This window comes from Halopseudomonas pelagia CL-AP6, assembly GCF_000410875.1.
GTDB classification, from domain to species: domain Bacteria; phylum Pseudomonadota; class Gammaproteobacteria; order Pseudomonadales; family Pseudomonadaceae; genus Halopseudomonas; species Halopseudomonas pelagia.
The window spans coordinates 1-56,936 of the sequence record NZ_AROI01000002.1; the positions used below are offsets into that span (position 1 = coordinate 1).

Annotated in this window: 53 protein-coding genes and 2 pseudogenes (1 of these 55 running past the window's edge); 27 read left to right on the forward strand and 28 right to left on the reverse strand. The window is 59.2% G+C overall.

All coding sequences use genetic code 11. From position 1 onward, the window contains the following. On the forward strand, positions 1–525 hold a 525-nt coding region (locus tag K787_RS25175), incomplete at its 5' end, for a hypothetical protein (RefSeq protein WP_022960750.1). Between the two features lie 104 nt (positions 526–629). Here K787_RS25175 and K787_RS21760 read toward each other — a convergent pair. The 3 genes and pseudogenes from K787_RS21760 to K787_RS0100180 all read right to left on the reverse strand — a co-directional run bounded on the left by K787_RS21760 (position 630) and on the right by K787_RS0100180 (position 4,265). Beyond that, a pseudogene (locus K787_RS21760) lies at positions 630–2,015 on the reverse strand (IS4 family transposase). A 125-nt stretch (positions 2,016–2,140) separates the two neighbouring features. Then, entirely contained in the window at positions 2,141–3,004 is an 864-nt protein-coding gene (locus K787_RS0100175; RefSeq protein ID WP_152486761.1) for a hypothetical protein, read from the reverse strand. Between the two features lie 199 nt (positions 3,005–3,203). Further along, positions 3,204–4,265, reverse strand: coding sequence for a hypothetical protein (locus K787_RS0100180; RefSeq protein WP_022960752.1), 1,062 nt, complete (start codon positions 4,263–4,265; stop codon positions 3,204–3,206). 140 nt (positions 4,266–4,405) lie between these two features. On the opposite strand from K787_RS0100180, the gene K787_RS0100185 reads away from it, so the two are divergent. The 3 genes from K787_RS0100185 (at position 4,406) to K787_RS0100195 (ending at position 7,075) form a co-directional block, all read left to right on the forward strand. Next, positions 4,406–5,161, forward strand: coding sequence for an HNH endonuclease (locus K787_RS0100185; protein ID WP_235801885.1), 756 nt, complete (start codon positions 4,406–4,408; stop codon positions 5,159–5,161). 99 nt (positions 5,162–5,260) lie between these two features. Continuing rightward, a complete protein-coding gene (locus tag K787_RS0100190; RefSeq protein WP_022960754.1) occupies positions 5,261–6,400 on the forward strand; it encodes a hypothetical protein in 1,140 nt (379 codons plus the stop codon). Between the two features lie 282 nt (positions 6,401–6,682). Continuing rightward, complete coding sequence (locus K787_RS0100195) at positions 6,683–7,075, forward strand: VOC family protein (RefSeq protein WP_022960755.1); 393 nt, start codon at positions 6,683–6,685, stop codon at positions 7,073–7,075. Positions 7,076–7,434: 359 nt separating this feature from the next. Here the strand turns inward: K787_RS0100195 and K787_RS21765 are convergent. Next, positions 7,435–8,487 (reverse strand): annotated as a pseudogene (locus tag K787_RS21765) (class I SAM-dependent methyltransferase). Positions 8,488–8,649: 162 nt separating this feature from the next. Here K787_RS21765 and K787_RS0100205 point away from each other — a divergent pair. Then, positions 8,650–9,699, forward strand: coding sequence for a GlxA family transcriptional regulator (locus K787_RS0100205; protein WP_022960756.1), 1,050 nt, complete (start codon positions 8,650–8,652; stop codon positions 9,697–9,699). A 75-nt stretch (positions 9,700–9,774) separates the two neighbouring features. On the opposite strand, the gene K787_RS0100210 is transcribed toward K787_RS0100205, so the two are convergent. Beyond that, a complete protein-coding gene (locus K787_RS0100210; RefSeq protein ID WP_022960757.1) occupies positions 9,775–10,878 on the reverse strand; it encodes an alkene reductase in 1,104 nt (367 codons plus the stop codon). 1,159 nt (positions 10,879–12,037) lie between these two features. On the opposite strand from K787_RS0100210, the gene K787_RS0100220 reads away from it, so the two are divergent. Continuing rightward, the gene (locus tag K787_RS0100220; protein WP_022960759.1) at positions 12,038–12,814 is read left to right on the forward strand and encodes an SDR family oxidoreductase; all 777 of its coding nucleotides are present in this window, start codon (positions 12,038–12,040) and stop codon (positions 12,812–12,814) included. Positions 12,815–12,875: 61 nt separating this feature from the next. On the opposite strand, the gene modC is transcribed toward K787_RS0100220, so the two are convergent. The 4 genes from modC to K787_RS0100240 all read right to left on the reverse strand — a co-directional run bounded on the left by modC (position 12,876) and on the right by K787_RS0100240 (position 15,942). Next, a complete protein-coding gene (modC, locus tag K787_RS0100225) occupies positions 12,876–13,949 on the reverse strand; it encodes a molybdenum ABC transporter ATP-binding protein (RefSeq protein WP_022960760.1) in 1,074 nt (357 codons plus the stop codon). Beyond that, a complete protein-coding gene (gene modB, locus K787_RS0100230) occupies positions 13,946–14,632 on the reverse strand; it encodes a molybdate ABC transporter permease subunit (RefSeq protein ID WP_022960761.1) in 687 nt (228 codons plus the stop codon). The genes modC and modB overlap by 4 nt, the downstream gene beginning before the upstream one ends. A gap of 26 nt (positions 14,633–14,658) precedes the next feature. After that, the gene (modA, locus tag K787_RS0100235; protein WP_022960762.1) at positions 14,659–15,438 is read right to left on the reverse strand and encodes a molybdate ABC transporter substrate-binding protein; all 780 of its coding nucleotides are present in this window, start codon (positions 15,436–15,438) and stop codon (positions 14,659–14,661) included. 126 nt (positions 15,439–15,564) lie between these two features. Next, positions 15,565–15,942 (reverse strand): winged helix-turn-helix domain-containing protein, encoded by a 378-nt coding sequence (locus K787_RS0100240; RefSeq protein WP_022960763.1) that lies wholly within the window; start codon positions 15,940–15,942, stop codon positions 15,565–15,567. A 173-nt stretch (positions 15,943–16,115) separates the two neighbouring features. Here K787_RS0100240 and K787_RS0100245 point away from each other — a divergent pair, with 173 nt between their 5' ends. Continuing rightward, on the forward strand, positions 16,116–16,760 hold the full coding sequence (locus K787_RS0100245) for a cytochrome b/b6 domain-containing protein (RefSeq protein WP_022960764.1): 645 nt from the start codon (positions 16,116–16,118) through the stop codon (positions 16,758–16,760). Between the two features lie 6 nt (positions 16,761–16,766). On the opposite strand, the gene K787_RS0100250 is transcribed toward K787_RS0100245, so the two are convergent. Genes K787_RS0100250 through K787_RS0100265 form a run of 4 tightly spaced genes read right to left on the reverse strand, consistent with a single transcriptional unit; the run spans position 16,767 to position 19,695 of the window. Then, positions 16,767–18,512: a SulP family inorganic anion transporter gene (locus tag K787_RS0100250; RefSeq protein WP_022960765.1), complete on the reverse strand. Its 1,746-nt coding sequence runs from the start codon at positions 18,510–18,512 to the stop codon at positions 16,767–16,769. 14 nt (positions 18,513–18,526) lie between these two features. Beyond that, positions 18,527–18,931, reverse strand: coding sequence for a DUF6691 family protein (locus K787_RS0100255; RefSeq protein ID WP_022960766.1), 405 nt, complete (start codon positions 18,929–18,931; stop codon positions 18,527–18,529). A 3-nt stretch (positions 18,932–18,934) separates the two neighbouring features. Beyond that, entirely contained in the window at positions 18,935–19,369 is a 435-nt protein-coding gene (locus tag K787_RS0100260) for a YeeE/YedE family protein (protein ID WP_022960767.1), read from the reverse strand. Next, positions 19,366–19,695 carry an ArsR/SmtB family transcription factor gene (locus K787_RS0100265; protein ID WP_022960768.1) on the reverse strand — a complete coding sequence of 110 codons (330 nt, stop codon included), beginning with the start codon at positions 19,693–19,695 and terminating at the stop codon, positions 19,366–19,368. Before K787_RS0100265 ends, K787_RS0100260 begins: the two co-directional genes overlap by 4 nt. A gap of 127 nt (positions 19,696–19,822) precedes the next feature. Between K787_RS0100265 and K787_RS0100270 the strand changes: the two genes are divergently transcribed. The 10 genes from K787_RS0100270 to K787_RS0100315 all read left to right on the forward strand — a co-directional run bounded on the left by K787_RS0100270 (position 19,823) and on the right by K787_RS0100315 (position 28,524). Beyond that, positions 19,823–20,287, forward strand: coding sequence for an OsmC family protein (locus K787_RS0100270; protein ID WP_022960769.1), 465 nt, complete (start codon positions 19,823–19,825; stop codon positions 20,285–20,287). 142 nt (positions 20,288–20,429) lie between these two features. Next, positions 20,430–21,128, forward strand: a complete 699-nt coding sequence (locus tag K787_RS0100275; protein ID WP_022960770.1) for a class I SAM-dependent methyltransferase — start codon at positions 20,430–20,432, stop codon at positions 21,126–21,128. Between the two features lie 217 nt (positions 21,129–21,345). Further along, entirely contained in the window at positions 21,346–22,032 is a 687-nt protein-coding gene (locus K787_RS0100280) for a thermostable hemolysin (RefSeq protein ID WP_022960771.1), read from the forward strand. Beyond that, positions 22,019–23,506: an AMP-binding protein gene (locus tag K787_RS0100285; protein WP_022960772.1), complete on the forward strand. Its 1,488-nt coding sequence runs from the start codon at positions 22,019–22,021 to the stop codon at positions 23,504–23,506. The genes K787_RS0100280 and K787_RS0100285 overlap by 14 nt, the downstream gene beginning before the upstream one ends. Next, positions 23,493–24,170, forward strand: a complete 678-nt coding sequence (locus K787_RS0100290) for an iron-containing redox enzyme family protein (RefSeq protein WP_022960773.1) — start codon at positions 23,493–23,495, stop codon at positions 24,168–24,170. Before K787_RS0100285 ends, K787_RS0100290 begins: the two co-directional genes overlap by 14 nt. After that, positions 24,154–24,999 (forward strand): SDR family oxidoreductase, encoded by an 846-nt coding sequence (locus K787_RS0100295; protein ID WP_022960774.1) that lies wholly within the window; start codon positions 24,154–24,156, stop codon positions 24,997–24,999. Before K787_RS0100290 ends, K787_RS0100295 begins: the two co-directional genes overlap by 17 nt. Then, entirely contained in the window at positions 24,996–25,619 is a 624-nt protein-coding gene (locus tag K787_RS0100300; protein WP_022960775.1) for a tetratricopeptide repeat protein, read from the forward strand. The genes K787_RS0100295 and K787_RS0100300 overlap by 4 nt, the downstream gene beginning before the upstream one ends. Positions 25,620–25,624: 5 nt before the next feature. Beyond that, complete coding sequence (locus K787_RS0100305) at positions 25,625–26,287, forward strand: response regulator (RefSeq protein WP_028614441.1); 663 nt, start codon at positions 25,625–25,627, stop codon at positions 26,285–26,287. Continuing rightward, a complete protein-coding gene (locus tag K787_RS0100310) occupies positions 26,284–27,648 on the forward strand; it encodes an ATP-binding protein (RefSeq protein WP_022960777.1) in 1,365 nt (454 codons plus the stop codon). The genes K787_RS0100305 and K787_RS0100310 overlap by 4 nt, the downstream gene beginning before the upstream one ends. A 102-nt stretch (positions 27,649–27,750) precedes the next feature. Then, positions 27,751–28,524: an SDR family NAD(P)-dependent oxidoreductase gene (locus K787_RS0100315; protein WP_022960778.1), complete on the forward strand. Its 774-nt coding sequence runs from the start codon at positions 27,751–27,753 to the stop codon at positions 28,522–28,524. A 101-nt stretch (positions 28,525–28,625) separates the two neighbouring features. On the opposite strand, the gene K787_RS0100320 is transcribed toward K787_RS0100315, so the two are convergent. Then, positions 28,626–29,663, reverse strand: coding sequence for an NAD(P)H-dependent flavin oxidoreductase (locus tag K787_RS0100320; RefSeq protein ID WP_022960779.1), 1,038 nt, complete (start codon positions 29,661–29,663; stop codon positions 28,626–28,628). A gap of 238 nt (positions 29,664–29,901) precedes the next feature. Here K787_RS0100320 and dkgB point away from each other — a divergent pair, with 238 nt between their 5' ends. Next, the gene (gene dkgB, locus K787_RS0100325; RefSeq protein WP_022960780.1) at positions 29,902–30,702 is read left to right on the forward strand and encodes a 2,5-didehydrogluconate reductase DkgB; all 801 of its coding nucleotides are present in this window, start codon (positions 29,902–29,904) and stop codon (positions 30,700–30,702) included. 6 nt (positions 30,703–30,708) lie between these two features. Here dkgB and K787_RS0100330 read toward each other — a convergent pair whose 3' ends face one another. The 4 genes from K787_RS0100330 to K787_RS0100345 all read right to left on the reverse strand — a co-directional run bounded on the left by K787_RS0100330 (position 30,709) and on the right by K787_RS0100345 (position 36,671). Then, entirely contained in the window at positions 30,709–32,664 is a 1,956-nt protein-coding gene (locus K787_RS0100330) for an acetoacetate--CoA ligase (RefSeq protein ID WP_022960781.1), read from the reverse strand. 70 nt (positions 32,665–32,734) lie between these two features. Beyond that, the gene (locus tag K787_RS0100335) at positions 32,735–33,505 is read right to left on the reverse strand and encodes a 3-hydroxybutyrate dehydrogenase (protein WP_022960782.1); all 771 of its coding nucleotides are present in this window, start codon (positions 33,503–33,505) and stop codon (positions 32,735–32,737) included. A gap of 49 nt (positions 33,506–33,554) precedes the next feature. After that, positions 33,555–34,946, reverse strand: a complete 1,392-nt coding sequence (locus tag K787_RS0100340) for a GntP family permease (protein ID WP_022960783.1) — start codon at positions 34,944–34,946, stop codon at positions 33,555–33,557. Positions 34,947–35,240: 294 nt separating this feature from the next. Then, a complete protein-coding gene (locus K787_RS0100345) occupies positions 35,241–36,671 on the reverse strand; it encodes a sigma-54 interaction domain-containing protein (RefSeq protein ID WP_028614442.1) in 1,431 nt (476 codons plus the stop codon). Positions 36,672–36,858: 187 nt separating this feature from the next. On the opposite strand from K787_RS0100345, the gene K787_RS25345 reads away from it, so the two are divergent. The 3 genes from K787_RS25345 (at position 36,859) to K787_RS0100360 (ending at position 38,548) form a co-directional block, all read left to right on the forward strand. Then, positions 36,859–37,056, forward strand: coding sequence for a hypothetical protein (locus tag K787_RS25345; protein ID WP_022960784.1), 198 nt, complete (start codon positions 36,859–36,861; stop codon positions 37,054–37,056). A 2-nt stretch (positions 37,057–37,058) separates the two neighbouring features. Then, the gene (locus tag K787_RS0100355) at positions 37,059–37,847 is read left to right on the forward strand and encodes a helix-turn-helix transcriptional regulator (RefSeq protein ID WP_201765085.1); all 789 of its coding nucleotides are present in this window, start codon (positions 37,059–37,061) and stop codon (positions 37,845–37,847) included. Positions 37,848–37,924: 77 nt separating this feature from the next. After that, the gene (locus K787_RS0100360) at positions 37,925–38,548 is read left to right on the forward strand and encodes a LysE family translocator (RefSeq protein ID WP_028614444.1); all 624 of its coding nucleotides are present in this window, start codon (positions 37,925–37,927) and stop codon (positions 38,546–38,548) included. A 56-nt stretch (positions 38,549–38,604) separates the two neighbouring features. On the opposite strand, the gene K787_RS0100365 is transcribed toward K787_RS0100360, so the two are convergent. The 5 genes from K787_RS0100365 to K787_RS0100385 all read right to left on the reverse strand — a co-directional run bounded on the left by K787_RS0100365 (position 38,605) and on the right by K787_RS0100385 (position 46,397). After that, on the reverse strand, positions 38,605–39,486 hold the full coding sequence (locus K787_RS0100365; protein ID WP_022960787.1) for a DMT family transporter: 882 nt from the start codon (positions 39,484–39,486) through the stop codon (positions 38,605–38,607). Positions 39,487–39,887: 401 nt separating this feature from the next. Beyond that, the gene (locus tag K787_RS0100370) at positions 39,888–40,898 is read right to left on the reverse strand and encodes a zinc-binding alcohol dehydrogenase family protein (RefSeq protein ID WP_022960788.1); all 1,011 of its coding nucleotides are present in this window, start codon (positions 40,896–40,898) and stop codon (positions 39,888–39,890) included. A gap of 79 nt (positions 40,899–40,977) precedes the next feature. After that, positions 40,978–44,376, reverse strand: a complete 3,399-nt coding sequence (locus tag K787_RS24180; protein ID WP_161785928.1) for a bifunctional diguanylate cyclase/phosphodiesterase — start codon at positions 44,374–44,376, stop codon at positions 40,978–40,980. Positions 44,377–44,403: 27 nt separating this feature from the next. Beyond that, a complete protein-coding gene (locus K787_RS21775) occupies positions 44,404–45,519 on the reverse strand; it encodes an aminopeptidase (RefSeq protein WP_022960790.1) in 1,116 nt (371 codons plus the stop codon). Beyond that, positions 45,516–46,397 (reverse strand): LysR family transcriptional regulator, encoded by an 882-nt coding sequence (locus K787_RS0100385; RefSeq protein ID WP_022960791.1) that lies wholly within the window; start codon positions 46,395–46,397, stop codon positions 45,516–45,518. The genes K787_RS21775 and K787_RS0100385 overlap by 4 nt, the downstream gene beginning before the upstream one ends. Positions 46,398–46,498: 101 nt before the next feature. Here K787_RS0100385 and trpB point away from each other — a divergent pair, with 101 nt between their 5' ends. Together trpB and trpA are read left to right on the forward strand one after the other, a co-directional pair. Further along, positions 46,499–47,710 (forward strand): tryptophan synthase subunit beta, encoded by a 1,212-nt coding sequence (gene trpB / locus K787_RS0100390; RefSeq protein ID WP_022960792.1) that lies wholly within the window; start codon positions 46,499–46,501, stop codon positions 47,708–47,710. After that, positions 47,707–48,519 carry a tryptophan synthase subunit alpha gene (trpA, locus tag K787_RS0100395; RefSeq protein ID WP_022960793.1) on the forward strand — a complete coding sequence of 271 codons (813 nt, stop codon included), beginning with the start codon at positions 47,707–47,709 and terminating at the stop codon, positions 48,517–48,519. Before trpB ends, trpA begins: the two co-directional genes overlap by 4 nt. Before the next feature lie 122 nt (positions 48,520–48,641). Here trpA and aroE read toward each other — a convergent pair whose 3' ends face one another. The 5 genes from aroE to K787_RS0100420 form a co-directional block, all read right to left on the reverse strand. Then, the gene (gene aroE, locus K787_RS0100400) at positions 48,642–49,454 is read right to left on the reverse strand and encodes a shikimate dehydrogenase (RefSeq protein WP_022960794.1); all 813 of its coding nucleotides are present in this window, start codon (positions 49,452–49,454) and stop codon (positions 48,642–48,644) included. Then, positions 49,451–50,374 carry an oxygen-dependent coproporphyrinogen oxidase gene (gene hemF / locus K787_RS0100405; RefSeq protein WP_022960795.1) on the reverse strand — a complete coding sequence of 308 codons (924 nt, stop codon included), beginning with the start codon at positions 50,372–50,374 and terminating at the stop codon, positions 49,451–49,453. The genes aroE and hemF overlap by 4 nt, the downstream gene beginning before the upstream one ends. An 18-nt stretch (positions 50,375–50,392) precedes the next feature. Next, a complete protein-coding gene (gene tsaC / locus K787_RS0100410; RefSeq protein ID WP_022960796.1) occupies positions 50,393–50,950 on the reverse strand; it encodes an L-threonylcarbamoyladenylate synthase type 1 TsaC in 558 nt (185 codons plus the stop codon). Between the two features lie 79 nt (positions 50,951–51,029). After that, positions 51,030–52,133 (reverse strand): DNA-processing protein DprA, encoded by a 1,104-nt coding sequence (gene dprA, locus K787_RS0100415; RefSeq protein ID WP_022960797.1) that lies wholly within the window; start codon positions 52,131–52,133, stop codon positions 51,030–51,032. A gap of 69 nt (positions 52,134–52,202) precedes the next feature. Beyond that, a complete protein-coding gene (locus K787_RS0100420) occupies positions 52,203–53,228 on the reverse strand; it encodes a LysM peptidoglycan-binding domain-containing protein (protein WP_022960798.1) in 1,026 nt (341 codons plus the stop codon). Positions 53,229–53,367: 139 nt separating this feature from the next. Here K787_RS0100420 and def point away from each other — a divergent pair, with 139 nt between their 5' ends. From def to trkA, 4 genes are all read left to right on the forward strand, one after another. Continuing rightward, positions 53,368–53,880, forward strand: a complete 513-nt coding sequence (gene def, locus K787_RS0100425; protein WP_022960799.1) for a peptide deformylase — start codon at positions 53,368–53,370, stop codon at positions 53,878–53,880. 65 nt (positions 53,881–53,945) lie between these two features. Then, positions 53,946–54,899 (forward strand): methionyl-tRNA formyltransferase, encoded by a 954-nt coding sequence (gene fmt / locus K787_RS0100430; RefSeq protein ID WP_022960800.1) that lies wholly within the window; start codon positions 53,946–53,948, stop codon positions 54,897–54,899. Beyond that, complete coding sequence (rsmB, locus tag K787_RS0100435) at positions 54,896–56,248, forward strand: 16S rRNA (cytosine(967)-C(5))-methyltransferase RsmB (RefSeq protein ID WP_022960801.1); 1,353 nt, start codon at positions 54,896–54,898, stop codon at positions 56,246–56,248. Before fmt ends, rsmB begins: the two co-directional genes overlap by 4 nt. Continuing rightward, a protein-coding gene (gene trkA / locus K787_RS0100440) for a Trk system potassium transporter TrkA (RefSeq protein ID WP_022960802.1) crosses the window boundary here: on the forward strand, positions 56,245–56,936 show its 5' portion. Its footprint extends 682 nt past the window's final position; the window shows 692 of its 1,374 coding nt (coding positions 1–692); the start codon lies at positions 56,245–56,247; its stop codon lies beyond the right edge, outside the window. The genes rsmB and trkA overlap by 4 nt, the downstream gene beginning before the upstream one ends.

A 56,936-nucleotide genomic window follows, 5' to 3' on the forward strand; every position in this document is an offset into this window, starting at 1 on the left:
GTACTTACCGGATGCTTACACTTTACAGACTACCAAGCGAAAATTAATGCGCTTCTACAAGAAGACCGGATCGGGTGGCGACTGAACGATAAGTCCGAACTACACCGTCAGAACCCTAAGGCAATCGCGGACAGAATTGCGTCAACTGAAGGCCTTCTCTCGGACGGATTCGCATCAGCTAGAACCCACTACCAAAAATCGTATCAATACCTTTATCAACACCCAATTGATGAAGCGAACAGCATCAAGGAAATTGTAAGCGCCGTCGAGAGCATCGCTAAAACTATAGATACGAAAGCATCCACGCTCGGAGAAGCGATCAAGCGTGCGAGAAAAGCCAACCGCGTCCCGCCACAGATTCTTGATTTACTTGAAAAGTTTTATGCATACGCCAATGGAGCACCACTAGTTCGTCACGGCCACGTAGCAACCAACGGACCGGAGCTCGCGGAAGCTGAACTTGCCTTTTTCACAGGCATTGCTTTCGCACGCTACCTAATCGATACATCCAAAAGAAATGCCTAACAATTCATTCATGCTGAACCGGGTCTTCTCCCACTTAAGTGGGAGGTAACCCGGGTTACATGAATATTAATTCCTAGAATAAATGGGTCAGATGAGAATGGCACTTACTTAACCCTCTTTGGATGCCCATTGGCTGCAACTTTTTTGCGAGCCTGTGGCCTGGGCAGGGTCATTAGTGAGTAGGGTTTCGGTCGTCGTTTAATGGCTCTGGGCTCGATTCGTCTTGGGCGAGAGCCGACCCGCTGTTCGGCGATCAACAGCAACAGAGAGATGACTTGAACATCATCAGTTTCATCATGGCATTGACGCCAAGCTCCCCATATTTGCAGGGTGTGCTTGAAGCTCAGTTCACGTGGTAAGCAGTCACTCATTAGTGCTGACTGGGACATCAACAGACGGATCAGATTGTGTGCCAACAGGTAAACCCAGAGCTCCTTGATAGCCATATCGGGTGTCTTGCAGCTCAAGATGTCTACTCCCAGCGTACACTTCAGATTGCGTAGATCCAGCTCCACGTGCCAGCGGCTGCGGTAGAGTTTGTTGAGCTCGACCTTCGGGGTGTGGCTTGCGTTCAACAGAGTCGTTACCAAGACCTTGCCGCCGCAATATAACTCCCGCACCGTCAGGCTTTGCGGCGCCTGATCGTACTGCTCCTGGCTCATCCATCTCGGTTTTTTCTTCGGTTTGGATATCTCAATAAGGTGATCTCTTTGCCCCAAACGTTGCCCCTGGCTGAAGTCAGTCGAGCGCTTGCGTGCTCCATGCTGCTCGAATACACCATCAATCTGACGGCGCTGCAGCTCACATAACAGGAAATAGGTGGCATAAAACGCATCACCCAGCAGAACATCGCCCGTATTCAGCGTGGAAAGCATACTTCTAAGTAGCGTTTGCTCGTCTCCTCCCTTCCCGCATTAGCAGCCGATGGCAGCGTCCAGAATAGCGCCACTAGCCAAACAAACGATGCCAACCAATCGGCACAGAGGAAACCCCAATCCGGGTTTCTGGCTACGCGGTTGAGGATAGCGTTGCTGATTGGCCGGCGTATCCGGCATAGAAATCATGGTGCCATCGACCAGGCGTACCGGCCTGCCTTTCCACTGCCAGGCCAAGGGTGCCGCATTGGTCATCATACGGCCTGTCTGACGGCACAAGGTGGACACCATTTCCACGGGCAAGCGCTGCCGGGCTCGACAATAAGCCCCTGTATGCGTGCTGCAGCTTTTCAAGCCACACACCAGGCGTTTAACGGCGGTATCGTTCACGACCTTTTGACACGAGGCATCGGGGCTCATGGCTTGAGCCAGAAACATGGACAATGTCTGCGTCGGAGGGAACAGTCTTTCGCGATGCTCGGGAAGAAGGGATTCCACCGTATCAAGTAGCTAAGGCCCGGTGAGCAGATTGAAAAAGCCGTATGAATCGGTGCTTTTGGCGTAGTGACGGATGCGGCGGTGTTGATGAGTGGCAGCTCGGCGTTTAGGATGCATGGAAGGCTGGCTCCGGGGTTGTCGGGTGATCGCTTGGTCGCTTTCACCATATGACCCTGAGCCAGCCTTTCCATTTCAATTCAAGTGCTTAGCGCTTAAGTAAGTGCCATTCTCTTCTGACCCCATTACCCGAATGCTGAGATCGTATATGCAGAAAAATCGAAGCAGTTTTTCTTACCACCCATCACCCATGAAACGTAATCATCCATGAGGTGAGTCGGGTTACTTACCATCTCAACCTTTCGAAAATCTCCCACTTTCACATGAAAGACCTTCCCACAATCGCTCTCCTCATTCACCAATAAAACATCCCCGTCAATACTATAATCACCTTGCTCTCTGGCATCTAAAAAAATCTTAAACCCGCAGATTCCAGCTAATTGCGGATAGAACTTTTTTGATACCTCAAAAAGAATTTCCTTCATCACTTTAAGACTTTGCTTGTCTCGCCCACAAATTTCATCGGCATCTTTCCATGTACTAATCTTAGCCGGGAGAATTCTACTATCCATCGGATCAAGAGGAAGCTGACAAGCGACTTCAAGGCCCTCTATTCGACTATAGTAGCCTTCAGCGATCCCCTTAGGCAGTGCCTGAAAGCGTGAGTAGCAAGGATTTCGCGATCCAACTGCTAAAATAGAGAAATTGCGATAATAAGGATGGATCACTAAATATTTCTCTTCTATCTCTAAAAAAGCATTAGCATTCCACTGAAGCTTTGAAGGGTCTACTCTATGCTCTCGAAATCTCTCTCCCACCAATAACCGAGGGTTTCCACTCTCTATAATCTCATACACTTTTGGTTGATGTACTCGCATAGATTCAAACAATTTCTTCCATCCAAGCTCTAACAGTCCAGTATAATCAACCACTGGCGCCTCAGGCCTAGTTGGATGTCTACCCTCACGCACTAAAGGAGATAGCTCATCGACTGAAAATGAAATTTTTTCATACTCAGACTCAATGTCAGAGCGGGAAAGATAGCGCACTAACCACCTCCTAACGAGCGAGCAATAATGGCCTCAGATACTCTTTGACGCATATCGTCTTGGACCCTTAGAAGCTCGGCACGGTATAAAGCCGGGGTCAGATGAATATAAAGCCGGGGTCAGATGAAAATTCTTACTGAGCGGGCAATCAGCAGAGCAGGAAAACCAGCTAGGCAGCGACGAATCAGAAACACCTCAATCACTTCTGGTTACCCTCAAGGGTCGATTGAACAATAGACCGGACGAACTTGTTAGGAATCTGGACTTGGCGTGGTTCGTCGAGGGTGGGGCGAAGCACGACTGAATCGCCAAACGACCAAACCACATGCACGTTGCGCAACGCACAGTCATTGGTGATGCCAAGCTCGGTGAGATCACGGTCGCAAAACGCAGGATCAAGAGTGATCAGCTCTGCTTCATACGCCCCGAGGCCTAAATGTTTGATGGCTTTTTCGGGAACGGTTGTGAGCACGCCGCTGTAGGCAGCGACAAACAGCCCAAAGAATAGGCCAAAGTGTCCCGCCGCGCTCCATCCCACAAAATGAGCCATTGAGCAGATCGACACCATAACGGCGATGATTACAGGGATTGCCCAGAGGATCGGCAGGTGCCAGGAGGAGGGTAGCTGCTGGATGCTTGGTGAGCTGCTCTTAAACACAAGAAGTAATAGGAAAACGACAATCAGTAGCGCTACATAAGCAGTCCAGCCGTAGCTCAAGAAGCTCCACCGAGGCAGGTCAAATCGGATCTGCAGTGCAATGCCAAAGCCTAGCGCGATAAATACAGGCCATAGCAGAGAGGCGACTAGGAAAAGATCTGGAGCGAACACCAGTATGGCCACCAATCCAAGCCCAACAGCGCAGGAAGGCCCAAAATACGCCAACCCCACGAGTTGCCACACCGCTTTTCCTCGCGCCACTTCCGAATAGGGCATTGCGTACGTAAGGTCCTCCTTGACCTTATGGGTGTTCAAAAACAAGTGAAAGATGAAAGCTCCTGGGGCGACCATAGTGACGACCACCAGGCCAACAATCGCAAAGCCGATGCAAGCAGCCGCCAGCAATAGCGACGAAAACTGAAACAGGTCGAAGCTTGGATAAAAATGGTTTCGGGAGAAATACAGCAGGAAGATGACGAATCCGGTAAAGGGCGGAAAGACCTTCGCGAGCAAAGCGCCATGCTTTTTCAGGACCGCGGGGGATACGTTGAGGACAACGTCAATCGCGTCGTCGCTTGGCGGGCGATCACTCCATTTTTGCATGTGGCTTCCTTGCTGGTGTAGGTAACAGTGATCATATCCTTGTCGGTGGTCGCTGAGCTATCCTGGTATTGCTTTGCATAGTCGCCAGTGGTCAATAGGCGTTACCCGATGAAACGAGAAAGGAGTCCGTTTTGCCCAACGTGCGCTGGACTGCCAATGAGTTAAAGTTGGCCTTCTACCTCTATTGCCAACTCCCATTTGGTCGCCTCCATCAGCGCAATCCGGATATCGTTCAACTGGCCAGCAAGCTGGGTAGAACACCCTCATCGGTAGCGATGAAACTCGTCAACTTTGCCAGCCTGGATCCAGCAATCACCGGAACGGGAAGAAAGGGTTTGTCAGGTGCTTCAAAGCTGGACAGAGCCATCTGGGACCAATTTCAGGGTGACTGGGAGGGTCTGGTAGACGAGTGCAGTGCGTTACTTGTACTTCCTGGTGATGCTGGGCCGGTTGACGTCCTCAGCGTTACCGAACCCGCCGCCAACTATGTTGGCGAAACGCGCGAGGCGCAGGTTCGTGTGCGAGTGCGGCAGAGCTTCTTTCGAAAGGCGGTACTGGCCAGTTACGGTGGCAAATGCTGCATGTCTGGCCTAAGTGAACCGCGACTGCTCTTGGCAAGCCATATAGTGCCCTGGAGCATTGATACGGCGAATCGGCTGAACCCTGCAAACGGCCTATGCCTGTCAGCCCTACATGACAGGGCATTTGATCAAGGACTTATCGCGTTGTCTGATGAATTCACGGTATTGGTCAGCGATCAATTGAAAGCTCATTCTGATGCATTTACTCGATCATCTCTGGCGGCGCTTGAGCGAAGTGAGATAGCACTGCCTGGGCGTTTCGTTCCTGCTGGTGAGTTGATTCGATGGCACCGTGAAAACGTTTTCCTTGGATGATCGGACGGCCCCATGACCAGGCGTATGAGAGCGAGAGTATCGAGCTGAGGACCAACGCTGAATCGTTATATGCTTTGAGGTTTTAAAAGGAGTACAGGCATGTCAACGTCCACAGCTAGCGCAGAGCAGGACCGCGGATATGGTCGGCCGCTCACGCTGCTCAAGGAGCATTTCGTCTGGGTTTCGCCGGTTGCAGTCGGTCTCGCCTTCCTGGCGGGTCTTCTCAATTTGCTGGCCTTCACTTGGTTCATCGGCCGGCCAGAGTTGTTTAGCCTCTCGCTGGAGTTCGGGCCAAGCCTAGCGCTGTTGATGCTGTCCTACCTGGCGATTTTCGCTGCCATCGTTGCCAGTATGCTGGTGACATCCCTCGTCTTCATTGCCACCCTGCAACAGCTGCGTCCCAAGCCGAACTTCTCAAGGTCGATGACTTGCTGGTTGTTCGGTATGGTCGTATGCGGGATGTCCACCCTTCTCGCGCTGGTCATTGTCCTGGCGTACTCGCAAAAGGAGACGCCCAGCAATTGGTGGGTATTTACTGTGCTGATAGGCCCCGCCTTGATCTCTTGGTTTTTCCTCCGTAAGCATAAGAACCCAGCAGCTGTTTTGGCCTCTCCCCTAAGTCGGGCGAAGATATTCTGCCTTTGCACCATCGCTTCAGGGTTTGTGGCGTTGCTGGGTATCTTGCCGGCGCGCTACACGCTGGCCTTATATGGGGAGAGCGTAGGTTTAGACGTATTGAACGAGATAGCTCTACTGTTTGTTACCTGCCTGATCGTAATGGCGGGCTCGCTGGTTCCTGCTCTTGGCTATTACGTCAATGCGAAGAAGGGTAGAGCGGCTCAAATAAAAGGGGCGTTGATCGGGCTGATGGGTTTCTTGGCATTGCTGACCTTCGCCATGCCAGCGATATTCAACGTGGCCTCGGTGAGCTCCATTCGACTTCTCGGTTTCAGCGAGCGTGAAGTGAGGCGCTATCTCGTCGATAGCGAGCAGTATCCGGTAAGTAGTTTCAATGCGACACGTTGGTCAGTGACTGAGCATGGCGACAAGCGCCATTCCCTGATTGCCTTCTCGTTGTATGCCTATGGCCCGGTCAATCTGCTGTGCCCGGAAGAGCTTTCGACCTTGAAGAATTGGGAGCTCAGGCAGCACACTAAAGTTTGCATCCCCTTCGAGAGGGCCGAGATTCGCACGTTGGATGCCGCAGAGCCTGATGCCGAGCTGGCAAGCATTGAGTAGCGAGGATTGCGAGCGTCTATAATCCAGACATTCCCAAAACCGAGGTCAGATCAACATTTCTACCATGCAGGCAATCAGTCAGAGCTGGAATATCAATCAATAGGGTCAGCAATCAATAGGGTCAATCAATAGGGTCAGGGTCATTGATTTTTGGCATCAGACGAGAAAAGGGGGCATATTTATTCAATTGGTATATCAGCGATCTCAAGCCTTTTTCCGCTCGATGGGGCAGCCTAGAACGCTGCTCTTAACCACACACTAGCCTCACCCCGGAGAAGCCAAATGCTCTCTCATATCGTTGTCAGCGTCACCGATTTTGATCGGGCTATGGGCTTCTATACCCCTTTGATGAAGGCACTTGGCATTGATCCGAGATTTGTAGATGCTGAACGTCCTTGGGCGGGATGGCAGTCTTCTCCAGATCCCAGGCCATTATTTGTAATCCAACGCACTTACAACCAGCAGCCTCATCATCCGGGGAATGGTCAGATGACGGCCTTCCTGGCCAGCACTCGCGAAGTCGTGGATCAGGGGTATGCCGTCGCACTGGCGAATGGTGGTGTGTGCGAGGGCAAGCCAGGACTTAGGCCCGAGTATCACGCCAACTACTATGGCGCTTACTTCCGAGATCCAGATGGCAACAAGTTGTGCATCGCTTGCCATCAAGCAGAGTGATGCAGAAGAAAAGGGGACAGCTTTATTTTCCTGCAGATATCGGCAGCCAAGTGCAGGCACAACCCGCTTGGCGACTATACGGAATGGCTAGTGGCGCGAGCGTTGGACCTTGAGCTCCAGGCCAGCTCCAAAGCGGGTAAAGAGGGTGTGCGGCTAACTAGGCCAGGCACAGACTGATCTCTGAGGGCAAAAGCGCTGATTGAAACCCGCCCGTCAGAGGCATACCAGCCATCGCGAACCTGACCGATTACCTTGAGTCGCAAAAACCCAGAGCAACTTCAACCCAGCTATAGGTCTGTGCAGGGCCTGCTTGCGCAGGCCCAAGGTAACCGCCCGTTCTCACACTAACCAGAGAAGCCTCACCGCCGCGCCTCAAGAATCAGGTTAAAGGGTGTTTGCGCCGCACGCCGGAAGTGCGTAAACCCGGCTTTGCGGAACACCTCGGCGAGGCGCGCTTCTCCGGCCTGGGCGCCGAGTACCTGCTTGCCGCCCTCGGAGATGGCATGCGCACAGCAGATGGTGGTCGAGGCGGCGTAGTAAAGCTGACCTACGGAGGTGAGGTTCTGTTCCACCCGATCCTCGGCAAAGGGCTCCACCAGCATAACGGTGCCACCGGGTGCCAGCACTTTAGCCGCATGCTGCGCTGCTGCCAGCGGGTCGCCGAGGTCATGCAGGCAATCGAAAAAGCAGATAAGGCCATATTGCTTATCGGGATAGTCCACAGCTTTGGCTACATCAAATGCCACATGATCGCCCACGCCAGCCGTGGTCGCGTTCTTGATGGACTCGCGGATGGAAGGTGCGTGCACGTCAAAACCGTAAAAGCGCGAATGCGGAAAGGCCTTGGCCATCAGCACTGTAGAATGGCCGTGGCCACAACCGATATCGGCAACGGCGATGCCCGCTTCAAGCTGGTCTACAACACCCTCCAGCGCGGGCAGCCATTCGGGCACCAGACTGCTGCGATAACCATTGCGATAGAACGCCGCCACTCCGCATTGCAGGCGCTGGTCATGCTCGCCCCAGCCGACCCCCTTGCCGGTGCGAAAGGCTTCCAGCGTGAGCTCCTCATCGACCCACATGGATGCCGGTACTTGCCAGGCAGGCGGCATGAACACCGGGCTCTCTTCGTCGGCCAGTACCATGGCCTGTTCGGGCGCCAGCTCGTAGGTGTCGCTGGTGGCGTGATACTCAACATAGCCCCCGGCGGCCTAGGCATTCAGCCATTCACGTACATAGCGTTCGGCGCAAGTGCTGCGCTGAGCCAACTCACGCGCGCTAAGCGGTCCGGCACCTGCCATAGCTTTATACAGGCCCAATTTGTTACCCAGGCTGACCATAATGCCGCCATAGGACGCCGCAAGGTCACCTACGGTGCGCATCACGAAGGCTTCCAGTTTAGTCTCATCAATTACAGCCATATTCATGGTATTGCTCCTCAACAGGGGTAGTTGCATGTAGCTTGGCTACAGGCTCATGATCACTGCTGCCAGTGTGCAACTGAAGAGCTGGAACGACCTGAAACCGGTCGGTTTATGCCACTATGCCTGGGTGCAACGGCGAGGATCAGCGCCATGAACAACACCGCCCCTATCGCCGATCAGACCGGCCCGACTGCCGTCAGCCCCCTGCATGTGAGTCTGGTAGCCCTGCCCGATGCGGTGATCTCCACCCTTGCTGGTATTTTTGACGTGATGAACGCGATCACACTGATGGGGATGGGCCAGCCGAATAGGCCGGCACCCTTCCACATCGAGATAGTCGGTGAAGCACCGGGCCCACTGACCCTGGCCAGCGACGTACCTATCACCGTGCAGCGCGGCATCGACACCATTGAGAGCACCGACATTGTCATCGTGCCCTCGGTATTATTGGGTGCCCAGGGCTGGCATAAGAATCGCTATCCGCAGTTGGTCGCCTGGCTGGAGTTGATGCATACCCGCGGCGCCCTGATGTGCTCGGCCTGTTCGGGCATTTTTCTGCTGGCCGAAACCGGTATGTTCGATGGCCGGGACGCCACGGTGCATTTCGGCTACGCGCGGGCATTTGCTGCCAGCTATCCTGCCGTGCCGATTCATCCGGAACGGGTGCTGGTCATATCCGGATCACATGAGGAACTGGTCAGCTCTGGCGCCTCCATGAGCTGGCATGATCTGGTGCTGTATCTGATTGCGCGCTATGCCGGGGCGACCATTGCCCAGGAAGTGGCGCGGCTGTTTGCCTTGCAGTGGCATCAGGACGGCCTTACCCCCTACATCATGTTCGAGGGCAGCACCGAGCACGGCGATGGCGAGATTCTCGCGGCGCAACACTGGTTGGCCGAACACTTCTCATTGGCCAACCCGGTAGAAGAGATGATCCGCCGCTCAGCGCTGGCCGAGCGCACGTTCAAACGCCATTTCGCCAGCGCCACCGGCCTGACGCCCATCGCCTATGTGCAGCGTTTGCGGATTGAGGATGCCAAGCGCCGGCTCGAGCGCACCACGGTTTCGGTTGACGAGATCAGCTGGCGCATCGGTTATGAGGATGCGGCCTTCTTCCGCCGTTTGTTCAAGCGCATCACCGGCCTCACACCCAGCGCCTACCGCAAACGCTTTCGCATTCCCAGTTTTGCACAGCGGTGATCAACAGAAAAAGAGTAAGAAAAAAGGGCGTTCAGCAGTAGCTGGACGCCCTTGGTATTGCTCGGCTAACCGCGATTAATCCAGCGTCGGGTAATCGGTATAGCCCTTGGCGCCACCACCGTACAGCGTGCTGGCATCCAGCTTGTTCCACTCAGCGCCGGCGGCAATACGCGCCACCAGATCCGGATTGGCAATGTAACCACGGCCGAAGGCGATCAGATCGGCGTCGCCATTGGCCAGGGTGCTGGCTGCGGACTCGGGGGTGTGGCCGCCGCAATGAATCATTGTGCCGGGGTAGACCTTGCGCAGTTGCTGGTACAACTCATCAAAGCCTTCGTAGGTGCCGCCCGCCCAGTCCGGCTTGTTGACGTGCACGTAGGCCAGGTTTTTGCTTTTGAGCTGTTCCAGCAAATAGCTGAAGGTGTCCAGCGGGTTGGCGTCGTCCACGTCATTGAAGGTGCCCATGGGCGACAAACGCAGACCCACGCGGCCGCTATCGCCGGTCTGGGCAATCACCGCATCCAGTACTTCCAGCACCAGGCGTACGCGGTTTTCCAGGCTGCCGCCGTAGTTGTCAGTGCGCTGGTTGCTGTTTGAGCAGAGGAACTGGTCGAGCAGATAGCCATTGGCGGCGTGAACTTCCACACCATCGAATCCGGCTTCCAGCGCATTGGCGGTGCCGCTGCGGTAAGATTCGATCACGCCAGCAATCTCGGCACTTTCCAGCGCACGCGGCATGGCGGTGCGCTCCTTATGCGGCGTACCATCGGGGTCAACCACAAAGCAATCAGCCTGGGCCTGAATCGCCGAGGGCGCTACCGGGTCTGCGCCGTTGGGCTGCAACAGCGGATGCGAGATACGGCCCACGTGCCACAGTTGCATGAAAATACGCCCGCCGGCTGCGTGTACCTTAGCCGTGACCTGCTTCCAGCCTTCCACCTGCTCCTGGCTATGAATGCCCGGCGTCCAGGCGTAGCCCTGACCCTCGGGGCAGACCTGCGTTGCCTCGCTGATGATCAGCCCGGCATTGGCACGCTGCGCGTAGTACTCGGCGCTCAATGGGCCCGGTACATTGCCCGGTTGCAGGGCGCGCTGACGTGTCAGCGGGGCCATGACAATGCGATTGGGTAACTCTAGGCTGCCAAGCGTAATGGGCTTGAGCATAAGATTCTGGGGCATGCAGTAACTCCGGTATGGATAGTGCGGCTTATCATATCAACAATGTTGGCGAGAACTCGCGGAGGGTTTGCTGCATGGTATTTCGCCAGAACCCGGCCAACGCGGACGCGCCCTAGCAATGGAAAGTTACCGTCGGAGAATAACCTGGAGTGCAAGGCGCATAGCCGCTCCAGAAACCGTGCTTGAGCAGCAGCTATTCGGCTCACTGTCCAGCAGGAACCACTGGCGGTGAAGAAGATAGGAACTCATTAAGGCAATATAGTGTGCAGATACTGGCTTCGATCAAAATCATCCAATAGGTAATGCCGAACTTCAGCCTCCACTTCTGACGCTGGCAGATCCAGGAACTGCTCCTTGCGCTCCAAGGCATAGTCAGGCGCTAGCGATAAAGCTGCTTCAGTGTCATTAAGCGCTTGTTGATACTGCTAGCTCTGGATGTGGGTGTTGGCTTGAGACGCTAACGCTGACACTTGCTCAGCCTTATCGGAAAAATTTTCATTCGGCTTGGAGGTCTGCTCATTGCCGGTTTCGAATGTGCATGCCACACCTATCAAGCAGAACGACAAAAGAACAATGAAGTTTTTCATTTGGCTTTCACTACCGGCAGTGCGATCGTCACAGCGCCCCGCCAACATTGATCGTGCCCTGCGCCACAAGCGTGTTGGTGCCCGGCGGACAGCCACAGGCAATATAATCTCCTGCTCTTGCCGCAGGCCCTGCGGGTAAGTACGTCGCTCTCGCACCCACAGCCACTATTTCAAGCCGGACAAGTCGCTTTGTGCCCAACAGAACTGGCAACGAGACCGTCGAACATTATGCCGACATTACCCTCAATGACGACCCCGCCGGTCGAGATCTTAGAACCGATTCCTATGCTAAGCATTTATGCAAACCTCCCTGTACTTAACGCCTGTTTGCCGTAAGCAAATTGGTAAGAAACGCTATCATACGTACCCCCGTTGCCCGGGCAATTGCGCTGGCCGAAAACTGAGACTCATTGCACAGTTCGCCTGCCATTGAATTGACCCACCCACGCGCAGTGCAGTCATCACCAAACCTACTACCGCTCAATCAATCCAACTACATTTTGGCTCCCAGAGCCTGCCTCGGATGATAGGTTACTCACCCATCAGCCTTCATCCCTCACCAGGAGCCATTCATGTCTCAAGCCGCCGCTCGTCAGTCGATTTTCATTACCGGAGCCGCCTCCGGCATGGGCCGTGAAACCGCGCGGCTGTTTCAACAGCAAGGCTGGTTCGTCGGCGCCTTTGATCTGAACCAGGCCGGGCTTGAAGCGTTACAGGCCGAGCTGGGCGCGGAGAATTGCCTGATCGGGCAGTTGGATGTAAGCGACAAAGCGGCCTATGAGCGGGCGGTCCATGCCTTTGGCCAGGCCACAGACGGTCGCATGGATATTCTGTTTAACAATGCCGGGATCGCCATGCGCGGGCTCTTCGATGAGATGCCCTTCGACGAGCAGATGCGGATGGTGCAGGTGAATTTTGTTGGCGTGCTGAACGGCATCTCCACCGCGCTGCCGTTGCTCAAGGCCACGCCGAACGCGCTGTGCTTCACTACGTCGTCGTCTTCAGCAACCATGGGCATGCCGCTGATCGCGGTGTATTCCGCGACCAAGCATGCGGTGAAAGGGCTGACCGAGGCGCTGTCCAACGAATTTCGCCGCCATGACATCCGCGTGGCGGACGTGCTGCCGGGGCTGATCCGCACTGGCATGCCGGATGATGCGCTGCTGGCGGCAGCGTCGGACAAGGGTCCGTTTCGCGTCATCGAGGCCATCGAAGTGGCCAAGGTGGTATGGCAGGCCTACCAGTCCGAGACCCTGCACTGGTATGTACCGGAGGATCTGGCGGAGCTGGACAAGGCGGCGGGCAACAATCCGGAGCTGCTGCGCGACAAGTTGGCGCGCCAGCTCTGATTGTCTTAACGCGGGCTGCGGCCAGGCCTATTAACTGCTACCGATTAATCGGCATAACCCGTCAGGCTAGTAACACCACCGACTTGATCAGCGCATAGATCCGTTGGCCGGCTGCCAGGCTCAGTTGACTGACTGCCCGTGGAGTGACTTCCGCCAGCAGCAACTGGCCCTCGGCGGTGCGGCAGGCGACCAGGGTGCGGTAATTGTGCGGCGGATGGATGCACTCGATAGTCACCGGCAGGTGGTTCTGAATGCTGATCTGCCGAGGCTCAACCAAGCTCAGGCTGACATCTTTTGCCAGCAAGCGCAGTCTAACGTTTTGTTGCCCCGCGTCTGATCCCGGCCCGAGCACCCAGAGTCTGGCTTGGGGCGGACCAAAGGGACGCATGCCATCTTCCCCGGCAGCACCCAGACGACCCTCAAGCACGGATACCGCGCCGGCATCGGCAAACAACGGCGAGTCGGGGCGCGCCAGCGCCTGCTGCAGCGTCTCAATACGCTGAATATGCCCGTTGTGCATAAATATGATGCGATCAGCCAAACGTTCAACTTCCTCCGGGGCGTGGCTAACCATGATGATCGGCACACCCGCTTGCGCTGCCATGCGCGCAAGAAACGGCATGATTTCGCTTTTGGTCTGGGTGTCGAGTGCCGCCATCGGCTCGTCGAGCAACAACAGTTGCGGGCTGATCAGCAGGGCGCGGCCTAGGGATATACGCTGGCGTTGCCCCCCGGATAGCTGATCGATACGCCGCTCGAGTAGGTCATCAATGTCCAGCATCGCCGTCACTTCAGGCGGATGCAGGCGGCGCAGTGCAACTGGCGTGCGCTTGTAGCCGTACAGCAGATTGTCGCGCGCCGACAGATGCGGCAACAGGCTGTGCTCCTGAAATACCAGGCCAATACGCCGCTGGTGCAAAGGCACGAACTGCTTCTTGGCCTGCCAGATCTGATCGCCAAAGCGCACCTGGGCATCGGCCACGCGCTCAAGGCCGGCAATGATCCGCAGCAGGCTGGTCTTGCCGCAGCCGGAACGACCAAACAAAGCGGTAACGCCGTGCAAGGGCAGCTCGCAATCCACCTTTAGCTCAAAATCGCTACCATGACGCAAACGGGCCTGCAGTTGCAGCGTCATACCTTAACCACCGCAAAGCGCCGGTTGATGCTGTAAACCACAAACAAGGTGACGAAGGCGAAGATCAGCAGCATCAGCGACAGCCCGTGGGCTGCGGGATAGTTCATGGCTTCGGCGTGGTCGTAAATCAGCACTGAGAGCACCTTGGTTTCACCGGGGATGCTGCCGCCGAGCATCAGGATCACGCCAAACTCACCGAGGGTATGGGCGAAGGTAAGGGTCGCTGCGACCACGAAGCCACCACGGGTCATAGGCAAGATAACGGTAAAAAAACGATCAATCAGACCCGCGCCCAGGCTGCTGGCCACCTCAACCGGACGGCGACCCAGCTGACTGAAGGCTTCGGTCAGTGGTTGCACGGCGAAGGGCATGGAGTAGATGACCGAGGCGATCAGAATGCCTTCAAAGGTAAAAGCCAGGTGCTGCAAGCCGAGGTTTTCCAGCGCCTGCCCGACCACGCCGCGCGGGCCCAGCACGATGAGCAGATAAAACCCCAGCACCGTGGGTGGCAGCACCAGCGGCAGCGCAACAATGGCCTGCACCACCACACGGGCGGTTGAGCGCTTCTGCGCCAACCACCAGGCCAGTGGCGTGGCCAGTAATAACAGAATGATCGTGGTATACAGGCATAGCCTGAAGGTGACCGCAATCGCCTGCCACTCCGCCGGCCCCAATGAAAACATGCACTTTCCTCGCTTGTCTGGCTAGCTCACTCGGGCAGGACAAAGCCGTAGTGCAGCATGATGGCGTGGGCCTGATCAGTCGTCATAAAGTCGGCAAACGCTCGCGCTTGCGGCTTGTTGCCACCCCGCTGGGTGAGCACATAGCCCTGGGTCAGCGGTTGGTGCAGGGCCTCGTCAATAAGGTAATAGCCATGCTCTGCCAACGCGGGAAACTTGGCCAGCGACAGGGCAATGATGCCGACTTGGGCCGCGCCTGACTGGGTCATCTGCGCGGTATGAGCAATGTTCTCAGCAAATACCAGCTTACCCTGCACGGCCTCCCACACACCTGCGGCTTGCATCGCCTCTTGGGCGCGCAAACCGTAGGGGGCGTGCGCTGGCTGAGCAATGGCAATCCGCTGAATGAAGTCAGAGCTCAAGTCTGCCAGGGTCAGACCGGCGGCATCCAGGGTATTGCTCCAGATCACGATGCGGCCAATCGCGTAGATCGCCGGCTCGCTGGCGGTCAGGCCCTGCTGCTTAAGCCTCTGCGGAAAAGCGATATCGGCCGAAAAGAACAGGTCGTAGGGTGCGCCGTTGATGATTTGCGTCGTCATCTTGCCCGAGGAGCCATAAATCACCTCGATCTTGGCATCAGCATGCGCCTGAAGATAGAGCTCGACGATGTCGTCTAGCGCGTAGCGCAGATCGGCGGCGGCGGCAATGCGCACGGCTTCACTGGCCTGCACTGACGGAATCAATAGCAGTAACAGCAGAGCGCAGAGCAAGCGGACGGGGCTGGTGCAAAGGCGCTCGAACAAAGGCATTGCTTCTCTCCAGAGAAAAACCATCGAGTTGGGCGCTTAATCAACAACTCGCTATATCCATTTGAATATAGCGAAGAGCATAAGGTGGAGCCGTTTTGGCGTCAAGACACCCTAAATGGGTAGCCTTCAGTGTGGTTCGCTGGGGGGCTGCGCTGCCAGTAAGCCCTGGAATTCGCTCAGCTCGTTACTGACTGCCTTTAACGTTTTTGCTTCAATCCGCAGGTACAGCGCCAAAACCTGCTCGCCGAGGGGCGTTATTCGGGCTCCTCCACCGCCACTGCCACCGGCAGCGGTTTCAACCAAGGGTGACAGAAAGCACTGATTCATGGTCTCCACCAACTGCCACGCCCGACGATAACTCATGCCCATATGCCGGGCTGCCGCCGAGATCGAGCCGTTTGCCGCTATTTGCCGCAGCAATTCGACCTTGCCGGGCCCCATAGCAATCGCATTGCCATATTGAATACGCTGACGCAACCGCAGTGAAGGGGTAGTGGGAACCATGGCTGAGGCTACCGTTACAGGGAGTGGAGGATGCCATACAGGCGCTCGACTCAAGACTATAACAGCCCGGCTGCAGGATACCGATACGCGGCAATCTGGCGCAGCCGCTTCAGGCGCCTTGCCGCAGGCCTCCACCGGCGTTAGCCTGCGCACTTCATTATGTGGGGTACGAAATGCAGATCACTGTCTGGGATATTCCGACACGGCTGTTTCATTGGCTGTTGGTGTTGGCCATCAGCGGTTCGCTGATTACCGCGCAATTGGGCTGGACGCTGTGGCATGGCCGCTTCGGGTTGACGGTGTTCGGTTTGTTGGTATTCCGCTTACTCTGGGGGCTGTTAGGTAACCACTATGCACGCTTCGCGAGCTTTTTCCCGACCCCCGGCCGGATTAGTGCTTACCTCAAGGGGCGCTGGACTGGCCCCGGCCACAATCCCCTGGGAGCACTCTCGGTCTTCGCCCTGCTGGTGCTGCTCGGCAGTCAGGCACTGAGCGGGCTGTTTAGCAGCGATGACGTCGCCTTCAGCGGTCCACTAGCCTGGCAGGTGCCCTCTTGGGTCGTCGGTCTGGCCAGCGACTGGCACCGGGGTACCGAGCTGTTCATCTATCTGCTATTGGGCCTGCATGTGCTGGCCGTGCTGTTTTATCAGTACCGGGGCCAGCCGATTCTCGGCAGCATGATCCATGGCCAGCGCCGGGTTACCCAGGCCACTGCCCCGACCCGGCCAGCCGGAGCGGGTGCACTAACACTGGCGCTGCTGCTGACGGCGCTAGCGGTGTGGGCTGCCAGTGGCGCGTGGATAACACCGCTCGCCTAGCGCCGCTCAAGCTGATTCTGGCAATGCCGCAGGCCGCTTCAAGCTGCCCAGGGTATTAAAGGCGATATGCGTACTGGGGAACACCTCGCGCACCTGTTGCTTGAGCCAGTCGGTGCTTTCCAGACGATCCATCAATGGACCTTTGACCTCGGCCAGATGCACATGCACATCGCGCTCCAGCAGGCCTTCGGTGAGTTCGCTGAGCATGTCCAGGCCGGTGCCATCGATATGGTTGACCGCAGACATAATCAACAGCACTTCCCGGGTATCCGGGTAATCGCGCAGGGCCTTCAGGATAGAGAATTCAATCGCTTTGGTGTTGGCGAAAAAGACATTTTCATCAATACGCAGCGCCAGGGTATGCGGCGCCGTTTCCACCAGATGGCGCTTGGTGTTGCGGAAATACTGGGTACCCGGGACGCGGCCGACCACCGCAACGTGCGGGCGGCTACCGCGCCATAACTGTGCGGCGATAGACAGGCATATGCCGAGCACGATGCCACCCTCAATCCCCAGCAACAGTACCCCGGCAGCAGTGCTGAAGAGCGTCAGCCCCTCAGCCCGATCGTAACGCCAAGCGCGCTTCAAACTGGCCAGGTCGATCAACGGCGTGACCGCGACCAGAATAATCACAGCCAATACCACCAAGGGCAAATGGGCGAAGATCGGTGCAATAGTCAGCAGAATAAGCCCGATGATCAACGCGGCCACCACACCCGCCAGGGGCGTATTCGCCCCCGCTTCCACATTCACCACCGAGCGCGAAAAACCGCCACAAACAGCAAAACCGCCGACCAGACCAGACCCCAGGTTCGCCGCACCCAGCCCGAGCAATTCCTGATTGGCATCGATACTCTGACGTTTGTGCCGGGCCAGAGACTGGGCGATAGACACGCTTTCGACAAAACTGACCAGGCTGATCAGGGCCGCTGGCAACATTAAAGAGCGCAGGTTGCCCAGATCAGGCGTCACCCAGTACAGTGACGGCAAGCCCAGAGGCAAGCTGCCCACCACCGGCACCCCACGCTCGGCCAGTTGGCCCAGCACCGTTACCGCCATCGCCAGGCCGACCACCACAATGGGTGCCAGCCGCGCCAGCAGGGTCGCCAGCTCCTGGGCAAAACCCAACCTTTTCAAGTGACCGGCCAACAGACTGCGGGCATAAAGCAGCAGTAGCAGGCAAACCAAGCCCAATCCCAACACCAGGCTGTTGATCAGTTGCCAATCCGTCAACAGCTGCATCGGGCTGGCGGGCAGGTGCGCCAGCCCAAGCAAATGCGGCAGTTGGCTAAGCACGATCAGAATTGCCGCACCGCTGATAAAGCCGCTGATCACCGGGTGGCTGAGAAAGTTGGCAAGAAAACCGAGCCGCAACAGACCGAAAACAAACAGCATCACGCCTGATAGCAGTGCCAGCCAGATCGCCAGTTGCAGGTACTGGTCACTGCCAATGGCTGCCATCGGCGCAAGCAAGGTGGCTGTCATTAAGCCAGTAACTGCCACCGGGCCTACGGACAGGCTCATGCTGCTGCCGAATAACGCATAGCCGATCAACGGTAGCAGGCTGGCATACAAGCCAATTTGCACCGGCAAACCAGCGAGCATCGCATAGGCCATGCTCTGCGGAATGATCATCACGCTGACCACCAGGCCGGCGGTCAGATCCCCGCTCAACCAGGCGCGCCGATAGTGCCGGGCCCAGGCGAGTATGCCGGTACCACCAGGGGGTTGCAGGCGTCGATTTTCCAGCATCAGGCAGTGGCCAGTCAGTCATAAAGTTTGAACAACAGCATACCTGCAAGCATCGCGACAACGAAGAGCAACGCTTGCGGCATGCCCGCGCCCAAGGCTACCACCGCAGGCCCTGGGCAGAACCCGGCGACGCCCCAGCCCGCACCAAAGATCAAAGCGCCGAGCACCAGCGGCCGATCAATCTGGCGCGTGCCGGGCAGTTGCATGGGCTCGCCGCTAAGCGAGCATGGCGCACGCTGTGCCCACTGCATGGGCAGGAAAGCAGCGCCGATGGCGCCTGCCATAACCAGCGCCAGTGACGGATCCCAGAGCCCGAACAAATCGAGAAAACCCAGCACTTTCGCCGGATTGGCCATGCCCGCAATGATCAACCCGAGGCCGAACAGCAGGCCGCTAGCGAAGGCTATTAATTTACGCATGGCTCAGGCTCCCCATACATGACGCAGCAGATATACCGTAATAAAACCGGTACCCATAAACGATAGCGTGGCCACCAGCCCCCTTGGCGACAGACGCGCCAAGCCGCATACGCCATGCCCACTGGTGCAACCCGAACCCATGCGCGAGCCGAAGCCCACCAGTAAACCGGCCACGACCAACGCCAGCGGGCCAGCTTCGATGACGATGGTAGGCCTGCTGTGCAGCAGCCAGTAAAGTAGCGGCGCAATTAACATACCCAGAATAAATACCAGCCGCTCACCGTTGCCCGCTTGGCGCGGGGTCAAGAGCCCGCCGAGCATCCCGCTGATGCCGGCAATACGGCCGTTGAACACCACCAGCAAGGCAGCAGACAAGCCGATCATGATCCCGCCAATGAGCGCCGTCCAGGGGGTAAAATTGGCCCAGTCTATGGTCATAGCTTCTTCTCCTGCGTGCAGAATAATTGATAGAGCGTATTGATAACTGCCAGCGCCTCGGCACTGGCGATACGGTAATAGATCAGCTTGCCTTCGCGCCGGGTAGCCACCAGCCCCTCCCGGCGCAGTACTCCCAGCTGCTGGGACAGTGTTGGCTGCATAATCCCCAGGTTGGTCTCCAGCTCGCCGACATTGCGCTCCCCCCCGGCCAGGTGACATAACAACATCAGACGATCGCGGTTGCTCAGCGCCTTGAGCAGGGCATGGGCTTTACCGGCAGCCTGCTCAAGGCGCTGCAACTCAAAGGGCTGGGTTTCGGGTCGCATTGCGCTCTCTCGGAAACAATCTATTGACTTACAATATATATAAAAATAGATTGTTAGCAAGCCATTGTTTGCTTGATGAGCCACTTTGACTGCACGTTAACCCTCAGATTTTATCGGGAGACACCCTATGAGCGAAGGCACTATTGAACTCAAGCTGGAACAGCAAGAAGCGTATCGCTTCAAGGTCCAGTTCGGCAGCGAAACGCCCGCGATGCTCACCGACGAACCCGCTCCGCTGGGCACTGCCGCAGGCCCCAGCCCGGTCGAATTGCTGATCAGCGCCGTCGCTACCTGTCTGACCGACAGCCTGATATTCGCGCTGAACAAGTTCAAACAACCCAGCGACGGTATACGCACAGAAGCCAGCGCAGAGATGGGCCGCAATGCGGATAAACGCTTAAGGGTAGCCAAGGTCAGCATCACCCTGCATCTGGGGCATGCGCAGTCGGAGATCGACAGGTTGGAGCGGATCCTCGACCAGTTCGAGCAGTTCTGCACCGTATCGCAGAGCGTTTCCCAATGCCTACCCGTTCACCTGATCGTGGTGGACAGCGAGGGCGTACAACTCAAGCAGAGCGTGTTGGGTGGTTGAGTCGATACTGAGAACACTTTAGTCCTTCAGTTGGGCTGCGGTAGCCCACTCGATTCTCTATAGTTTTGTTCTAGGAGCTTCTTAAGCTTCCCTTAAGGTGCCGCGACGAATATGAGGCCTTTCATTTATCGGGAGGCCTCATATGAACACCCCTATCTCTTTGCCCTTTTCCGCCAAATACAACAGAACGCATGCCGAAGCCTACTGGCAAAAACATCGCAAGGGTCTGCCACGCAAGCTTTCCAACTGGCGCGAGCAACAGCTCGCTGGCTGGGCGCTAGCACAAGCCAACCAGCCTGAACGGGTATTGGATCTCCCTTGCGGCGCCGGACGATTCTGGCCAACGCTGCTGGCCAATGACCAGCGGTCCTTAATTGCTGCGGACAACGCTGCGGCAATGCTGGACGTAGCGCAACAGGTGCACTCACCGCAGACGCTGGCACGTGTACAGCTACTGCAGACATCAGCATTCGCCATCAACCTGCCAGACAACCATGTCGACAGCATCTTCTGTATGCGGCTACTGCATCATATCGAAAGTAACGACCACCGGTTGGCGTTGCTGAAAGAGTGTCGGCGGGTCACGCGCGACAGTCTGATTATTTCTCTCTGGGTGGACGGCAACATCAAGGCAAAACGCCGGGAACGCACCGAAGCCAGACGCGCAGTAAGAGGGCCAGGCAGCAACAGCAACCGTTTTGTTGCCCGGCGCAACGAGATTGAAGGGCTGTTCGTTGCGGCTGGATTCACCCTCCACAGCTACAAGGATTTTCTACCGGGCTATGCCATGTGGCGGGTGTACGTTCTGCGTGTTGCTCATCAATACGAGCCACTGTCGTGACTGCCTCAAGCTTAACGAAATGGCCAAGGGGCCTTTAGCTGCTGGTGGTGGTGGCGCTGGACGGCTTCGTTGCCCTCGACCAGTTGCAACGCCACCAGTCTCTACTGGGCGCAGAAGAGTGGAGTGGATTACTACTAACCGATCAACAAACTTTTGCGGCTTAAGCCAATCTTAAGTTTCAGCTTGCAAGCTTCTCTCCATCACTGGAGAGAAGCCCATGTCAGATCCACTTGCTACATCACCATCGCCGCTGGCCACATTCGACCGTCAATACGTACTGGAACTGAACAGCGGTCGAATCCCTGCAGACCCGCTACGTGTGCAACTGGAAAGCTTCGTACACCAGCGTTTTGCTGATACCTACGGTGCCCACGTCAGACACTACCTGCCGCAGTTGCTCAGCGTACGCCAGAACGGCGCTTTGCAAGCTGTTGTTGGCCTGCGACCCGCCAGCGCCAGCCCACTCTTTCTGGAGCAATACCTGGACCTACCTGCCTGCACACAGATCCGCATGCGCAGCGGCATGCCGGTGCTGCGCGAGCAGATGGTCGAGGTAGGTAATCTCGCCGCCCTGGCTCCCGGCGCAGCCCGCGTGTTGATCATTGCCTTGACGCACTACCTGGCCGCCCACGGCTTTATCTGGGTGGTATTTACCGGTACGGCGATGTTACTCAACAGCTTTCAGCGCCTGGCCCTCAGCCCCATTGATCTGGGCATGGCAGAGCCCGCACGCCTGGGTGAGCAGCAGGCGGAGTGGGGCAGTTATTACGCAACCCAGCCGCGGGTAATGGCCGGTTATATACCCGAAGGGCTCGCGCAGCTAGAGCAACACGGCGTCTTTCAACGCCTGGGTTACCAACCCCGGTACGCATACCAACAGGAGGCATCCCATGCCAGCGCTTGAGACTTTCTGGCAGGCGCTGACCAGCCATGCCGAGCACCAACCGCGTCAGCTCGCCCTTACCGATGACCAGGCCCACCTGAGCTATGGTCAGTTGCCTGGGCAGATCGCTGCACGCAGCAAGCAGCTGAGCGACAGCGGGTGTCACCGGGTGGCTCTGGCGCTGGAGAACGGCTGCGACTGGATACTCTGGGATCTCGCCCTGCTGTACAGCAATCTTGTATGCGTACCGGTACCTTCCTTCTTCAGCGCCGGGCAGGTCCGCCACCTGCTCGCCAGTGCGGGAGTCGACAGCATTATCGGCGAACTACCCGGCGGGGTAGAACCAGTAGAGATGGGCTTCAGCCGGACGAGCCTGGGCTGGCAGCGCCTGAAGACACCCCTGGGTAAAGAGCCCACTACGCCATTACCCGAAGGCACCTGCAAAATCACCTTTACCTCCGGGACCACCGGGCAGCCCAAGGGGGTGTGCCTGGCGGCAGACGCGTTGATGACGGTCGCCCTCAGCCTGCAGACAGCCTGCGCCGAGGTCACCCCCGAGCGTCACCTGGTAATGCTGCCGCTCGGCGTGCTGCTGGACAACATCGGCGTGTATGCGGCGCTGCTAGCCGGCGCCAGCATTCACCTGCCTGAGCATACCGGCGTGCGCAACAACACGCTGGATATTCAACGCCTTATGGAGGTTCTGCATCAGGCCCAGCCGCACAGTCTGATACTGGTGCCGCAATTACTTCAGGGCCTGTTGCAGGCTGCCAGTGCCGGTCTCCAACCGCCGGACAGCCTGCGATTTATCGCAGTTGGCGGAGGGCGCATTGCCCCCACCTTGCTCAACCAGGCGGCACAATTGCATTGGCCGGTGTACCAGGGCTACGGCCTATCGGAATGCGCTTCGGTGGTGTGCCTGAATCGCCCGTCACAGCACCGGCCCGGTAGTGTGGGCAAGGCCTTGGCGCATGTGCAGATCAGCCTCGCCGAGGATGGTGAGGTACTGGTGCACGGCAATGGCCCGCTGGGCTATCTGGATAGTGTCGACCCCGTCCCGTCGCCCTGGCCCACCGGCGACATCGGCCGCCTTGACGACGGCTTCCTGACCATTCTGGGGCGCAAGAAGAACCAGTTCATCACCGCCTTTGGCCGCAACGTCAATCCGGAATGGATTGAAGCCGAACTGACCAGCGATCCGGCCATTGCCCAGGCCTGCGTCCATGGCGAAGCCCTACCCAGCAATCTGGCACTGATCGTGCCGCGCCATGGGCAGGTCACTACCGCGCAGATCGAAGAAAGCATCGCCCGTACCAACATCGGCCTGCCCAGTTACGCGCGGGTGCATCACTGGCTGCTCATCCCACAACCCTTTACCACCGCCAATGGTCTGCTGACCAGCAATGGCCGGCTGCGCCGTGACGCTATTTTTCAGCACTACCGTCAGGCTCTACAGGGCCTGTTACCCGAGGAGTTAACGCATGAACTTTTTTGATCGCTTGCACAAGAGCACCGAGGCCGAGCGCGATTACCTGTTCGCCTCGCCGCTGATTCAGGCAGCACTAGCAGGGCAGGTACAGCGCCACAGCTATATCGCTTTCCTGACCCAGGCATTTCACCATGTCAGCCACACTGTGCCGCTATTGATGGCCTGCGGTGCGCGACTAAACGCCAGGCAGGAGTGGATTCGCAATGCCATGGCCGAGTATATCGAAGAGGAGTTGGGCCATCAGGAATGGATTCTCAATGATCTGCGCGCCTGCGGTGCCGACGCCGAAGCCATCCGTTACGGCCAACCAGCACTGGCCACCGAATTAATGGTGAGCACCATGTATGACCGCATCAACCGACTCAACCCGGTGTCGATGCTGGGCATGGTGTTTGTACTAGAGGGTACCAGCATCGCGCTCGCCACTCAGGCCGCAGGCAGCTTGAAACAGGGTCTGGGACTGCCGGACAAGGCGTTCAGTTATCTGACCTCGCACGGCGCGCTGGATCTGGAACACATGACTTTTTTCGAGCAGTTGGTCAATCGTCTGGATGATCCGGCAGATCAGCAAGCGATCATTCATACCGCCCGGGTCATCTATCGGCTGTATGCCGACATGTTTCGCACTTTGCCCGGCTCGGTGGAGGTGCCCCATGCGCTTGCAGGATAGCGTTGTGGTGCTGACCGGTGCCACTGGCGGCATGGGCCAGGCCATGGTCGCGGCATTGTGCCAGGCCGGTGCGCAGGTGTTGCTGGTGGGCCGCCAGGCCCCGGCACTACAGGCTTTGGAACGCGACTTTGGTGCACAGGTTTCCTGCGTACAGGCCGACCTGCGAGTGCCGGATGACCGCGCCAGAGTGGTCGCTGCGGCCCGACAATTGCCCGGCTTCAACCTGCTGGTGAACGCTGCCGGAGTCAATCACTTCGGGCTGTTCGAATCGATGGATGATGCGGCGATTGCCGACCTGATCGAGATTAATCTGACCGCCAATCTGCAGCTGTCCCGTGCGCTGCTGCCCCTCTTGAAGGCCGCACCGCAGGCCTGCGTGGTGAACATTGGCTCGACCTTCGGCTCGTTAGGCTACGCCGGTTTCAGCACCTACTGCGCAAGCAAGTTTGCCCTGCGCGGCTTTTCCCAGGCGCTGCGTCGCGAACTGGCTGACACCCGGGTCGGGGTACTCTACCTGGCACCCCGAGCGACCCATACGGAGATGAACAGTGCCCAAGTGAACGCAATGAATAACGCGCTGCAGGTGGCCATGGATAGCCCAGAGCGAGTCGCGGCTCATCTGATAAGGGCGCTGGAGCAAGACCTGCGCGAAGTGCATCTCGGCTGGCCCGAGCGGCTGTTTGTGCGCCTCAACAACCTGTTGCCATCACTGTTGGACAAGGCCCTGCGCCGCCAGTTACCTACTATTCAACGCTATGCCAGCCCTGCGGCTGATGCACCTGTAGCGAGCGATCCCATGTCATCCAAAACCCTGGAGCAAAGATCATGAGCATTCTCAAACAACTGGCTCTGACGGCCGCCTTCTGGGGCCTGAGCATTGCCGCCCAGGCGGCAGACGTCAGCAATCTGCAGCAGCGCTGGGCGCAGATCCACTACGAGATGCCCGTCAAGGAACAGTCCAAAGCCTATTCTTTGCTGGCGGACGAAGCCCGCCAATTGACCCAGGCTAATCCTGATAGCGCCCCGGCGCATATCTGGCAGGGCATCATCCTCAGCAGCTGGGCCAGCGCCGAAGGAGGCCTCGGTGCTCTGAGCAAGGTCAAGCAGGCCAGGACCGAACTGGAAAAGGCCTTGAGGCTGGAACCAAACGCCTTGCAAGGTTCGGCTTACACCAGCCTGGGCGCACTCTACTATCAGGTACCCGGTTGGCCGATCGGCTTCGGCGACCATGACAAAGCCGCCGAGTTGCTGCAAAAGGCCCTGGCGCTCAACCCCGACGGGATCGACAGCAACTATTTCTGGGCGGATTACCTGATCGTTCAAAAGCGCTATGCTGAAGCCAAAGCGGCACTGCTGAAAGCCCAGGCAGCACCGCCCAGACCTGGCCGCGAGCTGGCTGACAAAGGTCGGCAGCAGGAGATTCGCGAACGCCTCAATACACTTGAGTAATGCCCATGCGCCTGCTGCTGGTTGAAGATGACAAATCCCTCGGCGAGGGCATATTGACGGCGCTGAAAGCCGAGGGTTACACACTCGACTGGCTGCAGGACGGCGTCAGTGCACTGCATGCACTGAGTAGCGAACCCTTCGATCTGGCCATTCTCGACCTGGGCTTACCGCGCATGGATGGATTACAGGTTCTCAAGGCTTTGCGCGACCGTCATCATAACGTCCCGGTGCTGATTCTCACCGCGCGCGACGGCATCCAGGATCGGATAGCCGGGCTGGATGCCGGTGCGGATGACTACCTGACCAAGCCATTCGATAGCGCCGAACTCAAGGCCCGGCTGCGCGCGCTACTCAGGCGCAGCAATGGCCGGGCTGAACCGCTGATCAGCCTGCGCGGGGTTGTGCTTGATCCGCAGAACCAGCAAGTGACACTGGGCGGCAAGATAATCAGCCTGTCACGCAAGGAATTTGTGTTGCTGCATGAACTCATCGCCCAGCCTGACCGGGTACTCACACGCGACCGACTGGAACAGGTCCTCTATGGCTGGAACGAGGATGTGGATAGCAACACGCTGGAAGTGCATATCCACCATTTGCGCCGCAAACTCTTCCCCGAGCTGATCCGCACCCTGCGCGGCGTTGGCTACATGATCGAGCGACAGGTATGAACTCCATACGCCAACGAATTTTGCTGCGCGTACTCGGTTTGCTGCTGATCGGCTCGTTGATCCTCAGTGCGGTCAGCTATGGCGATGCCGCGCATGAAATTGAAGAGCTGTTCGATGCCCAACTGGGCCAAAGCGCGCGCGTGCTGCAAGGCTTGCTGCGCTTGCCACAGGCACAGATTGATCACCAGCAACTGGCCCAGGCCCTGAACGAGTCGGCCGGTCAACAGCCAGCCCTTGGGCACCGCTACGAAAGCAAGCTGGCCTATCAAGTGCGTGACGCCGACGGCCAGATTATTGCCCGTTCTTTCAACGTCCCGGCCATGAGTGAAGTGAACTGGCAACCCGGGTTCGCCAGTCTCGGCGAGGGTGAAGGCCAGTGGCGACGCTATGTGCTTGTCGATCCTGACCAGCAACTGGCGATCTGGGTCGGCGAGCGCGCGGACGTGCGCGGGGAGTTGGTGGGCAAGATAGTGCGCTCCACGCTGATCCCCGACCTGATCGGCATACCGCTGATGCTGTTGCTGGTCTGGCTGGCAATCGGCTCAGGACTCAAACCCCTCGAACGCATGGCCAGTCAAATTCGGCATCGTGATCCGCACAGCCTGCAACCCCTGCTGATCAGCGACCTGCCCATCGAACTGGAGCCTATGCAGGCAGCCCTCAATCGCATGCTGGATCAGTTGGGACAATTGCTCGCCCGCGAACAGCGCTTTATCGCCGACGCCGCCCACGAGCTGCGCACCCCGCTGGCGATACTGCAGATTCATGCCGACAATGCGCGTGCGGCAACCGATCCGGGAGAGCGCGAGGCGGCGTTGAGCCACCTGCATGCTGGGGTTGAACGCGCGACCCGGCTGGTCGCCCAGATGCTGACCCTCGCGCGCCTGGCCGACGAGCAACAGCCCGGACGACAACCCGTGCATCTACAGCAGACCTGCCGTAGCGAATTGGCGCAGCTACTTCCGCTGGCATTGAAGAAGCGGCAGGAGCTGGTGTTTGACATCGACCCGGCACTGCCCGAGACGCTGGCTATGGAGCCAGGAGCACTCGGCATGCTGTTGCAGAATCTGCTCGGCAATGCCATCCAGCATTGCCCTGAAGGCGGCAGCATCCGGCTGCGTCTGCAGCGCGAAGAGATACCGGTAGCAACCCTGTTGCTCAGCGTCGAAGACAGCGGCAACGGCGTGCCCGCAGCAGAGCGTGAGCGCTTACTTGACCGCTTCTACACCGGCGGCGATCAACCGGGGGCTGGCCTGGGTCTGTCTATCGTCCAGCGCGTGGTGGAACGTCATCACGGCACAATAGGGCTCAATGACAGCACGCTGGGCGGTTTGCGTGTGGATATCCGTCTGCCGGTTTAATTGAGCTGTTGATCAAGGGTTATCACGCCAGAGCAACGTACTGGAGCCTGCGCCCGGCATGGTTGATACTGCGCACATGATGACTTGCAGAGGAAACAGAATATGACTGAACAACGTTTTGACCTGACCGGCAAAACGGCCCTGATCACCGGCGCCTCCAGCGGCCTGGGCGAACATTTTGCCCGCGTACTGGCCGCCGCTGGCGCCCGCGTGGTGGTAGCGGCACGCCGCGCCGACCGTCTGGCGCGCTTGGTGCAGGACCTGCAGGATCAGGGCTTTCAGGCATTGGCCGTGACCATGGATGTGACTGACGCCGATAGCGTCAATGCCGGTTTCATCGAAGCCGAAACCCAGTTCGGTACTGTGGATGTGCTGATCAACAATGCCGGCATCGGCGAGGGCGTGCCCTTTCTGAAAATGACCGAGGGCAACTGGCGCAGCATGCTCGATACCAACCTCGACGGTGCCTGGCGCGTGGCGCATCGCGCCGCTGTTGCAATGGCCAAATCCGGCCAGGGTGGCAGCATCGTTAATATCGCCTCTATTCTCGGCCTGCGCGTAGGCCAGGGTTTGAGCCACTATGCAGTGGCCAAGGCTGGCGTAGTGCAGTTGACCAAAGCGATGGCCATCGAACTGGCGCGGGACAAGATCAGGGTCAACGCCATTGCCCCGGGCTACTTCCGCACGGAAATGAACAACGACTATTTCGAGTCGGACAAGGGTCAGCAGTATATAAAGGAGAAGGTGCCCATGCGGCGCCTGGGTCAGCTGGAAGAACTCAGCGGCCCATTGTTATTGCTGGCCAGCGAGGCGGGCTCGTTTATGACCGGCACCATCATCAACGTCGATGGCGGGCATCTGAGCAACAGCCTGTAGCGGGGCAGAACTGTCGCCTACGTGATTATCCACCCCTTCGACCTGATGGTGCTGGCGGATCGCTTAAGCGCCATCTGGGTCGAATACCCGCGTCCACAGCTTTAACTTTCGCCCATCAGCTGCAGAGTCAATTCGGCTGCCGATATAGCTCGGCAACCTCGTACATTCTGCCCAGCCCAGAGCGGTGAAAAATCACCACTGTGGCGTTTTTCCGCTGCACTGCGTAGCGGTGTAATCGCGGTACCCGCCAAAGGGAAGGCCGGCGCCAGCTCGCTTATAGGGCCCAGCTCGCGTATCACGCGGTTGACGATGCCACGTGCCGGCCGACCGGAGAACAGGTTGGTCAGCGCCGTATGCGCAGCCGCCTCACTCTGTAACGCGGCCCGATGTACTGCGCTGGTGTTGGCCTCCGGACACAACAGATAGGCGGTACCAATCTGTACTGCCGCCGCACCCAGCGCCATGGCAGCGCGCACGCCGGGAGCATCAGCTATGCCACCTGCGGCAATCACCGGCAGCCGCACCGCAGCGACGATCTGCGGCAACAGTGCAAAGGTGCCAACTTGGGTGGTCATGTCCTCGGTCAGAAACATGCCACGATGTCCGCCGGCTTCCAGGCCCTGGGCAATCACCGCATCGGCGCCATGGGCTTGCAGCCACTGCGCTTCCTCAACCGTGGTCGCCGATGAGATGACCCTGGTACCCCAACTTTTCAATTCATCCAGCAGCTCGGGGAGGGGCAGGCCGAAATGGAAGCTGACCACCGGTGGTTTGTACTCGCGCAGCAGCTCCAGCGCCTCGGCATCGAAAGGGCGCCGTCCTGCGCCGCTGGGGATGCTCTCAACGTCCAAGCCCAGCTCACGATAATAAGGCGCCAGCGCACTACGCCAAGCGGCCTCGCGCTGATCGTCCGGCGTCGGCGGCGTATGGCAGAAGAAATTTACATTCCACGGCCCGGCAGCCTGCTCATGCATGATTTTGAGTTCCGCGGCCAGCGCATCCGGACTGAGCATGGCCGCCGGAATCGAGCCCAGCCCACCGGCACGGCACACCGCCAACGCCAGTTTGCTGTCATGAACTCCGGCCATGGGTGCCTGAATAATGGGCAACCGCGTGCCCAGTAGGGGATGCATAGTCATCAGCACTACCTCTGTATTAAGTGCTATACAGCCTACCGGGTTATGACGCTGCTCATCCAGCCCTGGAACAAGACTTGAACTGCTCACGTCCAACAACCCACCTCTTGCGTACCGGAGATCTAATCAGACTTGAGCAAAGCCGCGCTCTGAATACAAGCGATGGCCGCGCGGAACTGTTAGCCGGGGTACGTTGGTCTATGGTGTAGTGAACGTTTGTAACCATATCGGAGATAACAGCATGACGATGCCACCATTGGGTTTTGGTACTTTCCGCCTCAAGGGTCAGGAGCTGATCGATGCGCTCACTACGGCGCTCGAGTTGGGCTATCGCCACATCGATACCGCGCAGATCTACGATAATGAGCAGGAAGTAGGCGAGGCCATCGCTGCCAGCGGCATTCCGCGCGACGAGCTGTTTATCACGACCAAGATCTGGATCACTAACCTGAAGCCAGAGAAGCTGATTCCCAGTCTGCACGAGAGTCTGCACAAGCTCGGTCTGAAGCAGGTCGATCTGACACTGATCCACTGGCCGTCGCCGGAAGGAAAAGTGCCAATAGAGGAGTATCTGCCGATGCTGCTTGAGGCGCGCGAACAGGGACTGACCCGCGCCATTGGCGTGTCCAACTTCACCATTGAGCATCTGACCCAAGCGATTGATCTGGTTGGCGCCGAGAACCTCGCCACCAACCAGGTCGAGATCCATCCCTTCCTGCACAATCGCAAGCTGGCCGAATTTGCCCGCGAGCAGGGCATTCAACTGACCGCCTATATGCCGCTGGCCGTAGGCAAGGTCATGCAGGATCCAGTGTTGCAGGCGCTTGCCCGCGCCCACAAGGTAACCCCGGCACAGGTAACACTGGCCTGGTTGCTGCAGTCGGGCTATGTGGTGATTCCCTCCTCGACCAAACGCGCCCACCAGCAGGCAAATCTGGACGCGGCAAAGATTCGGCTCAGCCAGGAGGACGTAGCCGCTATTGCCGCGCTGGAGCGCGGCGAGCGGATTGCCAATCCGGAATTTGCACCACGCTGGGACTAACCGCCCTCAGCTCTGCAGCGCGGGCAGATTCCGGAACAACACCAGCGCATCGGGATTGGCCAGCGCGTCGGTGTTCTTCACCGGCTGACCGTGCACCACGTTGCGCACCGCCAGTTCGACGATTTTGCCACTAATGGTGCGCGGAATATCCGCCACCGCGACAATCCGCGCGGGCACATGGCGCGGCGTGGTATTGGCACGGATGGTCTGCCGGATCTGGTCCTGTAACGCGTCGGTCAGTTCGATGCCCTCGCGCAGGCGCACAAACAGCACCACGCGCACATCGCCCTGCCACTCCTGACCGATGGCTATCGACTCCAGCACAGTTTCGACCTTTTCCACCTGGCGATAGATTTCCGCCGTCCCGATCCGTACCCCACCGGGATTCAGCACCGCATCCGAACGGCCATGGATGACCAGGCCGCCATGGGCGGTTTCCTCGGCATAATCGCCGTGCGCCCAGACGCCGGGGAAGCGCTCGAAATACGCCGCGCGGAAGCGACTACCGTCAGCGTCCTGCCAGAAACCGGTGGGCATCGACGGGAAGTGCTTGGTACACACCAGTTCGCCCTTGCCGCTGCTCAGGGGTCGACCCTCGTCATCCCAGACTTCCACCGCCATGCCCAACCCCTTGCACTGCAGCTCACCAGCCCATACCGGCAGCACCGGGTTGCCGAGCGCAAAACAGGAGACGATATCGGTGCCGCCGGAGATTGATGACAGGCACAGATCGGCCTTGATCTCGCGATAAACGTATTCGAAGCTTTCATGCGACAGCGGCGAACCGGTCGACAGCAGGCTCTTCAGCCCCGTCAGCCGATGCGACTGCGCCGGGCGCACACCGGCCTTTTCCAGCGCGGCCAGGTACTTGGCGCTGGTGCCGAACACGCTGATGCTCTCGGCGTCGACCATGTCCAGCAGGCGTTCGGCACCGGGGTGGAAGGGCGAGCCGTCGAACAGCACCAGGGTCGCGCCTACGGCCAGCCCGGAGACCAGCCAGTTCCACATCATCCAACCGCAGGTAGTGAAGTAGAACAATCGATCCTCGGCCCCCAGGTCGGTATGCAGGCCTAGCTCCTTGAGATGCTGCAGCAGCGTGCCGCCGGTGCCATGCACGATGCACTTGGGCACGCCAGTGGTGCCACTGGAATAGAGAATGTACAGCGGGTGATCAAAGGCCACCGGGGTGAATTCCGGCTCGCCGCCGGGTTGGTAAAAGTCGGCCCACAGGCTGACCTTTGCGCCGCTGGTGAAATCGCCGGCTTGCACCTGCGGCCAGGCGTACGGCACCACCAGCAGCTGTTGCAGCGACGGCAACTGAGTGAGAATCTCGTTCAGCTTGCTGGTCAGGTCGATCTGCTTGCCGGCGTAATGGTAGCCGGCGCAGGCGATCAGTACCTTGGGCTCGATCTGACCGAAGCGATCAATCACCCCCTGGGTGCCGAAGTCCGGTGAGCAGGACGACCAGGTCGCACCGAGGCTCGCGGTCGCCAGCATGCCGACCAGGGTCTGCCAGGTATTGGGCATAAACGCCGCCACCCGGTCACCCGGCCCCACGCCCCCCGCGCGCAGGCTACGCTGCAGGCCAGCCACATGCTCGGCCAGTTGGGCATGGCTGAGCACTTCGCGGCTGCCATCTTCAGCGATGGCCACCAGCGCCGGATGCTCATCACGGCGGCGCAACAAATGCTCGGCGAAGTTCAGCCTCGCGCCAGGAAACCAGCTCGCGTCCGGCATGCTCGGCTGCTCGATCAGTACCTGGCTTGCAGGCTGACTGAAACGCACCTCGAAGTAATCAACTATCGCCTGCCAGAAGGCCGCGCGCTCGGCGATACTCCAGGCGTGCAACGCTGGATAGTCAACCAGCGCCAGCGCGTGACGCTGGTTGACGAAACGGCGAAAGGCATCCATCCGTGTGGCGGCGATGCGCTCGGGTGAAGGGGTCCACAGGGGCTGTTGCATGGTATGTCCTCGGGCGCCGCGATACGGCGCGTTGGTCCAGAATTCGTGTATTGACGTTGTTATACGGGTGTTATTGAGCGGCCCAGCCGCCGTCCATGTTCCAGGCCGCACCACGGACCTGCGCGGCCGCGTCGCTACAGAGGAACAGCGTCAGCTCGCCCAGTTGCGCCGGCTCAACAAAGGCCAGCGATGGCTGCTTCTCGGCCAGCAGCCCTTCGCGGGCGGCATCGGCATCACCGAGCCGGGCACTGCGCTCATCAATCTGCTGCTGCACCAGCGGCGTCAGCACCCAGCCGGGGCAGAGCGCATTGCAGGTAATGGCGGTGGTCGCGGTTTCCAGCGCCACCACCTTGGTCAGACCCAGCACCCCGTGCTTGGCGGCCACATAAGCAGCCTTTTCCCGCGAGCCGACCAGCCCGTGCACCGAAGCGACATTGATGATTCGCCCCCAGCCACGCTCACGCATGCCCGGTAGCGCCAGCCGCGTGGTATGAAACACCGCCGACAGGTTGATCGCGATGATCGCGTCCCAGCGCTCGACCGGGAAATCCTCTACCGCCGCCACATGCTGTATACCGGCGTTATTGATCAGAATATCCACTGCGCCGAATTCAGCCAGGGCAAAATCGATCATCCCGGCGATGGCCTGCGGATCGGCCATATCCGCCGGATGGTGCACCACCCGACCGCCGTATTGCGCCACCTGAGCCACGGCCGCAGGGGCATCACCAAAGCCGTTGAGTACCAGATCGGCGCCAGCCTCGGCCAGCTTGAGCGCAATGCCCAGCCCTATGCCGCTGGTCGAACCAGTCACCAGCGCAGTCTTGCCTTTCAATGTCATCGCTATACTCCCGCAGCACCCGGGTCACACCCGATGCTGCCACAATAGGTTAAACAATACCGGTAAGGTAGTAGACGCCGATCACCACAAACACCGCCAGGGTCGCGATTACGGTGATACCGAAGATATCCTTGTAAGCTTCGCGATGGGTCAGCCCGGTGACCGCCAGCAGGGTGATCACCGCGCCATTGTGCGGCAGTGTGTCCATCCCGCCACTGGCCATTGAAGCCACCCGGTGCAGCACCTCCAGCGGAATGCTGGCGGCATTGGCGGCGCTGACGAAGCTGTCCGACATCGCCGCCAGGGCGATACTCATGCCGCCCGAGGCCGAGCCGGTGATACCGGCAAGCAGATTGACGGTGATCGCTTCATTGATCAGCGGGTTGGGAATGCGCTCCAGCGCATTGGCGACCACCAGAAAGCCCGGCAGGGACGCAATCACCGCGCCAAAACCGTATTCCGAGGCGGTATTCATCGCCGCCAGCAGCGCGCCACCCACCGCCGTGCGTGTGCCTTCGGCAAGCCGGTCCTTGATCGTGCGGAAGGCGCAGACCAGTACCAGCAGAATGCCCAGCAACAGCGCTGCCTGGACTGACCAGATCGCCGTCAGGCGGGTGACATTGGTCTGCAACGGCTCGGCCATCCCGGCCAGTTGCAGAGTGTGAGTGGTGCCGTAAAGCTCGGGAATCCAGCGCGTCAGCACCAGATTCGCCACACCCACCAGCAACAGCGGCGACAACGCCAGCCAGGGGCTGGGCAGGTCGATGTCGTCCGGGGTTTCCGGCTCGTTGCGCAGGTTGCTGCCGTATCCCTCACCGGCGCGCTGAGCCTTGGACAGCTGCCGCTTGAGATAGAGCATGCCGACGCTGAAGACGAACAGCGTACCGACCAGCCCGAGCCAGGGCGCGGCCCAGGCGGTGGTGTCGAAAAAGGTGGTCGGGATGATGTTCTGGATCTGCGGCGTGCCGGGCAGGGCCGTCATGGTGAAGGTGAAGGCGCCCAGTGCGATGGTCGCCGGCAACAGGCGCTTGGGGATATCACTCTGGCGAAACATCTCGGCCGCGAACGGATAAACGGCGAAAACCACCACAAACAGCGACACGCCCCCGTAGGTGAGCAGCGCACAGACCAGCACAATGACCAGCATGGCCTGGCTGGTGCCCAACAGACGAATCGCGGCTGCAACAATGGAGCGGGAAAACCCGGACAGCTCAATCAGCTTGCCGAACACCGCGCCCAGCAGAAACACCGGAAAATACAGCTTGATGAAGCCGACCATGTTTTCCATGAAGATGCCGGTAAAGGCTGGGGCAACAGCAGAGGGGTCGGTCAGCAGCACTGCGCCGAGGGCAGCAATGGGGGCGAAGAGGATGACACTGTAACCGCGATACGCTGCAATCATCAGCAACGCCAGGGCAGAGAGGGCAATCAGCACACTCATGGAAGAACTCCTTGCATGACAGCAGGGCGCTGTCTCGATCATTGTTTTTGTTGGGGTACCGGTCAGACCGGTCCCTTGCGTTAGCTCCCGGCAGGCGGGGCTATCGTGCGCAGAAGCTATAGCGATAACCATGCCAGCTAATCCAAGGCATTGAATTAATTGAATAAATTCAGGATCAGTGGAAATAACAGAAGCACTTTTGTCTACTATTGGAGACAACAATACAGAAGAAGTGGAGGGGACCCCCGGCAACAGCGCCCCTGGGGCATAGTCTCCATTTTGAGACGCGTCCCGCTATTGAGACAGAATACCCAGCGCCAGCAGTTTCTTGTACAACGTGGAGCGGCCCAGGCCGAGCTGCTGGGCCGCCAGGGTGACGTTGCCGCCCGCCCGCGCCAGCGCCTGCTCGATGAACTGCCGCTCGAACGCCTCCCGCGCCGGATAGAACAGTTCGGTGGCATCACCAGCGCTCGAAGATACTGTAGCAAGCGGCTGCAGCACACCAATGGCGCGTTGCACACACTGGGCGTCAAGCAGCGGCGAATCACTGTGCAGCACTGCGCGCTCAAGCACATTGCGCAACTCGCGCACGTTCCCTGGCCAGGCATGACGGGCCAGCAAAGCCAGCGCCTGCGCCGTCAGCTCGCGGCTGCTGCCAGGGCCAGGCACCTCGCCGGGTGCCTCATTCAGCGCCTCGAGCATGGCCTCGCAGAGCGCCGGCAGATCGCCAAGGCGTTCGCGCAGCGGCGGCACCGCAATCGGCAGCACGTTCAGGCGGTAATACAGATCGGCGCGGAAATCACCCCGGTCGACCGCCGCCGGCAGATCGATCGAGGTTGCGGCCAGCACCCGGACGTTGCTGCGCAGCATCTGATTGGAGCCCACCGGCTCGAATTCCTTTTCCTGCAATACGCGCAACAGCTTGCCCTGCAACGCCAATGGCATATCGCCGATCTCGTCGAGAAACAGCGTGCCGCCCTCGGCGACCTGCAACTTGCCCAGCCGGCCCTTGCGATCCGCCCCGGTAAAGGCCCCCGGCGCGGTGCCAAAGAACTCCGCCTCTAGCAGACTTTCGGGGATGGCCGCGCAGTTGACGCCAACAAACGGCTTGGCCGCCCGCGGCGATGCATTATGAATCGCCTGGGCCAGCAACTCCTTGCCGGTGCCGGTCTCGCCCAGCAACAGCACCGGAGATTCGCTGGCGGCACTGCGCCGGGCGCTGCGCTTGACCTCCAGGCTGGCAGGGCTGGTGCCGATAAAGTGCGCGAAACCGTAACGCGCCCGGCGCGCCTGCAACAGCGAGCGGGTCGAGGCCAGCTCTTTCTGCAGACACTGATAACGCATCAACAGCGGCGACAACGTGTGCAGCTCATCGAACAGCGCAAAGCCGATCGCGCCAATGGTCACGCCCTGCTGATCCTGAATTGGCAGACGCATGACCACCAGCGGATCCTTGAGAGTATCCAGCAGGTCGAGCAGAATCGGCTTGCCGCTGTGCGCAACCTCGCGCATCAGGCTGCCGGGGATAACATGCTCACAGGGCTGGCCTATCGCCGCTTCGGCGTTGGGCAGGCCGAAGCGCTGGGCGTAGCGCTCGTTCATCCAGACGATATGCCCCTGATGATCAACAATGATGGTGCCTTCGCTGGATTCCTCGAAAATCTGGAACAGCGAGCGGATCGCCAGTTGCCGCACCCGCGGATAATCCTTGAGACTGTCGGTCATGCTGGTATCCGTCGCGCTACTGTCATCACTTGGCCTCTGCCGTATCCGGCTGCTGTAAAGCCCCAAAGGTGGTTTGCCCGGCGGTGCAAGTCAAGTGTCGCGGCGTTTCAAACGACGGGGTCGTATTGCGTCGCGGTGGCCGCTTCGGTGACACTAAGACCTCTGCCACTTGCCCCGAGACGCTCCGATGCTCGTGCTCTTCATTTCGGCCTTTCTGCTTGGCCTGATCTTCAACGCGGCGCCCGGCGCAATCTTTGCCGAAACTGTCCGCCAGGGGCTGCTGGGCTTGATCCGCGACCTGATCACAGCTTCGCGCAGTGACGCGGCCCATCAGGCGACGGTACTTGAGCAGCCGCTGGTGTGCAGGCCTGCGGCCAAGTGCTGACCATGAGCGAATTCTGGTACGACTCTGCGCTGCCTTTTGTCGAAAGCCGCCGGGCCAGCAACAGCCGCGCCTGCTATCGCGCGCACAGCCACTCCACACTGTCGATTGGCGCAGTCGATGCCGGGCTCAGTCATTTCCAATGCGGCAATGTCGCGGCTACGCTAAGACCAGGTAGTCTGGTGATTGTGCCGCCAGCGCTGGTGCATGCCTGCAACCCGGCGCCCAATGTCAGTTGGAGCTATCAGATGCTACACCTGAAGCCCAGTTGGGTTGCTGCCGTAACAGCCGAAATAGACCCGCAGCTGAATCTCCGATCGAGCGCCTTCATCAGCCGCTCAAAAGTGACCTACCAACACTTCTGCCAGTTGAATGCACAGCTATTTTCCGCTATCGCTAATGCCGACAAAGAGGCGGCACTGATCGAATTCATCGGGCAACACCTATGGGCAGACGGTCAGCCAGTAGCCTGCCAGCCATCACCCAGACCGTCGATGACATACCTCAAGACTCGCCTGCTCAGCGCTCTGGACACACCTCCATCGCTGACAGAACTGGCCCAGGAGTGCGGGCTCAGCCGCTATCAATTGATCCGCCTGTTCCGCCGCGATACCGGGCTGACCCCACATGCCTGGCTACTCGACCAACGCATACAGCAGGCCCGTGATCATCTGCGCCAGGGCGCGGACCTGGCCACCTTGGCGCAGGATCTGGGTTTCGCCGATCAGGGCCATTTTCAGCGCGTGTTCAAAGCTCATGTGGCCGCCACGCCCGGTCGCTATCGGCACCCCTGAACGCACTTTCCTTCAATACGTCACTTTTATCGAACCTCAGACTGGGCGCCCATGGTTTTCCTGGAGTGCTTTTGATGCTGCAACAATTTCTGCTGGTAGCCGGGGCGCATTTCCTTGCTCTGCTTAGCCCCGGCCCGGACTTCTTCCTGATCCTGCGGTACGCGATTGCCCAAGGTCGCGCTCAAGCCGCACTGGTGTGTGTAGGCATTACCCTGGCTAACGGACTGTTCATTCTACTGGCCTGGTTCGGGCTGATGGTACTGGACGAGCAGGGGGTTCTATTGCGTTCCATTCAGTTCGCAGGCTGCGCTTTTCTGTTGTACATGGGTGGGTTATTCCTTCGCCATGCCGGGCATCGCCCGCTGGTCGCCGGGCAGCACAACACGAGTACCGCAGCGGCCTCCCTGGGCGCGCTGCTGGCAGGGCTCACCTCGGGACTATTGAACCCGAAGAACGCTCTTTTCTACGCCAGTCTGTTTGCCGTACTCAACAGCCAGGCCACACCTTGGGCAATCCAGGGCCTCTACGGGCTGTGGATGATTGGTCTGGTGCTGGGCTGGGACTTGCTGGTGATGTGGCTGGCCAGCCAGCCACATCTGATGCGACGCTTCGAACACTACCTGCCCAACATCGAACGCCTGGCAGGTGCACTATTGATACTCATGGCTATCGGGCTGCTAAGCGCTCTAGTGCAAGACTGAGCCTGCGCTAGAGAATCCAGCATTCCTGGTGCCTGAAAGCCCGGAGATTGCCAAGTTTATGGGCGCCTATCAACCCGCTGCGCGCCCGCATTACGAAACACCAGCGCCAACCCGCCAAGAATCGCCAGCATGCCGAGCAGGCTCAAAGGTGCCATGCGGTTGCCCAAAACCAGGTAATCCAGCGCTGCAGTGACGCCCGGCACCAGATAGAACAGGCTGGTGACGTTAACCAGATTGCCTGCCCTGATGAGGCGATACAGCAGCAGGGTGGTCAGTACCGATATCACCACGCCCATATAGATCAGCGGCACCACGAACCCCAGAGTCCATTCGTACTGGAACGGCTGAAAAGGCAGGAACAGCAAACACATCAGCAGACCGATCAGATACTGCAACGGCAGTACGTCCATCGGCGCCTGCTGCAAGCCCTTCTGAAAGATCGAGCCGAACGTGATACAAGCCAACGCAGCCAGCGACAGACTGATGCCCAGCACGGAAAAGCGCGCAGCCCGCAGGCTCTCCAACACCACCAGCGTCAACCCGCCAAGCGCCAGCAGCAACCCACCGAGGCGCAACCAGGATACCCGCCGCTCTACCAGCAGCAAGGTCAGGATCGGCTGCACACCCAGCACCGTCGCCAGCACACCCGGGGTAATGCCCTGATCCAGCGACAGCAGGTAAAAGATGGTGTAACCGCCAGTCAGCAGGATGCCGACCATAACTACCCGCCAACGCGAGCCCGGGGCAGGCAACCAACGCCGCCGGTAGCTTGCCAGCAAACCCAATAAAACGCAGGCCAGAACGAAACGCAGAAATAGAAAAGCAAAGGCGGAGGCGTGTTGCAGCCCCCAGGCAGAAAAAATCGCACCACTGCTCCACAGCAGCACGAATAATGCGGTAGGGCCGAGCGCGACCCAGGTAGTCTTGCTGAAAAACATGATCATCACCTGTCAAAACACGGCGCTCCCGCGAATCAGCCACCAATACCACGGCAGACTGTCTGGCCAGCAAATCAGCCGGCCATAAGGGAAGCGCAAAAAAAGGAGTGTGTTATCAGATCAAACGCCGTGGCGGCGACAGATCTGCAGCACCGGCCGGAGGCGGTGGTGCTGCGACAGGAGGCGACGCCACGCAACAGGCGACGCTGGGGCTCCGCACAGGCACCGATGCCCGCCCGACAAGGGCTACGCCCGAAAAGGCAACGACAGGGGCAACTGCTTGCTGTGCGAAGATCATGATTCGTGTTCCAACTAAAAAAGTGAGGTCATCCCGAAGGATGCCCTCACCCTAGCAGCGGATGGCAAAAGCGGCAAGCGCAAGGAGCGCCCGCCGCCGCCGTTCAGAAGCCTTCCAGTACCAGCTTGCCGCGAGACTGATGGCTTTCCAGCAGGCGGTGAGCCTTGAGTAGATTGGCCGCGTTGATCCTGCCGAAGTGCTCGCCCAAGGTGGTCTTCAGGGTGCCCTGGTCTACCAGCGCGGCGACCCGGTTCAGCAGCCGGCTCTGTTCGATCATGTCGGGAGTCTGATGCAAGCTACGGGTGAACATGAATTCCCAGTGCAACGACAGACTTTTGGGTTTGAGCTTGAGGATGTCCAGGCTCTCGAAGTCATCAATCAGCCCCAGCTTGCCCTGCGGCGCCAGGCACTCCACATATTGGTGAAAATGCTCGGCGGTGTGGGTCAGTGAGGCGACCAGCTGGACCTGTTCGATGCCCTTGGCCTGCAGTTGCGCCAGCATGGGCTGGCTGTGATCAATCACATGCTGCGCGCCGAGATCACTGATCCACTGCACGCTTTCCGGCCTTGAGGCGGTGGCCACCACCGTCAGCTCGGTCAACTGGCGAGCCAGCTGTACCAGTATCGAGCCTACGCCCCCAGCGGCGCCAATCACCAGCAAAGTCTGGCCGGCACCACCACCTTCGCTCACGCCCAGACGATCAAACAGCAGCTCCCAGGCAGTGATGGCAGTCAGCGGCAGCGCAGCGGCCTGCGCATCACTGAGGCTTGCGGGGGCGCGGCCGACAATCCGTTCATCAACCAGGTGGTATTCGGCATTGCTGCCCGGCCGGTTAATCGCACCGGCATAAAATACTCGGTCACCGGGTTTGAAGGCGGTTACGTCAGCGCCGGTAGATTCGACCGTACCAACTGCATCCCAGCCGAGCACGTCGAATGCGCCGCTCAAGGGTGCGCGAGTGCGACGAATCTTGGCGTCCACCGGATTGACCGAGACCGCTGCAACCTTGACCAGCAGGTCACGCGGGCCCGGCTCCGGGCGAGGCAATTCGATATCCAGCAGCGCATCCGAGCGACTCAAGTCACCCGCTTCCTGATATCCAACAGCTTTCATATTCTGCTCCTGCGCGGTTTGATTTGTCTCATAGTCTGAACCCGCAAGCCTGGGCAGGGAAGTTGCGATCCGTGCCAGGCTATTTCAAAGGGGCCGCCGCTAGCGGCCGACATCGCGTCATGTAATCGACAAAGGCCTGCGCTGGCAAGGCCCGGCTGTACAGATAGCCCTGGGCGAAATCGCAACCGGCCTGGCGCAGAAAATCGCGCTGCTCTTGCGTTTCCACGCCCTCGGCCAAGGTCTCCATACCCAGGCTCCGGGACAGGGTAATGGTTGCATTGACGATGGCTGCATCGTCGCTGTCGACACTCAATTCGCGGATAAAAGACTGGTCGATTTTGATCTTTTGCAGATGAAATCGCTTCAGATAACTCATCGAGGAATATCCCGTACCAAAATCATCCAGGGCCAGATTCAGACCTAGGCCATTGAGTTTGGCAATAATCTGTATGGCGGTCTCGGGATCATGCATGGTGATGCTCTCGGTCAACTCCAGCTCCAGAGCCTGCGCCGGTACACCAGTCCTTTTCAGCAGGGCTTTGATGTTGCCAAACAAATGCCGATCACGGAACTGCGCCGCGGACAGGTTCACAGCCACGTACATGTCAGTATGACCCAGCGCGTGCCAGGACTGCAGCTGCTTGAGCGACTCGGCCAGCACCCACTCGCCAATCGGAATGATAAGCCCGCTATTTTCAGCCACCGGAATAAATTCGGCCGGTGAAATAGCGCCCAGCTCAGGGTGATTCCAGCGCAGCAGTGCCTCGGCGCCCACCAGACTGTCATCCGCCAGACGGTGCTGCGGCTGAAAGTAGACGCTCAGCTGACTCCGCGCCAGGGCATGCCGCAGGGCGTTTTCGATCTGCAGCGTACGCACGTAATAGGTCTGCAGCTCAGGCCTGAAAAAGCTGTAACCATTGCGGCCGTCCTGCTTGGCACGGTACATGGCAATATCCGCGTTACTGTGCAGATTAACCAGATCCTGTGCGTCGTCCGGGTACAGGGCAATACCAATCGACGCCGTCACGGTCAGATCGTGCCCTGCTGCGTGCAGTGATCTGGCCATGGCATCAACGATGCGCTGCGCCGTATGCGCCGCGCCACTGCCGTCAATCTCCGGCAGAATCAGGGTGAACTCGTCACCTCCTGTGCGTGACAGCGTATCTTCCTCGCGCAACAGATCCGACAACCGCAGGGCGAAGGAGACCAGCAGAGCATCGCCGACCTGATGACCTAGGGAATCGTTGACGTTCTTGAAGTTGTCCAGATCAATATACATCAAGGCCAATTGCTTGCTATGTCGCTCGGCCAGACTCAGGGCCATCTGCGCCCGCTCCTCGAACATCGCACGGTTGGGCAATCCGGTCAGTACGTCAAAATACGCCAGTTGATGAATATGCTGCTCATCTGCCTTGCGCTGGGTGATGTCGCTCATAACCGCAACGTAATGGGTAACCTTGCCCTTGTCATCGAGCATGCGGCTGATGCGCAGCCACTCGGGGTAGAGGGTGCCGTCCTTGCGCCGGTTCCAGACCTCACCCTGCCATTGGCCGTTGGTTTCTATGCTGGACCACATTTGCTGATAGAACGCCTTGTCATGCTGCCCGGAGGAGAGCATGGTCGGCGTATGGCCCAAGACATCTTCGGCCCGGTAGCCGGAAATCTGGGTAAACGCCTGATTGACCTTGACGATGCGCTGACGGGCATCGGTAATCAGAAAAGCTTCACTGCTCTGCTCAAATACGCGTCCGACCAGCCTCAGTTCCTCGCTCGCGCGTACTGTGTCGTTGATGTCGATATGGCTACCCACGATCAAATCACTCAACTGCCCGTCCTGACCGCGCAAAAAACGCCCACGGGTCAGAATCCAGATCCATTCCCCACTGGCGGTGCGAACCCGAAAACGGTTTTCGTACAGCGTATCGCTAGGGTTTTTGTAGTAGCGGGCGAAACGGCTAGCAGCTGCATCCCGGTCGTCCGGATGGAGCAAATCAATCCAGACCTGCAGCGAACCAAACAACGGGTCATGCTCCTGCTCAGCAGGGTCAAGGCCGAGCATCAGAAAGTACTCAGCGCTCAATTCCAGTCGCCCACTGCCGACATGATATTCCCAGGCACCGGTATTGGAAGCGCTAACAAAGGACTGGTAGCGTGCCAGCAGTTGGCGGATCTGCTCTTCGGACTGTTTACGCTGGGTGATGTCCCGGGACAATACGATAAAGCGCTCGTTTTCATTCGGCCGTGGCGCCTTGCGTGCTACCGACAGCTCGACCCAATGGTCACCATCCTCGCCAGGCACGGCGAAGCTGTAACCACTCGACCAGCCGTTGCGCCCGGCCTCCGCCAGGGCATCCAGCACCTGACCGGCAGCGCCGGCAGGCAATACTTCAGAGACGGTTTTGCCCTTCATCGACTCGAAGGAGGTGTCGAGCAGATCAGTGTTACGGGAATAAATCCCGTAGTAACGCCCTTGCGCATCCAGTTCGAACAACGGGTCCGGTACGGCATGAATAACCGCCGCCATATCGTCGTGCGCCTCGATCGCGCTGCGTGTACGTTCCGCAACCAGCGTAGCCAGGTTCTGTCGCTGCCAGCGCATATTGAGAACCAGCAGCGCCGAGTAGGCCAGCGCCAGGCTAGTGACCAACCCGATCATCAGCATAATCAATGCGCGCTGCCACACCTCGGGCACCAGGGGTTGCTCGACGCTCAAAACCCAACGGGCATTGGCCAGGTCCAGGGATACATCATGGGAAAGTTGAAAATCTTCCTCATCATCAGCAAGTGGCAACAGCTGATCCCGCTTGCCCGTGTGCGGATCCAGGCGCCACAGGCGAAAGCGCAGCTTCTCGTCGTGCATCGCCTGAATATCCGGCAGCGACTCGATGGTCGAGAGATTGATGACCACCAGGGCAAAGCCCCAGAAGCGCTCAGCGCCACGCGCATCACTGACGAACACCGGCAAGCGACCGGCTATGGCCCGGCCACCCTGGAGCAGATAAAAAGGGCTGGACAGGGTCAGGCTCTTGTTCTGTAGGGCCAGCATGGCGTCGGCGCCGCGCTCGGGGTGCTTCAGCAGATCACGGCCCAGCTCGCCTTCGTTGCCCTCCAGCGGCCACACCTGGCTGGTCACCCCGTCCTCTGCCAAGGCAAGAATGGAGGCGCCCGGAAAATAGTTGCTCAGCTCTTCACCGAGCAATTGAAAATCGTCTATCTGCCCCTTGGACACCTGAATCAGTGTACCCAAGGTATAGACAGCACCCAGGCTGCGCTGGACGAAGTCAGCTATGCCCTGGCCATGCGCCTGCACGCGCTGAACAAACTGCTCTTCGTACTGCATGCGGTTATGTTGATGCAAACTGTAGCCGATAAGGAAGGCCAGCAGGGCGGTGATCAGACCGGTCAGCAATGCTACCAGCCAATAAGCCCGAGGGGGTTGTAACAACACCTTCTCAGCCACCGGTTCATGCTCAGTCATGGTTTCGCCTGCCTGGATCATAGGCGGCTATGGGTGATCGTCTGTCCATCCTGTTTCTCTTATTTTTTTAGACTGGTCCGATGAGATCAACCACTGATCCGTTGGCGCTGCCTGCAACAACCGCTGCAACACAGCTTCACGATCGACCGGTGCCAGGCGCCCGATCCGCTCGACCGCTTGGTAGAATGCCAGCCACTCCCTGCCGGTCTGCTCAAACAGCATAGCAAAGGCCGGGACCCAATAGTCATAAAGCCCGAAAGGTAACAAACTGGCGTTATTCAATTCCCCGGCGAACCAGCCATCGAATCGCGTACTGCCGTTCCAGCGCTCGTCGCGCCACTGTGTGTAATCGCTGCGCAGCTGGGCAAATTCCTTGTCCTTTGCGCTGCGCGTGGCGGTTTCTGGCAGGTCGCTGGCATAGACGGCATGCAATCGTTCGCGGGTCGCCATGACCAGCGCATTGAACTCGGCCTGTTGCCTTGCCAAGGCCGGATCCGGTGGGGCCAAGCCCTTGCTTGCCCGCCACTGACGCAGGCCCTCCTGGCCAACAAAATTGGCAAAGGACTCGTTGAAGGCGGTGTCGTCTTTCAAATAGAAGCGCTGGTGCGCCAGCTCGTGAAACAGCGTCAGCGCGACGAAGTCATCATCCCCGTGGAGCATGGAACTGAGCAGCGGATCGTCATACCAGCCCAGAGTCGAATAGGCTGGGATGTCGCCGATAAATACGTCCATGCCTTGCCGCTGCCAATGTTGCGCCGCGGCCTCGACCGCCTCCCGAGAGAAGTAACCTTTATAGGCCAGACACCCGGTAAACAGATAGCAATGCTGTACCGGCTTGAGCGAGAGCTCGGGGGCGACAAACAGATTCCACAAGGCATAGGGGCGAGGCAGGGCGCTGTAGCGGGTATAACTTTGATTGTCCGGCAGACTCAGGCTCTCGCTGGCGAAGCGGCGGGCGGTCAGCGCCTCGGCCAGGCGCACTTTTAGAGCGGGATCGGTATTCGGACTTTCCAGCAGATCGACGATCGGCACACTCAGCGCCATCACCTCACGCTGGCCTTGCCAGGCGTGCTGCACGAAGGCGATGCTGCTGCAGCCAGCGATTAGCAGCGCAGTCAACATGAGCGCCAGAACACGTTTCACAAATTGGCCTGCAGCCAGTGCGCCAATTCACTGACCTGGGTCTGCGGCTGGCGCGCTGGACTCCACAGCGCCAGCTGATTGGCCGTTTCAACAAACCCCCAGGGCGCCAGCAGCCGACCGCTGGCCACGTCATCTGCCACCAGCAACTGCGGCGCGATGGCCACACCCAGACCGGACAAAGCGGCCTCCAGCAGATAATAGAGATGTTCGAAGCCCTGGCCCTGACGCAGGCTACGGGACGGCAGACCGCGAGCCCGGGCCCAGTCGGCCCAGGCGCCTGGACGAGACAGCGTATGCAATAGCGCTTCCTCCAACAGTGCTTCGGCGGGTTGCTGTTCGAGCAGGGTGGCCCGGGCATAGCGCGGACTGAATACCGGACCGATACGCTCAGCGAGCAGCGGATAGACCTGCATGTCCGCCGGCCACGGCGGCTCGGCAAACAGCAGCGTAGCGCTGACCCCGGGCTTGCGTGGGTCCATTTCGCCCTCACTGGCGGACAGGTGCAGGTTCAGTGACGGCAACTCGGTGTTCAGCCGATCCAAACGTGGAATGAACCAGCGCGCCAGCAGGCTGCCTGGGCAGGCGAGCAGAAAGGGTGCCTGCGCCTGCGCCTGGCGAATCTCCGCACAGGCACTGCGCAACCCATCGAAGGCCTCACGACTGGCATCGCGCAGTCGCCTTCCGGCGGCAGTCAGCTGTACGCCGCGCCCGTCTTTTTCGAACAGACTGACACCGAGCTCCTCCTCCAGCATACGGATCTGGCGGCTGACGGCACCGTGCGTCACATGCAACTGTTCCGCCGCCTGGCTCACGCTTTCCAGCTGGGCAGCAGCCTCGAAAGCCTTTAATGCGTTGAGAGAGGGTAATTCACGGTGCATAGCTATAGGTCACTTTTTCTCACATGTCGGTGTCATCTTATCGGTTTTTTTCCCGTTTTGCTTAATCTACTCTGGCGGCAATTCAAAAGAGGCAACCGACTATGCAGACCAGCACCACTTTCAGCCGCGGCGCAGACGCCCAGGGCCAGTTTGGCTCCTTCGGCGGGCGTTTTGTCGCCGAGTCTTTGATGCCGCTGATTCTCGATCTCGAGCAGGCGTTCAATACCGCGCTGGCCGAGCCCTATTTTCTTGCCGAGCTGGACCGCTTCCAGGCCGAGTTCGTCGGCCGGCCGAGTCCGCTGTATTTCGCCGAGCGCCTGACCGAGCTGTACGGCGGTGCGAAGATCTATTTCAAGCGCGAGGAGCTGAACCATACCGGCGCGCACAAGATCAACAACTGCATCGGCCAGGTGCTGCTGGCCAAGCGCATGGGCAAAACGCGCATCATCGCCGAGACCGGTGCCGGCATGCACGGCGTGGCGACAGCCACGGTGGCCGCCCGCTTCGGGCTACCCTGCGTGGTCTACATGGGCGCCACCGATATCGAGCGGCAGCGTGACAACGTCTCGCGCATGCGCCTGCTGGGTGCCGAGATCGTGCCCGTGACTTCCGGCACCGGCACCCTGAAAGACGCGATGAACGAGGCACTGCGCGACTGGGTCACCAATGTCGATAACACTTTCTACATGATCGGCACGGTCGCCGGCCCGCACCCCTATCCAACTATGGTGCGTGAATTCCAAGCGGTGATCGGCCGCGAAACCCGCGTGCAGATGCAAGCCCGCGAAGGGCGTTTGCCGGACAGTCTGATCGCCTGCATTGGCGGCGGCTCGAATGCGCTGGGTCTGTTCCATGCCTTTCTGGATGACCCGAGCGTGCAGTTGATAGGCGTGGAAGCGGCGGGCGAGGGCCTGGACAGCGGCAAGCATGCTGCCAGCCTCAAGGGCGGCGTCGCCGGCGTGCTGCACGGCAATCGCACCTACCTGCTGCAGGATAACGACGGTCAGATCACCGACGCGCACTCCGTCTCCGCTGGTCTGGACTATCCGGGTATCGGCCCCGAGCACGCCTGGTTGCATGAGCAGGGTCGCGTTGACTATGCCGCCGTTACCGACCAGGAAGCCCTCGACGCCTTCCACGTCTGCTGCCGTCAAGAAGGCATTATCCCGGCGCTGGAAACCGCCCACGCCCTGGCCGAAGTGGCCAAGCGTGCGCCGCTGTTACCCAAGGATCACCTGATGGTCGTCTGCTTGTCCGGTCGCGGCGACAAGGACATGCCTACCGTATTGCGTCTGATGGAGGAGAAAGCATGAGCTCGCGTTTAGCCGGTCGCTTTGCCGAACTCAAAGCCGCCAACCGTGCAGCGCTGGTGACCTACGTCTGCGCTGGCGATCCTGGCTACGATGCCAGCCTGTCGCTACTCAAGCAATTGCCCGCAGCAGGCGCCGACGTAATCGAACTGGGCATGCCCTTCAGTGATCCGATGGCGGATGGACCGACTATCCAAGCCGCCGCGGTCCGCGCGCTGAAGGCCGGCCAGACGCAATTGAAAACCCTGGAGATGGTCCGCCAGTTTCGCGCCGACGACCAGACTACGCCGCTGGTACTGATGGGCTATTACAACCCAATCTATCGCTACGGCCCGCAAGCCTTTATGCGTGATGCGCGCGAAGCCGGTGTCGACGGCCTGCTGATCGTTGATCTGCCGGCCGAACATGACAGCGAACTCGGCCCCCTGGCCCGCGAAGCCGGTCTTGACATGATCCGCATGGCCACGCCGACCACCGACGCGAAACGTCTGCCGGCGGTACTGGATCGGGCCAGCGGCTTTCTCTACTACGTGTCCTTGAATGGGGTGACCGGGGTAGGGCAGGCGGACAACGCTACGGTGCGCGACGCTATTGGCGCGATTCAGCAGCAGACCGACTTGCCAGTATGTGTTGGCTTTGGGGTGCGCACGCCGGAGCAGGCCGCGCGCTTTGCGCTGGATGCCGAAGGGGTAGTGGTGGGCTCGGCGCTGGTCGAGCAGATCGCCCATGCCGATTCGCCGGAGCAGGGCGTCAAGGACGTGTTGAGTCTGGTGTCGGCGCTGTCGCAAGCCATACGCCAAGCCCGACACTAACCCGCAACGCCCCCCTCCGGGAAGGCCGAGTTCCACCTCGGCCAGCGCGCTCGCCGCCACCTCCGCAAGGTCGAGATGGAACTCGACACTCCGCCGATCAACCCGGCGAACCCGTTCGCGCCCTAGCGCAGTGCTGCCAGCACCGGCGCCGTATCCGGACGGACGCCGCGCCATAGCAGAAAGGCCTCAGCCGCCTGCTCTACCAGCATTCCCAACCCGTCCAGACAACGCGCAGCGCCAAGCTCGGCAGCCCAGCGATTGAATGGGGTGGCGTCATTGGCATACATCATGTCGTAACAGAGCGTGTGCCCTGGCCGTATCAGCTTCGGCGAGATGTCCGGCACCTCACCGCCGAGGCTGGCCGAAGTGGCATTGATGATCAGGTCGACGGGTTCTTCGATCCAGTTAAAGCCCGCCGCGCTGATCGGGCCCTGATCGACAAACAGCGTCGCCAGCTCCTCGGCTTTGGACACCGTTCGGTTAACCACGCACAGCTGTGCTGGACCGGCCTCCAGCAGCGGCTGAATCACGCCACGCGCCGCGCCGCCGGCACCAACCAGCAACACCTTGAGACCCGCCAGCGACACCCCGGCATTGACCTGAATATCACGCACCAGCCCTTTGCCATCGGTGTTGTCGCCCAGCAGTTGGCCGTCTTCCAGACGCATGATGGTGTTGACCGCTCCAGCGCGCTGGGCCGCCTTGCTATGCTGGTCGACCAGTGCCCACGCCTGCTCCTTGAACGGCACCGTGACATTGACTCCGCGGCCTTCACGCAAGAACTCCCGCAGACAGCTGGCAAAATCACCCAAGGGCGCCAATATGGCCTCATAGGTCAGTTGCTCGCCGGTTTGCTCGGCGAACAGGCGGTGGATCAGCGGCGACTTGCTGTGGCCGATCGGATTGCCGATCACCGCATACCGATCAGTGCTCATGAGTGCAGCCCCAGCCAATCACGTACCGGCAGAAATTCTTCAGCCAGCTTTGCCTCTTCGCTATTGGGCTCAGGCTGCCAGTTATAACCCCAGCGCACCGTGGGCGGTAGCGACATCAGAATGGATTCGGTACGCCCGCCAGTCTGCAGGCCGAACAGCGTACCGCGATCGTAGACCAGGTTAAATTCGACATACCGCCCGCGGCGAAATTCCTGGAAGGCCTTTTGCTCGGCGCTGTATGGCGTATTGCGGCGGCGCTGGACGATCGGCAGATAGGCGTCGACATAGGCATCGCCAATCGCCCGCTGGAATTCGAAACTACGCTCGAAGCCCCATGTGTTCAGATCATCGAAAAACAAGCCGCCGACACCGCGTGCTTCCTGCCGGTGCTTGAGGTAGAAATATTCGTCGCACCAGGCCTTGTACGCCGGATACACATCATCACCGAAGGGCTTGCAGGCGTCGTGGGCGACCTGGTGCCAGTGCACGCAATCTTCTTCGTGACCGTAGTAGGGGGTCAGATCGAAGCCGCCACCAAACCACCAGACCGGATCGGCACCAGGCATTTCCGCAACAAAAAAACGCACGTTGGCGTGCGAGGTGGGAATGTGCGGATTGTTCGGGTGCATGACCAGCGAGACGCCCATGGCCTGGAATGAGCGCCCAGCCAGCTCCGGGCGTTGCGCCGTGGCCGACGGCGGCATGCTATCGCCATGCACATGAGAAAAACCTACCCCACCCTTTTCCAGCATGCCGCCGTTTTCAATGATGCGCGAACGCCCGCCACCACCGCCTGGCCGCTCCCAGCACTCCTCCTGAAAGGTGGCCTGGCCATCGGCTGACTCCAGCGCGGCACAGATGCGATCCTGCAACCCCATCAGGTAGTCCTTGACGGCAGCAACATCGGTGGCATCGGGCATCTCTTTCACGGGCTTACCTCAGGACGGGCGGATGATTTGATCGGTCTGCAAGTCCCTAATGATACTGGGATTGCGCTGCCCACCCAATGCACCGGGAACAATAGCATCCAGATTCTGGTGAAAATACTGCTCCACGCGCAAACGCGAACGCGCCGCCGGCCGGCCTGATGGATTTGCCGAAGTCGATACTAGAGGCCCGCACACCGCGCATAATTGACGAATCAACGGATGCGAGCTGACGCGCAATGCGACAGTCGCATGCTGCCCGGTAATCCAAGGGGGAAGACGATCCTGATGCGGCACCAGCCAGGTGTTGGCACCCGGCCAGGACAGCCGCAGCTTGGCCAACTGGCCATCCGGCAAATCCCAGAGCAGAAAATCGAATTGCTCAATATCGCCGGCGACCAGGATCAGGCCCTTTTCCACCGGGCGCTGCTTGAGTGCCAGCAACCGCTCAACCGCGTCCGCTTTCCAGGGGTGGCAGCCCAAGCCCCAGACCGCCTCGGTCGGGTAAGCTATCACCCCGCCCGCATGGAGAATTCGCTCAACCTGTCTAATGCGCCAGTTTGCCAACATGCCTACCCCATCATGAACTATCAATGTCACGACAGTATCCGAGCCGCGCGGCGGGCTCAAGCTCGTCAACAATCCTGTGTTAGCGGCGAGAGAAGCCGTGCGGCGTTTGCTGCACGTGGCCGGCCAACTCCAGGTCAAGCAATTCGCCCATCACCCGCTCAACCGCCAGCCCGGATTGCTGGCTGAGCCAGTCAACACTGGCGGGCTGATAGCCCAGACAACGCCACAGGGGACTGTCCGGCGCCGTCTCGCCAGCGGTTTCTGCTGCGGCCAGCGCAGCCTTCAACGGTAATTTCAGTACATCCAGTACATCCTGAACTGTCTCGACCAGGTGCGCGCCCTGGCGCAGCAACTGGTGGCAGCCTTTGGCCTGCGGATTGTGGATTGAACCGGGCATGGCAAACACCTCACGGTTCTGCTCCAGCGCCAGGCGCGCGGTGATCAGTGAACCGCTGTTGAGGCTGGCTTCGACCACCAGCGTACCCAGGCTCAAACCGCTGATAATTCTGTTTCTTTGCGGAAACTGCCCGGGCTGGGCCGACGCATCCGGCGGATGCTCCGAGACCAGCAAGCCGCCCTGTTCAAGAATCTGGCCTGCCAGTGCCTGATGCCGTCTGGGGTAACAATTGTCCAAACCCGTACCCCATACTGCGACCGTTTGGCCACCTGCATCCAAAGCGCCCTGATGACAGGCACCGTCTATGCCCAGGGCCATGCCACTAGTGACCAGCAAACCGCTGGCGGTAAAGCTGCGAGCAAAGGCCCGAGCTGTTGCGGCGCCATGCGGGCCGGGATGGCGGGTGCCGACCATGGCCAACTGCGGATCATGCAGTAGTTGGGGGTCGCCGCGCAGATACAGCAGCGGCGGCGGATCAGCAATCTCCCCGAGCAGCGCCGGATAGTCTGGCGAATCCTGGCAGAGTACCGCGCAGCCAGGCTGCTCCAGCCAACGTTGAATGCGCTCGTAGCGCGCATGCAGATCGGCGCCACCACGCTGCCAGGCCTGAATCGCTTCGATAACGCGAGGTTTGAGGCCTAGTGATTGCAAGCGCAGCAGGTCGGCCTCGAGTATGTCGGCAGGCCGGGCAACCAGCTGCAACAGACGGGTCAGGGCGCGTGCGCCAAGCCCATCCAGCAGAGACAGAACCACGAAGGCCTGTCTATCAGACAGGGGGTAGTGCATGGATCATCCTTGATCAAAGGGTGGTACCGCCTTTTTCAGGCGGCGCCGATAGACTTTAGCAGGTAGCCTTCAGGGATTACGGACCTTGTCCTTGATCGCCATCTGACGACGGGCTTCCAACACGATGCCGTAGCTCATCTTGTCGTAGGCGCGGAATACCATCATCAAACCGGCATGCTCGTCAGGGAGGCTGACCTGTTCATTCTGAACTCGGTCACGCACCACTTCGCCGGTCTTGAAAATCGACAGCACACTACCTTCCTTGAGACCGTCACGGGCACCCTTATTGATCAGCACCACATCGTACTGGCCAATCTGCGTCACGCCGTTAGGCACATCCAGGATCAGACCATCGATCTGACTGGCTGGCTCACTGGGGAAAAAGGTCGATGCCACCGCACGCTCTTCCGTGGGCAGCAGACGATCATTGACGCGAATCTCCTGGCTACTACGAGTAATATCCAGCGTGGCGATGTCGCGCTCGGTCGCCGCTACTTCACCGTGGCCCAGCTCCTGCGCGTGGATACCTAAAAACTCACCGGTTTGCGGATCGGTATAGGCCTTTTCACGCCGGTATATGCCGTATCCCGGAACACTCGGATCAATATCGCCCCGGGCATAAACGCGGCTACCCGCGCCCGCGACGACACTTTCAGCCTGACCACCGATCACATAGGGAGCCGCTTCAAGTACCGCAGCGTCGTCGATGATACGTCCAGCCCGCAGAAACGCGTTGATCGCTTCCAGCGGAATGGTTGGTATCGCCTCGGCAATCGGCTGCGAGCGCACCGTTGGAGACAGCTTGATATTGCCGCCCTGACCACGATCCACCATCAGCCTGGGCTGACCATCGATATAGACCAATGAGATCATATCGCCGGGGTAAATCAGGTGAGGGTTATTGATCTGCGGGTTGGCATGCCATATTTCTGGCCATTTCCATGGCAGATTCAGGAAGCGTCCGGCGATGTCCCACAGTGTGTCGCCCTTCACAACCTGGTACCGTTCCGGGTGACCGTCCCTAAAAACGGGCTCCTGTGCCTGCGCCCAAAAACTAATTGAGAGCAACAGAAGGCCGAGTAATGTTTTCCTCATGACATGAATCCCTTTATTATAGAGGCCAGCAACCAGGTTTGACGGAGGCTGTAGTACGTCAAATCCGTTTTATTTCCAAGCTGCTCATCATCTTAGCAGCACAAATTAGATTTATTCCACAATTGCGTCACAAACAGACATGGCCATATTAAACATTTTAGAATTTCCTGACCCGCGCTTGCGCACCATTGCCAAGCCCGTGGTGACAGTAGATGCGCGTATTCGCCAGTTGGTCGACGATATGTTCGAGACCATGTACGACGCTCCCGGCATCGGCCTGGCAGCTAGCCAGGTAAATGTGCACGAACGGGTCGTCGTAATCGACATCTCCGAAGACAACAACGAGCCTCGGGTCTTTATCAACCCGGAGCTAGAGCCTCTGACCGAGGATCTGGAAGAAATGCAGGAAGGCTGCCTGTCGGTCCCGGGTTTCTATGAAACCGTTACTCGCCCGGAACGCGTGCGGGTCAAGGCGCTGAACCGCGACGGAGAAGCCTTTGAAGAGGTGTGCGAGGGCTTGCTCGCGGTCTGTATTCAACACGAATGCGATCACCTGAATGGCAAACTCTTTGTCGACTACTTATCTAGCCTGAAACGTGACCGTATTCGCAAAAAACTGGAAAAGTTACATAAACAGCAGGCCAGCGCCTGACACGGGGTTGGTGATCGCAAGGCTTGCTTCGGCAAGCCTTTTTATTTAGCCGTATCAGGTAAAGCATGGATTCTCGAGATCTTCGTATCATTTTTGCCGGCACACCGGAATTTGCCGCAGTGCATCTGCGGGCGCTGTTAGATGCTCAGCTGCAGATAGTGGGTGTCTACAGCCAGCCAGATCGCCCTGCGGGGCGCGGGCAGAAGCTCGCCATGAGCGCAGTCAAGCAACTGGCTCTGCAGCATCAGTTGCCGGTGTTTCAACCCGAGCGGTTGCGCAGCCCCGAGGCACAAGCAGAACTGGCAGCGTTACGGCCGGATCTGCTGGTGGTGGTGGCCTATGGTCTGATTCTGCCCCAGGCCGTTCTCGACATACCCAGGTTAGGTTGTATCAACAGCCATGCGTCATTGTTGCCGCGCTGGCGGGGCGCTGCTCCGATCCAACGCGCCATCGAAGCCGGCGACCCGGAGAGCGGTGTTACGGTCATGCGTATGGAAGCGGGGCTGGATACCGGCCCCATGCTGCTGAAAGTCCATACGGAGCTCAGTCCTGCGGAGACCGGCGGCAGTCTGCATGACCGCCTGGCTCTGCTCGGCTCGCGCGTACTGGTAGAGGCCATCAGCGGCATGGCCGCCGGCACGCTACAAGGTGAGGTGCAGAACGATAGCCTGGCGACCTACGCACATAAACTCGATAAACGCGCAGCGACCATCGATTGGCAGCGTCCGGCGAGCGAACTGGATCGGCTAATACGAGCATTCAACCCTTGGCCGTTGGCCCATGCGCGCTGGCAGAATCAGCCGCTGAAGATCTGGGCCGCCGAGCCGGTCAGCGCAGAAGGTAACCCCGGGCAGGTGCTTGAGTGCAGCAAAAACGGCCTGGTAGTGGCTTGCGGCCAAAAGGCGCTGCGCCTTACCCGGCTGCAGCTCCCGGGCGGCAAGCCGTTGGCCTTTAGCGACCTGTATAACGCGCGCCGCGATCAATTTGCCGTCGGCCTGATGCTCGGTAACGGTCAATGACCCCGCGCCTGGCCGCCAGCAATGCGCTCAGCGCCGTCATGGCCGGCAAGGCCTCCCTGGGCACCAGCCTGCCAGCGCAGCTGCAGCATGTGATACCCCGCGACCAGGCGCTGGCACGTGAGCTGGCATTCGGTACCGCCCGCTGGTTCCAACGGCTCGATGGGCTGGCTAACGCACTGCTGGAAAAACCCCTGAAAGCCGCCGACCGCGATCTGCACGCGTTATTGCTGGTGGGTCTGTACCAACTGCTCTACACCCGGATTCCCGCCCACGCCGCCATCGATGAAAGTGTCAATGCGGCCAACACGCTGAAAAAACCCTGGGCCAAAGGTCTGCTAAACGCGGTGCTACGCCGAGCGCAGCGTGAGTCCGAAGAATTGCTGAATTCACTGGAGCGTGACCCGACCATCCGCCTGTCCCACCCACGCTGGCTGCAGAAACAGCTGAAAGCCGACTGGCCGGAGCACTGGGAGGCTATCTGCAACGCCAATAACCAGCACCCGCCGATGACCTTGCGCATCAATCAGCAGAAAACCACCCGTCAAGCCTATCTCCAGCAGTTACAAGAGGCAGGCATGGCAGCCCAAGCCTGCCCGTTCAGCGCTGTCGGTATCACCCTGGTCAGCGCCTGCGATGTACAGCAATTGCCCGGTTTCGCGCTAGGGCTGGTCAGCGTCCAGGACGAGGCAGCGCAGTTGGCTGCGCCGTTGCTCGAGCTCAAGGCGGGGCAGCGGGTATTGGACGCTTGCTGCGCACCCGGCGGCAAGACCTGTCAGATATTGGAGTCCGAGGCACAGCTCGGCGCTGTGTTGGGGTTGGATCTGGAGCCTGCGCGGCTGCAACGCGTGCGCGACAATCTCCAGCGCCTGGGCTTGCAGGCCGAACTGAAGGCCGCCGATGCACGGGACCTGCAGGCATGGTGGGACGGCCAGCCGTTTCAACGTATTCTGCTGGACGCACCCTGTTCGGCTACCGGCGTGATCCGCCGCCATCCCGATATAAAACTGACCCGCCAAGCCGCAGACATCGTCGCCCTGTCCAGCCTGCAAGGGCAGATCCTCGATGCCCTATGGCAAACCCTGGAGGTCGGCGGGATTCTGGTCTATGCCACCTGCTCAGTGCTGCCGGCAGAAAACACTCAGGTGATCGAAGCCTTTCTGGCACGTCAACCCGGGGCCCGCGAACTGGACATATGCGCCGCCTATGGCTTGCCCCAGGCCCACGGCCGACAACTAATGCCACAACCACAGGGCCATGATGGCTTTTATCTGGCAAAACTGATGAAAATAAGCGCCAGCAGCTCAGTGCAGGGCTACAATTCGGGGAATAAAGGGACCTCAGCAATATGAAGATCATTATTCTCGGCGCCGGCCAAGTGGGCGGCAGCTTGGCCGCCGAGCTGGCCAGCGAAGCCAACGACATTACCGTCATCGATACCGACGGCCCACGCCTGCGTGAACTCAGCGACCGCCTGGACATCCGTACCGTGGTCGGCAAAGGTTCGTTTCCGACCGTGTTACGCCAGGCCGGCGCCGATGACGCCGACATGCTGATCGCCGTCACCAGCAGTGACGAGACCAACATGATTGCCTGCCAGGTCGCTTACACGCTGTTTCGTACGCCGACCAAAATTGCGCGCATCCGTGAATCCGCTTACCTGACCCGCGGCGGACTCTTTCATAACGAAGCCGTGCCGATTGACGTATTGATCAGCCCCGAGCAGGCAGTGACCACTTACGTTAAACGCTTGATCGAGAATCCCGGCGCACTGCAGGTGCTGGATTTTGCTGAAGGTAAGGTGCAGTTGGTGGCCGTGCGGGCTTACTACGGCGGCCCGCTGGTCGGTCAGGAGCTGCGCTTTCTGCGTCAGCACATGCCCGGCGTCGATACCCGGGTGGCGGCCATTTTCCGCAAGAATCGGCCAATCATTCCCAAAGGCGATACCATCATCGAGGCCGACGATGAGGTGTTCTTCATTGCCGCTACCCACGATATCCGCGCGGTGATGAGTGAGTTGCGGCGCCTGGAGAAAAACTA

Excerpts from the sequence above, each read along its gene's own strand:
- K787_RS0100365 (WP_022960787.1), bottom strand. The coding sequence starts at position 39,486 with ATGTTTTTCAGCAAGACTACCTGGGTCGCGCTCGGCCCTACCGCATTA.
- rsmB (WP_022960801.1), top strand. The coding sequence starts at position 54,896 with ATGACCCCGCGCCTGGCCGCCAGCAATGCGCTCAGCGCCGTCATGGCC.
- trpB (WP_022960792.1), top strand. The coding sequence starts at position 46,499 with ATGCAGACCAGCACCACTTTCAGCCGCGGCGCAGACGCCCAGGGCCAG.
- K787_RS0100345 (WP_028614442.1), bottom strand. The coding sequence starts at position 36,671 with ATGACCGACAGTCTCAAGGATTATCCGCGGGTGCGGCAACTGGCGATC.
- K787_RS24180 (WP_161785928.1), bottom strand. The coding sequence starts at position 44,376 with ATGACTGAGCATGAACCGGTGGCTGAGAAGGTGTTGTTACAACCCCCT.
- K787_RS0100310 (WP_022960777.1), top strand. The coding sequence starts at position 26,284 with ATGAACTCCATACGCCAACGAATTTTGCTGCGCGTACTCGGTTTGCTG.
- K787_RS0100295 (WP_022960774.1), top strand. The coding sequence starts at position 24,154 with ATGCGCTTGCAGGATAGCGTTGTGGTGCTGACCGGTGCCACTGGCGGC.
- K787_RS0100290 (WP_022960773.1), top strand. The coding sequence starts at position 23,493 with ATGAACTTTTTTGATCGCTTGCACAAGAGCACCGAGGCCGAGCGCGAT.
- K787_RS0100340 (WP_022960783.1), bottom strand. The coding sequence starts at position 34,946 with ATGAGTGTGCTGATTGCCCTCTCTGCCCTGGCGTTGCTGATGATTGCA.
- K787_RS0100255 (WP_022960766.1), bottom strand. The coding sequence starts at position 18,931 with ATGCGTAAATTAATAGCCTTCGCTAGCGGCCTGCTGTTCGGCCTCGGG.
- K787_RS0100240 (WP_022960763.1), bottom strand. The coding sequence starts at position 15,942 with ATGGTTCCCACTACCCCTTCACTGCGGTTGCGTCAGCGTATTCAATAT.
- fmt (WP_022960800.1), top strand. The coding sequence starts at position 53,946 with ATGGATTCTCGAGATCTTCGTATCATTTTTGCCGGCACACCGGAATTT.
- K787_RS0100210 (WP_022960757.1), bottom strand. The coding sequence starts at position 10,878 with ATGCCCCAGAATCTTATGCTCAAGCCCATTACGCTTGGCAGCCTAGAG.
- K787_RS0100195 (WP_022960755.1), top strand. The coding sequence starts at position 6,683 with ATGCTCTCTCATATCGTTGTCAGCGTCACCGATTTTGATCGGGCTATG.
- K787_RS0100335 (WP_022960782.1), bottom strand. The coding sequence starts at position 33,505 with ATGACATTGAAAGGCAAGACTGCGCTGGTGACTGGTTCGACCAGCGGC.
- dkgB (WP_022960780.1), top strand. The coding sequence starts at position 29,902 with ATGACGATGCCACCATTGGGTTTTGGTACTTTCCGCCTCAAGGGTCAG.
- K787_RS0100245 (WP_022960764.1), top strand. The coding sequence starts at position 16,116 with ATGCAGATCACTGTCTGGGATATTCCGACACGGCTGTTTCATTGGCTG.
- def (WP_022960799.1), top strand. The coding sequence starts at position 53,368 with ATGGCCATATTAAACATTTTAGAATTTCCTGACCCGCGCTTGCGCACC.
- K787_RS0100320 (WP_022960779.1), bottom strand. The coding sequence starts at position 29,663 with ATGACTATGCATCCCCTACTGGGCACGCGGTTGCCCATTATTCAGGCA.
- modB (WP_022960761.1), bottom strand. The coding sequence starts at position 14,632 with ATGTTTTCATTGGGGCCGGCGGAGTGGCAGGCGATTGCGGTCACCTTC.
- K787_RS0100280 (WP_022960771.1), top strand. The coding sequence starts at position 21,346 with ATGTCAGATCCACTTGCTACATCACCATCGCCGCTGGCCACATTCGAC.
- K787_RS0100205 (WP_022960756.1), top strand. The coding sequence starts at position 8,650 with ATGAACAACACCGCCCCTATCGCCGATCAGACCGGCCCGACTGCCGTC.
- K787_RS0100285 (WP_022960772.1), top strand. The coding sequence starts at position 22,019 with ATGCCAGCGCTTGAGACTTTCTGGCAGGCGCTGACCAGCCATGCCGAG.
- K787_RS0100300 (WP_022960775.1), top strand. The coding sequence starts at position 24,996 with ATGAGCATTCTCAAACAACTGGCTCTGACGGCCGCCTTCTGGGGCCTG.
- tsaC (WP_022960796.1), bottom strand. The coding sequence starts at position 50,950 with ATGTTGGCAAACTGGCGCATTAGACAGGTTGAGCGAATTCTCCATGCG.
- modA (WP_022960762.1), bottom strand. The coding sequence starts at position 15,438 with ATGCCTTTGTTCGAGCGCCTTTGCACCAGCCCCGTCCGCTTGCTCTGC.
- K787_RS25345 (WP_022960784.1), top strand. The coding sequence starts at position 36,859 with ATGCTCGTGCTCTTCATTTCGGCCTTTCTGCTTGGCCTGATCTTCAAC.
- K787_RS0100250 (WP_022960765.1), bottom strand. The coding sequence starts at position 18,512 with ATGCTGGAAAATCGACGCCTGCAACCCCCTGGTGGTACCGGCATACTC.
- trpA (WP_022960793.1), top strand. The coding sequence starts at position 47,707 with ATGAGCTCGCGTTTAGCCGGTCGCTTTGCCGAACTCAAAGCCGCCAAC.
- K787_RS0100330 (WP_022960781.1), bottom strand. The coding sequence starts at position 32,664 with ATGCAACAGCCCCTGTGGACCCCTTCACCCGAGCGCATCGCCGCCACA.
- dprA (WP_022960797.1), bottom strand. The coding sequence starts at position 52,133 with ATGCACTACCCCCTGTCTGATAGACAGGCCTTCGTGGTTCTGTCTCTG.
- K787_RS0100370 (WP_022960788.1), bottom strand. The coding sequence starts at position 40,898 with ATGAAAGCTGTTGGATATCAGGAAGCGGGTGACTTGAGTCGCTCGGAT.
- K787_RS0100270 (WP_022960769.1), top strand. The coding sequence starts at position 19,823 with ATGAGCGAAGGCACTATTGAACTCAAGCTGGAACAGCAAGAAGCGTAT.
- K787_RS0100385 (WP_022960791.1), bottom strand. The coding sequence starts at position 46,397 with ATGCACCGTGAATTACCCTCTCTCAACGCATTAAAGGCTTTCGAGGCT.
- modC (WP_022960760.1), bottom strand. The coding sequence starts at position 13,949 with ATGACGCTGCAACTGCAGGCCCGTTTGCGTCATGGTAGCGATTTTGAG.
- K787_RS0100265 (WP_022960768.1), bottom strand. The coding sequence starts at position 19,695 with ATGCGACCCGAAACCCAGCCCTTTGAGTTGCAGCGCCTTGAGCAGGCT.
- K787_RS0100190 (WP_022960754.1), top strand. The coding sequence starts at position 5,261 with ATGTCAACGTCCACAGCTAGCGCAGAGCAGGACCGCGGATATGGTCGG.
- K787_RS0100275 (WP_022960770.1), top strand. The coding sequence starts at position 20,430 with ATGAACACCCCTATCTCTTTGCCCTTTTCCGCCAAATACAACAGAACG.
- K787_RS0100180 (WP_022960752.1), bottom strand. The coding sequence starts at position 4,265 with ATGCAAAAATGGAGTGATCGCCCGCCAAGCGACGACGCGATTGACGTT.
- K787_RS0100420 (WP_022960798.1), bottom strand. The coding sequence starts at position 53,228 with ATGAGGAAAACATTACTCGGCCTTCTGTTGCTCTCAATTAGTTTTTGG.
- aroE (WP_022960794.1), bottom strand. The coding sequence starts at position 49,454 with ATGAGCACTGATCGGTATGCGGTGATCGGCAATCCGATCGGCCACAGC.
- hemF (WP_022960795.1), bottom strand. The coding sequence starts at position 50,374 with ATGCCCGATGCCACCGATGTTGCTGCCGTCAAGGACTACCTGATGGGG.
- K787_RS0100260 (WP_022960767.1), bottom strand. The coding sequence starts at position 19,369 with ATGACCATAGACTGGGCCAATTTTACCCCCTGGACGGCGCTCATTGGC.
- K787_RS0100305 (WP_028614441.1), top strand. The coding sequence starts at position 25,625 with ATGCGCCTGCTGCTGGTTGAAGATGACAAATCCCTCGGCGAGGGCATA.
- K787_RS0100355 (WP_201765085.1), top strand. The coding sequence starts at position 37,059 with ATGAGCGAATTCTGGTACGACTCTGCGCTGCCTTTTGTCGAAAGCCGC.
- K787_RS0100220 (WP_022960759.1), top strand. The coding sequence starts at position 12,038 with ATGTCTCAAGCCGCCGCTCGTCAGTCGATTTTCATTACCGGAGCCGCC.
- K787_RS0100315 (WP_022960778.1), top strand. The coding sequence starts at position 27,751 with ATGACTGAACAACGTTTTGACCTGACCGGCAAAACGGCCCTGATCACC.